Consider the following 56,283-nt stretch of genomic DNA (forward strand, 5'->3'; position numbering starts at 1 on the left):
ATGCGGCGGCTCGTTGTAGGTGACGATGTCTTCCGTCACCTCCTCGATCATCTCGCCACCGCCCATGAAGGGGCGCATGCCCTGGAGAATGTCCTTCTTGCCGTAGAGCACGCCGATGCCCGAAGGGCCATAAACCTTGTGCCCGGTGAAGACGAAGAAGTCGCAGTCGAGATCCTGCACATCGATCGGCATATGCACGGCGCTCTGGCTGCCGTCGACGAGGACGGGAATTCCACGCGCATGCGCGATGCGCACGATTTCCTTGATCGGCGTCACCGTGCCCAGCGCATTCGACATCTGCGTGACGGCGACCAGTTTGGTGCGGTCGGTCAGCCGTTTTTCGAATTCCTCGATGTGGAAGACGCCGAGATCGTCGACCGGCACCCAGACCAGCTTGGCGCCCTGCCGCTCGCGGATAAAATGCCAGGGAACGATGTTGGAGTGGTGCTCCATGATCGACAGCACGATCTCGTCGCCCTCGCCGATGTTGGGCATGCCATAGCCATAGGCCACGGTGTTGATGGCCGAGGTCGTGTTCGAGGTGAAGATGATGTTGTCGGTGCTTGGCGCGTTGAGGAAACGGCGTACCGTTTCGCGCGCCTTTTCGTAGGCGTCGGTCGCGGCGTTGGACAGGAAATGCAGGCCGCGATGGACGTTGGCGTATTCCTGGCTGTAGGCGTACTGGATAGCGTCGAGCACCACCTGCGGCTTCTGTGCCGAGGCGCCATTGTCGAGATAGACCAGCTTCTTGCCATAGACTTCCCGCGACAGGATCGGGAAATCGCGGCGGATCGCTTCGACGTCGTAGAAATCTCCGATCTTGCCCGGTGCGTTCATCAGGTCACCCGTGTGCCAGGAACCAGCCGTCGAGCCGCGCTTCCAGCGCTTCGACGATCGCCTCGTCGTCCAGTTCCTCGATCACCTCGGCGACGAAGGCCTTCACGAGCAGCCCCCGCGCGCTTTTCTCGTCGACGCCGCGCGCCATCAGGTAGAACAGATGATCGTGGTCGATCTCGGTGACCGTCGCGCCATGGCCGCAAATCACGTCGTCGGCGAAGATTTCAAGCTCCGGCTTGGTCGAGAACTCGCCGTCGTCCGACAGCAACAGCGTGTTGCATGCCATCTTGGCGTTGGTCTTCTGCGCATATTGATGGACGTTGATGCGACCCTGAAACACGCCGCGCGCCTTGCCCGTCACCACGTTGCGGATGATCTCCGTCGAGGTCGTGTGCGGCACGGCGTGGTCGAGAACCATGGTCACGTCGGTGTGGGTGTCGCCGGCCAAAAGGTTGATGCCGCGCAGCTTGAAATCGGCGCCTTCGCCAGTCGTCCTGACCATGATCTCCTGGCGCACCAGTCTGCCGCCGGCGTTCATGACGAACAGCGTCAGCTTGGCATTTTTGCCGATATGGGCCTTGAACTGCGCCAGATGCGTCGCCGTTTCCGGCTGTTCCTGGACGATCAGCCACGTCACCTCGGCGCCTTCGCCGAGCACGAGCTGGCTGACCGAGCTGCCCAGGGCAGCGCCGTCACCCGTCTGCCGTTCGACGATGACGGCCTTGGCGCCGGCGCCGACGCGCACTGGCAGGCGCACATGGGTCTGGCCGCCGGCCTGCAGGTTCTGCAGCTCGACCGGCTTTTCGAGTTCCACGCCATCGGCGATGTCGACAAAATATCCGTCGGCGACGAAAGCCGTGTTCAGCGCGCCGATGGCGTCGTCGCTGCCATAGGGATCGAGCCCAGCTGCTGCGCTGCCGTCGACCAGCTTTTCCGACAGGCGCTGGAAAGAGACGCCTTCAAGAACCGGCACTTTGGGGTCGGACTTGCCGTTCAGGATCGACACCACAGTGGAACCGTCAACGATCGGCGCAATGGCCTTGGCCATGGCGGCAGGGTCGAAGTCCGGCACGGTATTCAGCAACCGGCGGAGGTCGGTGTAATGCCAGGATTCGACACGCCGCGTCGGCAGGCCGTGCTTGATCGTCTCGATGGCGTCGTCGCGCTTCAGCATCACCGCGCCGTCACCCGGCAGCAGCGACAGCCGGTCGCCGAACGCGTCGATCAACGCTGTTTCGGCCGGTGTCCGCTGGGGCTGTGTGTGCATGTTCATCGGTATTACCTCTGGCATCTCACGCGGCTTCGCCGATCACGCCGGCGTAGCCGTTGGCTTCCAGGTCAAGCGCCAGCGACTTGTCGCCCGACTTGATAACCTGGCCCTTGTAGAGCACGTGCACGGTGTCGGGCACGATGTGCTCAAGCAGGCGCTGGTAGTGGGTGATGACCAGGAACGCCCGGTCCGGCGCGCGCAGCGCGTTGACGCCGTCGGAAACGATCTTCAGCGCATCGATGTCGAGGCCGGAATCGGTCTCGTCGAGCACGCACAATTTCGGCTCCAGCAATTTCATCTGCAGGATCTCCGCCCGCTTCTTCTCGCCGCCGGAAAAGCCGACATTAAGCGGCCGCTTCAGCATCGCCATCTCCATGCTGAGCGAGGCGGCGGCTTCCTTCACGCGCTTCAAAAATTCCGGGATCTTCAGCGGCTCCTCGCCGCGCGCCTTGCGCTGCTCGTTCATCGCCACTTTCAGGAATTCCATGGTGGCGACGCCCGGTATCTCCATCGGATACTGGAAGGCGAGGAAGATGCCTGACGTGGCGCGCTCGGCCGGATCCATTTCGAGGATCGACTGGCCGTTGTAGAGGATGTCGCCCTCGGTCACCTCATAGTCCTCGCGACCGGCGAGGATGTAGGACAGCGTCGATTTGCCCGAGCCGTTCGGCCCCATGATCGCGGCAACCTCGCCGGCTTTCACCGTCAGGTTCAGACCGCGGATGATTTCGGTGCCGTCATCGACGATGCGGGCGTGCAGGTTTCTGATTTCAAGCATTTTTTCGTTTCCTGAATATCTGTCCGGTCAGCCGACCGAGCCCTCAAGCGAGATACCGATCAGCTTCTGCGCCTCGACAGCGAATTCCATCGGCAGTTGCTGGATGACGTCCTTGACGAAGCCGTTGACGATCAGCGCGATCGCCTCCTCTTCAGGGATACCGCGCTGCATGACGTAGAACTTCTGGTCCTCGGAAATCTTCGACGTCGTCGCTTCGTGCTCGAACTGCGCCGTCGAATTCTTGGCTTCCATGTAGGGCACGGTGTGCGCGCCGCACTGGTCGCCGATCAGCAGGGAATCGCAGTTGGTGAAGTTGCGGGCGTTGGTCGCCTTGCGGTGCGCCGAGACCTGGCCGCGATAGGTGTTCTGCGAGAAGCCGGCGGCGATGCCCTTGGAGATGATGCGGCTCGACGTGTTCTTGCCGAGGTGGATCATCTTGGTGCCGCTGTCGACCTGCTGATAACCGTTCGAGACAGCGATCGAATAGAACTCGCCCGAGGAATCGTCGCCGCGCAGGATGCAGCTCGGATATTTCCAGGTGATCGCCGAGCCGGTCTCGACCTGCGTCCACGAGATCTTCGAGCGATCGCCACGGCAGTCGCCGCGCTTGGTGACGAAATTGTAGATGCCACCCTTGCCCTCGGCGTCGCCGGGATACCAGTTCTGCACCGTCGAATATTTGATCTCGGCATCGTCGAGCGCCACCAGTTCGACGACGGCGGCATGCAGCTGGTTCTCATCGCGCTGCGGCGCCGTGCAGCCTTCGAGATAGGAGACGTAAGCCCCCTCCTCGGCGATGATCAGCGTGCGCTCGAACTGGCCGGTGTTCTTCTCGTTCATGCGGAAATAGGTCGACAGCTCCATCGGGCAGCGCACGCCCTTGGGCACGAAGACGAACGAGCCGTCGGTGAACACGGCCGAATTCAGCGTGGCGTAATAATTATCGGAGGTCGGCACAACCGAGCCGAGATACTTCTTCACCAGTTCGGGATGCTCGCGGATGGCTTCCGAGATCGAGCAGAAGATGACGCCGGCCTGCGCCAGCTCCTTCTTGAAGGTGGTGACGACGGAAACGGAATCGAACACGGCGTCGACGGCGACGCGGCCCGATTTGTAGACATTGTCGCTGACTTCCTCGAGTTCCGAGGCGTCGGTCTTCTGCACGCCGGCGAGGATTTCCTGCTCGCGCAGCGGAATACCGAGCTTCTCGTAGACCTTCAAGAGTTCGGGATCGACATCGCTGAGCGAGGTCGGGCCGGGCGTGCTCTTGGGCGCCGCGTAGAAGTAGATGTCCTGGAAATCGATCTTGGGATAGTGGACGCGCGCCCAGGTCGGCTCGTCAAGCGTCAGCCAACGGCGATAGGCTTCCAGACGCCATTCCAGCATCCAGGACGGTTCATCCTTCTTGGCCGAAATGAAACGGATAATGTCTTCGCTGAGGCCTTTGGGGGCCTTATCCATCGCGATTTCGGTCTGGAATCCATATTTGTATTGGTCGACGTCGATCTTTCGGACCCGATCGATCGTGTCCTGCACAGCAGGCATATGCGTTCTCCATCCACGCCGGGGTCAAGGCCCGACAGTTTTCAAACTATGGCACCGCCAAAACGAACCCCAAAAAGGCGCTTGCGGCAGCGTAAGTTTCATATAGTGCGCTTCGACCGGAAATTCACCCGGCCAGCATGAAACGCACGGCTCTACCAGGCCGAATGGCCCAAATCATTTTCGTCAAGCATCGGATTTTCCCGAAAACCGCTACGCGCTTTTCGGTCCGATGCCCCAACCGCTCACGCGGCTTTTTCTCTATCCGCCCGACGCGCGGCGATTCCCGTCAGCGCAACGCGAAACAACTCGATGTCTTCCGCGCCCGTCGCCGGACCGATCGACACGCGCAAGGCGCCAAGGCTGTCACCGTATCCCATGGCTTTCAGCACATGGCTCGGTCCGACCTTGCCCGACGAACAGGCAGAGCCGGCCGACAGCGCTACACCGGCCAGGTCGAAGGCGATCTGCGCGGTTTCGGCTTTGACGCCCGCAATAGCGAAGAATGCCGTATTGGCAAGCCTTGGCGCACCGGTTCCGAAGATTTCCGCGTCCGGCACCAGCGTTTTCACGATGGCCTCGATCTCGTCGCGGCGCCGGCGCACCGCATCTATGGCCGGCAATCCGGCCAGGGCCTCGCGGGCGGCCGCGCCAAAACCGGCAATGGCAGCGAGGTTTTCAGTCCCGCCGCGATGGCCCTTTTCCTGACCGCCGCCATTGATCAACGGCTTCGGCATCATCAGATCCGAAGCCGCGACGATGGCGCCGACGCCCTTGGGACCACCGATCTTGTGCGAGGACAGAATCAGATAATCGGCGTAACCCGCTGATAGATCGATCGAAACACGCCCGGCAGCCTGCACGGCGTCGACCATGAGGATGCCGCCCGCCGCCTTGACGATCCCGGCGATGCGATCGATCGGCTGGATGACGCCGGTCTCGTTGTTGGCGGCGTGGATGGCAACCAGCGGCAGGCCTTCGCTCTTGTCATGACCACCGAGCGCTGCCGCCAAAGCGTCGAGATCGGCGATACCGTTGGCGTCGACGCCGATCCGGTTTACCTGCACTGCCGGGAAATGTCCGCCGTTCAACAGGCAGGGATGATCGGCCTCCGACACGTAAAGCCGGCTCATGCGCACCGTGCCGCGCCCCATCTGCCAGTCGGGTGACAGCAGTGTCGAGGCTGCTTCCGTGGCACCGGAGGTGAACACGACGTGCTCGGGCTTGGCGTTGACGAGCGCCGCCACGTCACGCCTTGCGGTCTCGATCAGACGGCGGGCCGCCCGCCCCTCGGCGTGAACCGATGACGGATTGGCGGCGACATCGAGCGCCGCGACCATAGCTTCGCGGGCCGCGGCAAGCAGCGGCGCACTGGCATTGTAGTCGAGATAGGCGCGTTTTGCGGCCATTTTCGTCCGTCAAGTCCCGTCAGAAGCCATTCCGCCGTCGTATGGCGTTATTTCCTTGAAATTCCAAGGCGAGCCGTCCTATTTACGCGGCTTGCGGCGCGGGTGGCCGGGCTCGATGTCTTGCCACTCAGTTTTGAACAATTCTAAACTAGCTTCTAAGAAGACGCTCGCCCTGCGTCAAGGCCAGAGGAAACGTTCCAGGCACCGCGCATTCGTATACCCAAGTGGAGTATTTTATGCCTGAGGTCATTTTCACCGGTCCTGCCGGCCGCCTGGAGGGTCGCTATCAGCCTTCCAAGGAAAAGAGCGCGCCGATTGCCATCGTCCTGCACCCGCATCCGCAATTCGGCGGCACGATGAACAACAAGATCGTCTACGACCTCTTCTACATGTTCCAGAAGCGGGATTTCACCACGCTGCGCTTCAATTTCCGCGGCATCGGCCGCAGCCAGGGCGAGTTCGACCACGGCACCGGCGAGTTGTCGGATGCCGCCGCGGCGCTGGATTGGGTGCAGTCGCTGCATCCGGATTCCAAGAGCTGCTGGGTCGCCGGCTACTCCTTCGGCTCCTGGATCGGCATGCAGCTCCTGATGCGCCGGCCGGAGATCGAAGGTTTCATCTCGATCGCGCCGCAGCCCAACACCTATGATTTCTCGTTCCTGGCGCCCTGCCCGTCATCGGGCCTGATCATCCATGGCGATGCCGACAAGGTGGCGCCACCGAAGGATGTGCAGGGCCTGGTCGACAAGCTGCACACGCAGAAGGGCATCACCATCACCCAAAAGACGTTGCCCGGCGCCAACCATTTCTTCTCCAACGATGCCGACCTGCTGCTCGAGGAATGCGCCGACTATCTCGACCGCCGGCTGGCCGGCGAATTGTCGGATCCGCGGCCGAAGCGGCTGAGATAAGCAAAGAAAGCAGGGACGGCGATGTACGAACCTCCTCATTTCAGGGAAACGCGGCCGGAAATCCTGCACGGGCTGATCCGGACGCATCCGCTGGGCCTGTTGATTTCCAGCGGACCCGATGGGCCGGTCGCCAATGCCATCCCGTTCCTGCTCGACGCGGAAATCGGGCCGAACGGCAGGCTGCGCGCCCATCTGGCGCGGGCCAACCCGCAATGGCGCCTGTTGGCCGACAATCCGGCGTCACCCGTACTGATCGTCTTCCAGAGCAGCGATGCCTATGTGACGCCGTCCTGGTACGAGACTAAGCGCGAGACCGGCAAGGTGGTGCCGACCTGGAATTATGCCATCGTGCAGGTTCGCGGCACCGTCAAGGTGATGGATGATCAGGACTGGCTGGCGCAGCAGATCGCCGATCTGACCGTCTCCCAGGAAGGCGCCCGCGCCGCGCCCTGGGCGGTGACCGATGCGCCGGAGCCCTTCATCCAGTCGCAGATCAAGGGCATTATCGGGCTGGAAATCGAGATCAGCGAAATCCACGGCAAGTGGAAGGTCAGCCAGAACCGGCCGGTCGCCGATCGCGTCGGCGTTGCACAGGGGCTCGAAAGCGAAGACCACCAATCGCCCGGCATGGCCGACCTGGTCAGATCCTATGGCGGACTGGACGGCAACTGAACTTCGAATGCTCAGGCAGCCTTCCTTGTCGGTCCGATCAGCCGAAACGTTCTCTTGCGGACCGGCAGTCCCGACGGCGTCGGCCGGAAGATGAAGCCGAGCCGGGCAAAGATCAGCCCGCAGGCAAGCGCGAAACCGCAGCCAAGGCCGAAGCCGGCGACGGTGTCGCTGGGATAGTGCGCGCCAACGAAGATACGGGTCGAGGCGATGCAGGCGGTGATCGCCAGGGCGATGTACCAGCGCCGCGGAAACAACAGCAAAGCGACCCCGAACACCGCGCCCATTGTCGTACCATGGCCGGACGGAAAGCCGGCGAAGCGCGCATCGAAAGCGAAGGGGTGCAGGGTCAGCACGCCAAAGTCCTCGTAATAGAGCGGGCGAGCCCGGCCAATGGCATATTTCAGCACATTGACGGCGATCCCCGACAGGCCGGTGGCGCACAGCACCAGAAAAGCCAGGCAGGTCCAGTTGTAGAGGAGCATCAGCGAGCGCCGCGACAGGCTTCGCCAATCCGTCAGGTTCGCGGCGACAAGCAGAAGCACTGAGGGAATGATATACCAGCCTCCCAGGCCGAACTGGGTGAAAAAGTCGGCAGTTCGGGCAAATCCCGCCGACCACTTGCCGTGAAGCATTCCGGCCGGAGTGTCGAGACGAACAAACGCCGCCGCCGTCAGCAAGACCCAGACCAGCACCCAGACCGACCACAAAATATTCGGGTATCTGGCCGGCCGGGTGGCAAGGCGGCTTTTGGCGATCTGCATCGTATCGCGAAAGTTGTCGAGCGACCGGCGCCCTATGCCAAGGAGCAGGCTCGAAACGGGCGGGCGTGATTTCACCAGCATAGGAAATTCGACCCCATTGTTGCCGTCATGGGCATCGGCGAGCCGTCACTGGCTTACACGATAGAGGCCGAGCGACAGTTTGTCTCCCGACGAATAGTTCAGGCCGTCGACCTCGGCAACGCGGCTCGCCGACTTGCCTTGCGCCTCCAACAGGCCATTCAGCTTCTGCTCGTCGCCGATTTGTGCCAGCGCCAGCGCGCAGGCCGGATCGCCGAGCAGATGCTTGGCGACGCCATCGACATCGGTCAGGACGGTCTTGGTGCCGACCAGGAACACCAGGCTCGGCTCGTGATATTCCGCTGAGGCGAGCACCGTGGTGTCGCAAGGCCTGTTGGCCTGGACTGCCGCCTCGATCGCCGGGCTCAGCCAGATCGGCTTCAGCGAAGGCGCGATGACGCCGAACAACAGCCCATAGGTGATGCCGGCGCAAACCGCGATGGCGCCGATGCGGGAGAGCGGCACTTGCAGCTGTCGCGAAAAAGCGAAATACCCTGCCGCCAGCGCCGCCGCGGCGGCCGGGATGCTCCACCAGGAAAAGGAGCCGGTGAGATAGATCGGCGCTCCGACGCAGACCGCCGCCAGGCCAAGGCTGACCACGGCAAGACCGAATGCGGTCGACCACCACAACCAGTCCTGCCAGCGCCTGAGCGGCGCATTCGCCTCCTGCGGCGACAATGTCAGCAGCCAGCCGATCAGCAGCGCCATGCCGGGATAGGCCGGCAGGACATAGTGCGGCAGCTTGGTCGGGATCAGCTCGAACACCAGCCAGAACGGAATGTACCAGGCGAGGCAGAAACGCAGCCGGGGATCGTCGCGCAGACGGTTGAGGGCCTGCAGCCCGGCGCCGACCGCGATCAGGCCGAACGGCCACATGAACAAGGAATAGGTCAGCATGTAGAAACCGGGCGGCAGGCCGTGCGATTCCTCGCCCGAGGCCACCTTGGCCATCATGTCCTTGCCGACGGCATCGTTGAGAAAGGCGCCGCCGCTCTTCCAGGTGATGAGGGCGACCCAGGGCAACACGATGAGCACCACCAGAGCGACACCGCGCACCAGCTTCAGCTTCAGGAGCCAGCGCCAGTCGCGCTCGAAGGCAAACAGGGCGGCGACCGTGAGCAACGACAACAGCGGAGCCACCGGCCCCTTGATAAGAATTCCAAGGCCTTGAGCGGCCCAGAAAATCCACGGCAGATGGGCGGCTACCGGTTCGTTGCGGCGCGCTGCCAGATAGATCTGGGCGAGCGCGCCTTGCGCCGCCACGCAGCAGGCCAGCAGCATGGCGTCGGTCTTGGCGTCACGGCCCTCGAAGGCGGTGGCGAAGATCGCCGCCATCATCAGGCCGGCGGCGAGACCGGCATTGGCCCCGAACAGCTTGGTGCCCGTCCAGGCGATGCCTACGACGGCCAAGGCAATGCCAAGCATGGAGACGAGGCGGTAGACCCAGATCGGCGCCGCCGCCCCCTCGCCGCTCAGCGCCACGGCCGCCGATTGCAGCCAGTAGATGCCGATCGGCTTCTTGTAGCGCGAGGCATCCTGAAAACGGATGTCGACATAGTCGGAGGTTTCGACCATCTGCTTGGTGGCCTGGACAAAACGGGATTCGTCGCGGTCGATGGGTGGAAGGCTCGCCAGTCCGCTGAACGTCATCAGCATGCTGAACAGAAAGAGAAAAAGATAGTTCCTGTTCATCGCGGAGCTTTCCGGATCTGATCTGCGGGATGGCCCCGTCGCGGCGCCTCAGGCCCTGCCCTGCGCGGCGCCTCAATACGCCAGCCCAAACGACGAAGCAAGGATTCGCAAACGCCCTCCGCGCGGGCTGCAGAACCGGAAAGCACTTTTGCTGATGCTGGACCTTTGTCTGGCGCGCGATCAAGCGCAAAACCGGAAACCACTTTTGCTGATCGCTGGACCTTTGTCCGGCGCGCGATCAGTCGCAAAACCGGAAACCACTTTTGCTGATCGCGCTTGGATGCTAAACGCCCGCGTTCATGCACGCCTGAGCCACAGCGGCCGGACGCTTTCGGGAATAGAAAAAATGCCTGCCTTCAAATCGGATTTCCTGCGCACGATGAGCGAGCGCGGTTTCATCCACCAGACTTCGGATGATGCCGGTCTCGACAATATCTTCGCCAAGGAGACTGTGACCGCCTATATCGGCTTCGACGCGACCGCCAAGAGCCTGCACGCCGGCTCGCTGATCCAGATCATGATGCTGCACTGGCTGCAGCAGACCGGTCATCGGCCGATCGCGCTGATGGGCGGCGGCACGTCGATGATCGGCGACCCGTCGTTCAAGGATGAGGCGCGCAAGCTTTTGACCCCGCAGGACATCGAAGACAATCTTGCCGGCATCCGCCGCAACTTCATGCCCTACCTCAAATTCGGCAGCGGTCCCAACGACGCCATCATGGTCAACAACGCCGATTGGCTGATGGAGATCAACTACGTCAATTTCCTGCGCGATGTCGGTCGTCACTTTTCGGTCAACCGCATGCTGGCCTTCGATTCCGTCAAGCTGCGGCTCGATCGCGAGCAGTCGCTGTCGTTCCTCGAATTCAACTACATGATCCTGCAGGCCTATGATTTCGTCGAGCTCTACAAGCGTCTCGGCTGCCGCCTGCAGATGGGCGGCTCCGACCAGTGGGGCAACATCATCAACGGCATCGATCTCGGCCGCCGCATGGAGGACGCGCAGCTCTATGCACTGACCACGCCGCTGCTCACCACCTCGTCGGGCGCCAAGATGGGCAAGTCGGCTTCGGGCGCGGTCTGGCTCGACGCGGAGATGCTGAGCCCCTACGAATTCTGGCAGTACTGGCGCAACACCGAGGATGCCGACGTCGCCCGCTTCCTGAAGCTCTACACGACGCTGCCGCTGGACGAGGTGGCGCGGCTCGAGCGGCTCGGCGGATCCGAGATCAATGAGGCCAAGAAGATCCTCGCCACCGAGATCACCGCCCTGCTGCACGGCCGCGCGGCCGCCGAGCAAGCCAGCGATACGGCGCGCAAGACGTTCGAGGAAGGCGCGCTCGCGGAGTCGCTGCCGACCGTCGAGGTCGACAGGACAGCGCTCGAAACCGGCGTCGGCATCCTGTCGCTGCTGGTCACCGCCGGACTGGCGGCGTCGAACGGCGAAGCGCGGCGGCATGTGCAGGGCGGCGCCGTGCGCCTGAACGACGAGCCGGTGAGCGACGAGCGCCGGCTGGTGACCCCTCAGGATTTGAGTCCGGAAAACGTCGTAAAGCTTTCCTTGGGAAAGAAAAAACACATTCTGATACGGCCGATTTGAACTCGGTCACCGATACTCAAAAATCGACCTGAATATTCCGGGCGCGATCACCGACAGCGGATTGATGTCCAGCAACGGCTTGTTGGCGTTGCCCTTGAGCCGGTAGGTGACGCCGATCAGGCCACGGTCGCGGCCATTGCCGAGCAGCGCGCCAACGATGGGCAATTCGCCGAAGATGCGATTGAGGCCATAGACCGGCATGAACGTGCCGGTCATGTCCATGTTGTTGTTCTGGTCGTAGAGCGTCCCCTGGAACGTGGTGCCGATGCGCGGTCCGCGCAGCACGCCATTGGCCAGTTTCAGATAGCCGCTGCCCTTGTCGATCTCGGCGTAGCCGCGTTCGAACTTCACCCGTGACGTGTCCAGCTTGCCCTTGACCGCCTGATTGAGGCTGCGGTTGTCGCCGGCCGGCGTGGTCGAGACGATGGAGGCGAGTTTCGGTTCGTTGACGACGAAAAAATTGCTGGTGTCGACCTTGCCCTTGAGCGATCCGTCGCTCGGCCCGGCCAGTGCGAGCGTGATCACGCCGCCTTCCATATGTTCGTAGATGTTGAGGAACCTCAGGATGGCGCCGGCGTCCGCGGACTGCATGTTGAGCGTGCGCCGGCCGGCGCCGGTCGTGTTGCTGATCGATATGGCCGCACCTGAACTGGCCGTGGCGCTGACCTTCAGCCCGTTCACCCGCGAGCCGGCCGCGCTGTAATCGAGCTTCAGATTGGACAATTGCTCGTCGTGGAAACCGGTCAGCCGGTCGACATCGGCGCTGACGGAAATGGCGTCGGAACCGGTGGTTTTGGTAGCCGTGTCGACGTCGGAGGTGAACTGCTTGATGAGCGAGCGGGCATCGAGCGCATTGCCCGATATGTCGACCGCATAGCCCTTGCCGGACCGCTTCACCGACACGGCAACGTCGTCGCCTCTGTTCAAGGTGACCTTGCTGAACCGCGCCGACGACAAGGCGCCATTGACCAGCACGATGCTGCCGTCGACGGAGAACGTCTTTCCGTCGAGATTGAAATCGGACAGCGTCGTGGTGTCGCCGGACTTGGTCATGACGAAGGTGACGTTGGCGGGCACCCCCGCCCCCTTGCTCCAGCCCGCCCAGGGAATGTCCAGCCTGGCGTTGGTCAGATCGGCCGAGACGTTCTGGTCGCCGCTGCCGTTCTTGTCGATCGCCACCTTCACCGTTCCGGCAAGCAGCGGCTTCAGGCCGGGCATGGCGGCGGCGCGGATCTTGTCGTCGAGCACCAGGGCCACCTTGCGGCTGCGCGCCGGCCCCTCATCCCTGAGCGGCTCGATCAGATCGAGTTCGGCCGGAATGCCGTTCAGCAACGCCTTGGCGGCGATCACCGCCTTCTCGGGGTCGACCGTGATCGAACCGTCGGCATCTGTAACGACCTGTCCTTCGAAGGGCTTGGCCAGGGACATGCCGGTGTAGTCGAGCGACACCAGCCAATCGAGCTTCGAGGAGTCGACGCCGGACTGCAGCGGAATATCCGCCTTGACGTGACCGGTGACGCTGCCCGACAGGTCCTCCGGCAGAATGCCGACATGGCGCATGGCGTTGATCGGCTCGTAGGATGCGAGTTCGGCAACGGCGGATGCGTCGCCGTCGACATCGATGTCGAGCGCGCCGACGACCGGCGGGCGGTTCGCCGCCTTGACCGTCAGCGTGCCGTTGCTGGCCGCCACGGTGCGGCCGCTGGGCATGTAGACGGTGCCCGAGGACAGCGAGATATCGACATCGTTGCCGTGGAAACCGACGACGCCGACCGCGTCGCGTATCGGCGGGATCCGGCCGGCGGTGTCGAATCGCGATCCCTCGATCTGGAAGCGGCCGAACACCTCATCGGCCGAAAGCGGCACGCCGTTGCCGAGCCGGCCCGGCACCACCTGGAACTGAAGGTTGGCGTCGACGACACGGCCGCCGAACAGATTGGCCAGCACCCAGAGCCGGGCATTGCGCGCCGAAAACCACGGCCATAGCTGCTTGACGTGAGAGACCTGCATGTCGTGGATGTTGAACGCCAGATTGATCCCCGGCACTTTGCCGTCGACGAACGCCACGGCGGCGGTGCCAAGCACCTCGCCGGAGCCGGCGGACCGAAGCGCGATCTGCTCTGCGACCAGTTTGTGGCTCACCGTGTTGTAGACACCGGCGATCCGGGCGAGGAAGGTGAGCGCCGGCTCGGGCGACTCCGAAGGCGCAAGCGACGATCCGTCGCTGGTCAGGTCGTAGCGATAGGAGGGCTCTTCACCCACCGCTCCGCTTGCCGGCTTCGGCCCGATCGAACCGGCGAAATCGAATGTCGAGCGGCCGGTCTTCAGCAGCAATCTGTCGACCTGGACCTTGTTGCTGCCAGCAACCAGCGTCGCATTGATATCGACGTCCGCCGCCAGCAATCCTCGCGTGCCGAGATCGAGGACAGAGCCCGTCGATGACAAAGCGGCCGTCAGCCGCGATGCGTTCACGCCGAACCCTTCCGATCCCGTCAGCTTCAACGCGACGGGTCCCAACTTGCCGGCAGCGGCCGCGCCGGTGTCGGCCAGATCGACGCTCGCATCCAGCGCCGTGACCCGGTGCGCCGCGATATCACGGGTGGCGGTAGCGGCAACCGTAAGCGTCCTGCCGTCGATGTCTGCCTTCGAGGAAAACTGCATGCCGCCCGGTCCCGACTGCACGACGGTGGCGTCGGTGATCTTGACGAGCTTGATCGCTCCGGTTTCGGGCAGCACGAATTCGACATTGCGAAGATCGATGCGACGCAGCGAATCCTCCCGTACGGCATCGAGTGCGTGGTTGATGTTTCCGAACACCGCGGCGGACAGCTTCTCCGGATCGATGAGGCCGTCCGCATTGCGCAGGCCGGCGGTCCAGTCGCCGCCTGACGGCATCGCCGCCACGACGATGCGGGCATCCGAGATCCTGGCGCTGGTCAGCCGCACATCTCCCCACAGCAGCGGGAACAGACGCACGCCGAAGCGCACCCGGCCGGCATCGGCCATCGGCTTGCCGTCTGATGTCTTCAAGCTGACGTCGCTGACCTGAAGCGCGATGAAACTCGAACCGTCGAGCGTGATGCGGGCAGGCCCGACCGCGACATTGACATCGACGCCCGCCAGTTTCTCAAGCGCCGTTTCCGCCTCGGCGCGAAGCCGGTCGGCTCCGATGCCGGAGGCGCCAACCAGATAAACGAGCACGGCGGCCAGCAGCACGAAAGCGACCAGACCGGCGAACAGTCGCGACAGGATGCGAAAACCGCGTCCGATCGACGCCTGACCAAGCGGCGGCACACGGCAGGCGGACGGAAAGGTCCCCAGGTCGGTGATCTCATCACGCCTGAACCGGATCTTCTCGTGCTGCGGTCGCTCCTGATCCACGCAATTTTCCGTTGTACGAACTCGATCGTGGACGAATCCCCGTCCGACACTATATCGGTGTGGCTTCGCGCGTAACCTCAAACAAGGGCATCGGTATGGCTGACCTCGACGTAGGCGATCTTGCGCCGCAATTTGACCTGCCGCGGGACGGCGGCGGATCGGTCAGCCTTGCCGCATCGTCCGGCAAGCCCATCGTGCTCTATTTCTATCCTCAGGACGACACAACAAGCTGCACGCAGGAGGCGATCAGCTTCTCGCAGTTGAAGCCGGAGTTCGAGAAGGCCGGCGCCGTGGTGATCGGCCTGTCGCCCGACCCCGTCAAGAAGCACGACAAGTTCAAGTCGAAATACAATCTCACCATCGACCTCGCCGCCGACGAGGAGCGCAAGGTGATCGAGGCCTACCATCTGTGGGTCGAGAAATCGATGTATGGCCGCAAGTATATGGGCGTCGAGCGCGCGACGTTCCTGATCGGCCGCGACGGGCGGATCGCCAGGATTTGGCGCAAGGTCCGCGTCAAGGGCCATGCCGAAGAGGTGCTCGAGGCCGTTCGAGCGCTTTGAGGTTTGCCGGCGAGGTTGGCCCAGGTTCCCTTGCAACCTTACGCACGCCTGGCGGGCAATCGCTGTGAGCAAGCTATCGCTGCAAGCCTTTGTTAACCCTAATAATGTGTAATCAAGCTGTCGTGGTGTCGTAAACGAAAGCTTGGTCCCGTGAACGCAACCGGTCAGTCCGCAGTCTTCGGCAAGCGTAAGGAGCCCCATACGGTCATCATCGCCCGGGGCAACGAGATCAGGCATTTTACGATCCGACCGTGGCTGGCGGCCTTTATCGGCTCGGCGCTGGCCGCCATTGCCGTCGGCTACCTCATGGCCACCTCCTATCTCGTGCTGCGCGACGATTTGATCGGCGCCACAACGGCGCGTCAGGCGCGCATGCAGCAAGCCTATGAAGATCGCATTTCGGCGCTTCGCGCCCAGGTCGACCGCATCACCAGCCGGCAGTTGCTCGACCAGCAGCTGATGGAAACCAAGGTCAGCGAACTGCTTGAACGCCAGAGCCAGCTGAGCCAGCGTCATGGCCGCCTTGGTCCGCTGCTCGAACGCGCCGAGAGCGAAGTCGGCGCAGCGCCGGCCGAAGATCCGGCAGCGGCTGCGAAGCCGGACAAACGCGCCGAAGTGACCGGCAGCATCAAGGAGCCCGCGCGGAATTATGCGGTCGCCAGCCTGAGCGCCGATCTCGGCGCCGGCGACACAAGGCCGTTCTCGCTGTGGTCAACCCGCTCCGATCCGCTGCCCAATGATTCAGCCGCCGATCGTGCCGACAAGCTCTTCGTCTCGATCAACCAGTCGTTGAAATCCATCGAGAGCGATCAACTGACCCGCATCAGCACGCTTGCCGACAATGCCTATAAGAGCGCCGATGCCATCACCCAGGCGCTCGAGGCGGCCGGACTGCCCGTCGACAGCGACTTCGGCAAGGGCGACAGCGACGTCGGCGGACCGCTGATCCCGCTCGACAGTTCGATGATGTTCGACAGCAAGGTCAAGGAATTGGACGAAGCGCTTGACGCGCTCGACCATCTCAAGAAAGAAGCGCGCCAGCTGCCGCTGACCAACCCCGCGCCGGGCCACTCCGTCACCAGCCCGTTCGGCGTGCGCACCGACCCGATCCTCGGCACCGCGGCACTGCATTCCGGCATGGATTTCAGGGCGCCGATCGGCATGGCCGCAAAAGTCACGGCGCCCGGCACCGTCACCAAGGCCGGCTGGAACGGCGGCTATGGCCGCATGGTTGAAGTCGACCATGGCAATGGTTTTGCGACACGTTACGGGCATCTCAGCGAGATCGACGTGACCGTCGGCGAGAAACTGGACGCCGGCGCCGTCATCGGCAAGACCGGCAGCAGCGGCCGCTCGACCGGCCCGCATCTGCACTACGAAGTCCGCCACAATGGCGAAGCGATCGATCCCTTGCGCTTCCTCACGGTCGGCAAGAAGGTCGCCCAGTATCTGTAAGCGATCCCAGGCTCCTGCCCCATGCGCCGATGACCATCATGATGGCTGACTAAGGCGCTCCCGTAGACAGAAACGCCGTCGCTGCCGCAACCAGGGTGGTCGCGCCGACCTTCAACGCGGCCTCGTCGACACGAAACCGCGCGTGATGGAGCGGAAAGACCGATCCGATCTCCTCGTTCCGGATTCCCAGCCGAAAATAGACCGAAGGACGTTTCTCGCTGTAGTAGCCAAAGTCGTCCGCGATCGTCCATCCGGGCGTGTTGAGGACGTTGTCGGCACCGATGCAGGCCTTGGCGCTGGCGGCAATCAGCTCTGTCATCTCGACATCGTTGACGACGCCGGGTTCGCCCTTGTGGATGTCGACCTCGACACGCGCGCCGTGGCTCGTCGCCATACCCTCGGCTATCGTACGAACGCGGTGCCAGGCCCGCTCGCGGGTTGCATCGCTGCCGCTGCGGATGGTGCCTTTCAACGTGACCCTGCCGGCTGTGACATTGTAGGCGTTGCCGCCATTGATGGCCGTCACGGAAATCACCAGCGGATCGTACGGGTCGATCTCGCGCGAAACGATCTTCTGCAATTCGCTCACCAGGGAGCAAGCCACGGCCAACGCATCGACACCTTCATGCGGTTTTGCCGCGTGCGCGGCCGAGCCGATGACGGCCACATCGAACGTGTCACAGGCCAGAGTGTAGGGACCGGAGCCGACGGCGATCTTGCCGCTCGGTGTGTACGGATCGACGTGGACGCAGATGGCGGCGTCGATGTCGTCGAGAAGCCCCTCTTCCACCACCCGCTTGCCGCCCGACGGTTCGTCCTCCTCCGCCGGCTGGAAGATCAGGCGAACGGTACCGCCAAAACTGTCCCGCGACTGGTGAAGATGCGCGGCCACCGCGAAAGCCATCGATGCATGGGCGTCGTGACCGCAGGCATGCATCACGCCTGGATTCGTCGATGCATAATCGACACCGGACTCCTCCTCGATCGGCAAGGCATCGATGTCGGCGCGAATGGCGATCTTTCGATTTGACGGCCTGCCGGCGCCGACAATATCGACGGCAAGGCCAAAGCCGGCGACGTCGCGAATGTCGCCGATTCCCTGATCCACCAGCATCTGCCTGAGGTAACGCTGCGTGCCGGCCTCCTGGTTCGAAAGCTCGGGATTGCGGTGCAGATGGCGACGGACCTCGATCATCCGGTCGAGAATTCCGGCGTCGATATCGGTCGTCACGGTTTTCGCAACACCACCCGCCATGGCCGAACCCTCAGGATTTGACATGGATCTCTCGCGGGAACTTCGTCAGGGTCTCGTGGCCGGTTTCGGTGACCAGGATGGTCTCGCTGACCTCGATGCCCCAGCCGTCCATCCACATGCCAAGGATGGAATGAACGACGTTGCCCGGTTCAAGCACCGTCTTGTCGCCCGGCCTGAGGCTGATCGTGTGTTCGCCCCAATCCGGCGGATAGGCGACGCCGATGGAGTAGCCGATGCGCGATTCCTTCTTCAGTCCATAACGCTGGATGACCTTGCGCCAGGCAGCTTCGACCGCTTCGGCAGTCGTTCCCGGCCTGACCGCGTTGAGCACCGCGTCCATGCCCTCGATCACCGCTTTGGCGGTATCCGAGACATTTGTCGGCGTCTTGCCAAGCTGCATGGTCCTGGCGAGGCCGGCGGCATAGCGGCGGCAAACGCCGGCAAGTTCCAGCGCAATCGTCTCGTTTTCTCCGAACCGCCTGTCGCTCCACATGATGTGCGGCGCCGAGGCATTCTCGCCACCGAGGATTGTCGGCGGAAGCGCTGTGATGTCGCCGGCAAAATCCGGGCTGCCCGCGATCTGCGCCGCCTGGATGGCGGCGATGGCGTCGCATTCGCGAACGCCCGGCGCGATCACCTCGAAGGCTCGCGTGACGGCAGCTTCGGCGAGCGTCGATGCCTTGCGCAAATAGGCGATCTCCGGCGCCGATTTGACCGCCCGGATCCAGTTCACCAGCAGGTCGGCATCGTGCCATTTTGCATTGGGAAGTCCGGCGACAAGCCGGGCGTGCGCCTTGGGGGAGAAATAATAGGCTTCGAGTTCGATGCCGATACGGCGACTCCCCCAGCTCTTGGCGACAATCCAGTTCGCAATCCAGTCCATGGGATGGCGATCGCCTCGCTGGACATGGTCTTCCGGAAAGCCGACCACGTTTTCCGGTTTCATCCAGGCTGTCAGAAGACCGCCGGCCGCATCCATGGCGCGCCCGATCCAGACCGGCTCGACCTCCTCGATTGGAACCAGCACCATTTGCGGCGTGTAGAACGACCAGCCGTCATAACCGGTGATGTAATGCTGGTTGGCAACGTCGTTGACGACAAGAAGCTCGAGACCGCGCTTGGCCATCTCGGTGCGGATCTTGCGAAGCCGCTGTCGGTACTCGTCGCGGGCAAACGGCAATTCGATCATCTTTGCTCCATGCTTTGTCATCAACGGTCGCGGGTTCGCTCACCATTGAAGAGGTTTCGCCATGGCGGCAATCGGCCAGGGCGGCATGTGGGCAGGTCCTGAACCGGGTACGTCCATACCCGGCCTTCCCAAGATTTGTGTTTCACTATCATTTATTTTTGAATTCCATTTGACTGAATAAATAAGCGGTGCCAAGCTATCCTCTCCTAAGGGGCGCAAGGCATGGCACTGCGGGGGACCAATCAGGAGTTCGGGCGGCCATACAACCGGCGCATCGTGCTTGAGTCCATCCGCCTGCACGGGCCGATCGCGCGCGGCGAGATCGCCCGGCGCGTCGGCCTCACCGTCCAGACGGTATCGACCATCGTTCGCGAACTGGAAGATCAGGACTACATCCTGTCGCTGCGCGAAGAGCCGAGGGGGCGCGGCCTGCCGCCGGCGACGCTCCGGATCAACCCCGAGGGCGGCTATGCCGTGGGTATCCACATCACTCCGCTTGGTATCAGCGCCGCCTTAATCAATCTGAGCGGCGACGTGATCGAGAGCATCTACCGCGAAGCGCCGAACGCGACGCCGGACCGCGCCTTCGAGTTGATCGGGGCGATGGTGGTGGAATTGACCAGACTGCGGGCTGGCGGACGGGTGCTGGGCGTCGGCATGGCCCTGCCCGGCCCCTTCGACGTGGAGTCCATGAGTTTCGTGGGGCCGACCACCATGACCGGCTGGAAGGATGTGGCGCTGCGCGAACGGCTGGCGGCCTCCACCGGATTGCCGGCCTTCTTTGAAACCGATATGGCCGCGGCCGCCATGGGCGAGCGCCTCTATGGCCTCGGCGCCCAGTTTTCCGAATACTACTATCTCTATTTCGGCGTCGGCCTTGGCGGCGTCATGGTTCATGACGGCAGCGCCTTGCGCGGCGCCTGGGGAAATGCCGGCGAGATCGGACACATTCCCGTCATTCCCGGCGGCGAAGCCTGCCCTTGCGGCAACAGCGGCTGCCTCGAAAGATATTTGTCGCTCGAGGCGCTCCGGCGCTGGAACGGCAGCGAGGCCGAATGGGTGGCCGAAGTCGCACCGATCTTTCACAACGCCGTCGCCGTCATCGAGAACCTGTTCGACCCGGAGACGGTCATCCTCGGCGGGCTGGCATCCACCGACCTGCTCGAAATGCTGGCTGGTTCGGCCGCAGGCCTGCACAACTCCGTCTCGGCCCGCAAGGACCGCACGACGCCCAGGGTCGTGGTCGCGCGCGGCGGACAGCATTCCGTGCTGCGGGGCGCCGCCGCCCTGGCGGTTTCCGGGGTTCTGTCACCTCGCTTCGGGCAGATGTTCGCGGCCGAACGCGAACGCGAGCGCGACCTTCTCAAAGGCAGGGAGATTGCGGCATGAGTGAACCCCTGCTGGTGCTCGACAACGTCACCAAGAACTATGGCGCGATCGAAGCGCTCAAGGGGATCAGCTTCTCGATCGGCAAGGGCGAGGTCGTGGCGCTGCTGGGCGACAACGGCGCCGGCAAATCGACACTGGTGAAGATCATATCAGGCGGACTGGAGCCGACATCGGGCCGCATGCTGTTCGAGGGCAAGGAATTCCTCGCCAAATCACCGGCCGAGGCCAAGGCGGCCGGCATCGAGACCGTCTACCAGGATCTCTCGCTGTGCACCAATGTCGACGTGGTCGCCAATTTCTTCATGGGCCGCGAGATCACCCGCAAGTTTCTCGGCATTCCCGTGCTCGACGAGCGCGCCATGGAAGCCGTCGTCGGAAAGGCGCTGGCCAATGCCGGCACCCGCATTCCCTCGCTGCGCGCCAATGTCGAGCATCTTTCGGGCGGCCAGCGGCAAGCCATCGAACTCAACCGCTTCGTGCACTGGGGCGGCAAGCTGGTGCTGCTCGACGAACCATTCGCCGCCCTCGGTGTCGAACAGACGCGGCGCGGTCTCGACATGATCCGCCAGGTGGCCAACCAGGGCATCGGCGTCGTCATCATCACCCATATCATGCAGCAGGCTTTTCAGGTCGCCGACCGGATCGTGGTGATCCGCCAGGGCGTCGTGGCCGGCGATGTCGCACGCAATAAAACAAGTCCCGACGCGGTGATCAACATGATCACCGGTGAGACGCTTGCCGGTGCCGGACCGACAGGCTGAGGGACAAAAGAGGGGTCCGGCTTAAGAGGAGCGAACGACATGAAGCGAATACTTCTTGCTGTCTTCGGTATCCTTGCACTGGCCTTTGCCACGCTCACGCCGGCATTCGCCCAGTCCAAGGGTATCGTCTACTATATGGTGCCGACCCTGCTGGACGAGTTCCAGACCGGCTCGGTGAGCGCGCTGGAACTGTTCCTGAAGCAGACCGGCTACGAGATGAAGACGCTGAACGCCGACAACAAGACCGACGCCCAGCAATCGCAGATGAACGACGTCATCGCGCTGAAGCCGGCGGCCATCATCCTGGCTGCAGTCGACTTCAATGCGCTGAAACCGTCCATCGAAGCCGCGCGCGCCGCCGGCATCCCGGTGGTCGAGTTCGACCGCCAGATCACCTCGACCCCGTCCGACTTCACCTCTGTCGCCGGAACGGTCGAGATCGGCTACGTCGCCGCGGATCAGGCCGAGAAGCTGCTGAAAGCCAAGAACGGCTCGGTGAAGGGCAAGGTTCTGCAGGTGCTCGGCGACCCCGGCGATCCCTACACGCTCGACATCCAGAAGGGTTTTGAGGAGAAGATGAAGGCATTTCCGGACGTCAAGATCATCTCGCTTCCGGCCATGCAATGGGAAGCCAGCAATGCCGGCACAATCGTTGCCGACCAGATGCTGGCCAACCCCGACATCGACCTGATCTTCAGCCATGCCGCGCACCTATCGGTCGCCGCCGTCGCCTCGCTCGAGGCGGCCGGCAAGAAGCCGGGCGACGTCATGCTGATGAGCTCGAACGGCGCTCCGGTCGGCCTCGACCTGATCCGCAAGGGCTGGCTCAACGCCGAAATCGAGCAGCCGCTTTACGCGCAGGCCGCGGCTGTCGCCATGTTCATGGACAAGATCGTCAAGAAGCAGGAAATCAAGCCCGGCGAATACGACGTGCTCGGCCTGAAATCGACCGTGACCAAGGAAGCCTGGGGTCCGAACATCAAGATCCCCGGTGCCGCGATCACCAAGGAAAACGTCGATAATCCGGCCTTCTGGGGCAACCAGAAGCCGCCGACGGACACCGTCAAGTCGGTCGAATAGTCATCTGAAAGCGCTCCGGGCCGTAGCGGCCCGGAGCCTGCCTTTTCACAACGCCGCGTCCGAAAGGATGCCGTGGCGAATTTGAATCCGCGCCTGAACCCGACGAAATCGAGTTGATTTCGCGGGGGCGCCAACCGGATCAGCCCATGAACCCGCGCACACGCAAAGCCCTGGAGTTCGTACTCGACAACCTCGTCTGGTTCATGCTGCTGTTCGTGCTGGTGGTCTTCTCCATCTTCGTCCCGAACTACTTTCAGCTCGGCATCTTCGCCAACATCATCGAGGCTTCGAGCGTGCTCGGCGTCATGTCGATCGGCCTGGCGCTGGTGATCATCGCCGGTCACATGGATCTGTCGGTCGAATCCGTCGCAGCGCTCAGCGCCATGGCGGTCGGCATCCTGTTTTGCTCGTCGGGCATCGGCATGGGCGTGCAGCTGCATCCCGAGTGGCTGATGGTTCCGGTTTCGCTGCTGCTGGCGCTGGCAGTCGGGGGTCTCATCGGCGCCTTCAACGGCTATCTGGTGGTCAAGGTGAAGATGAGCGCCTTCATCATCACGCTGGCGTCCTACATCTGGGTGCGCGGCCTCGTGTTGGTCGTGTCGGGCGGCCGCTCGGCGCAGGACCTGGCGCCGGCCATCCGCTGGTTCGGCATCCAGCGCCTTGTCGGCCTGCCGCTCACCGCCTGGATCGCGGTTGGCTGTTTCGTGGTCTTTTCGCTGATCATGGCCAAGACGCCGTTCGGCCGGCATCTGGTGATGATCGGCGGCAACGAGACGGCGACCTTCCGCGCCGGCATCCGGGTGAACCGCAATCTCATCATCGCCTTCGTGCTCGCCGGCGCCATCGCCGGCCTCGCTGGCTGGCTGCTGGCGATCCGCACGTCGGGCGCCACCGCCAATCTCGGCGTCGGCTTGCTGTTCAACGCCTTCGCCGCGGTCGTCATCGGCGGCGTCAGCCTCAAAGGCGGCGTCGGCACCCTCCCCGGCGTCTATGCCGGCGTGCTTTTGCTCTCGGCCATCAACACGGCGATCAATTTGATGGGCCTGCCGGCCAATTTCACCCAGGTGATTCATGGCCTGCTGGTGCTGGCCGCGGTGCTGCTCGACGCCTTCAAGCAAACCATTCGCCAAAGACTCGCATGACAGGACGGCTCGCATGACAGGACGGCTAAAAGACAAGGTGGCGCTCATCGTCGGCGCCGCCCGCGGCATCGGCAAGGGCATTGCGCTCCGCTTTGCCGAAGAGGGAGCGCGGCTGGTGCTCGCCGACACCGAAGTCGAAGCCGGGCAAGCGACCGCTGGCGAGTTGGGCGTCCCCTTCATCCGCATCGACATCTCGCAAATGAGCGACGCCGAGGCCGCCGTGGCGCTGGCGCTGAAGCAGCATGGCCGTCTCGACATCATCGTGCAGAATGCCGGCATCTATCCCTGGCAGCTGATCGAGAACACCAGCGCCGACGACTGGGACCGCGTCATGGCGGTCAATCTGCGCGGCACCTTCAATGCCAGCCGCGCGGCCCTGGTGCCGATGAAGGCGCAACGCTTCGGCCGCATGCTCTACACCTCCTCCATCACCGGTCCGCATGTCACCAGCCCGGGCCATGGCCACTATTCGGCCAGCAAGGCCGGCATCAACGGCTTCATCCGCGCCGCGGCACTGGAATTCTCCGGCTACGGCATCACCGTCAACGGCGTCGAGCCCGGCAACATCCTGACCGAAGCGATCGAGCTGCATCGCGGCGAGGCGTTCATCAAGAACATGGAGGATTCCATCCCGCTTGGCCGCCTCGGCAGCCCGCGCGACGTCGCCAATGCCTTCCTGTTCCTCGCCTCGGACGATGCCAGTTACATCACCGGCACGACCATCGTCGTCGATGGTGGGCAGTTGCTGCCCGAAGGCAGCGATTTCCGGCTCGTTCCGCCATGATCATCGATTTCGGCGATGGCTTCTTCCTGCGCCAGGCGACCGAGGCCGACCATCCAGCACTTGCCATGATCTGCCTCAAGACCGGTGATGCCGGCCAGGATGCAACCGGTCGCGAAGACGCTCCGGATCTGTTGGGCCAGATCTACACCATCCCCTACCAGGTGCTGGAGCCCGACCTCGCTTTCATCGTCGATGGGCCAACGGGCGCCGCGGGCTATCTGCTGGGTGCAAAAGACACAAAGGCTTTCAATGCAGGCCTGGCAGCAAGGTGGTATCCGCGCCTTCGCGCGCAGGTGACCGATCCCGGACCCGACCGCACGCGCTGGAGCGGCAGCGACTGGGCTCGCCACCAGATCCATCATCGCGACTTCACCATTCCGCCGGCCCTGGCTGCCTACCCTTCGCACGGTCATATCGACCTTTTGTCGCAAGCGCGTGGCAAAGGCATCGGCCGGCGGGCGATGGCTTTTCTCGAGCAAAGGCTCGCCGCGCTCGGTTCACGCGGGCTTTGCCTCGAAGTGATGCCGGACAATCACAACGCGCTGCGCTTCTACAGGGCCATCGGGTTCGCGGTGTTGCGGGAGCCGGGATTGCCGGACCACAGCATCTATGTCGCCAAACGGCTGACAACCGCACCGGGAGTTATATGAATGGTGGGCGATGACGGGCTCGAACCGCCGACATCTTCGGTGTAAACGAAGCGCTCTACCAACTGAGCTAATCGCCCGCTCCGGGCCGGACCTTTAAGCGGTCAGGGTCCGCTTCGCAAGGCCAAATGAGCGCAGGACGCCCTGGTTGGATGCCGGTTCTGCCAACAAAACGCCGGCTGTCAAAAAACCTTCTCCTGTTTGCTGTTATGATGGTTTGGTGCGCTTGACACCCGGTGGCGAACCCCTTATCCAGCGCCCCAACGACGAACACGGCTGACACGTGTTCGCCATGCGCGGGTGTAGCTCAGTTGGTTAGAGTGCCGGCCTGTCACGCCGGAGGTCGCGGGTTCGAGCCCCGTCACTCGCGCCATTTCTCTCAAGGGTATCAAGCCCTTGGCTTTGGAGAAATGTCGACATTGATTGTCAAAAATGTTGTCTTGCAAGAGACCTGAGGTCACTCAGGTCCGTTCGGCTCGTGCAGACGTCTTGCCGCGCAAGATCATCCTCTCGCCAGCAGCGCCTCGACCTCCTGCAGCGTCGGCATGGATGGCGCAGTCCCTGGCCGGGTCACCGAGATTCCGGCGACGGCGCAAGCGAAGCGCACCGCCTGCAGCGGTTCCACGCCCCTCGAAAGTGCTGCCGCAAGCCCGCCATTGAAAGCATCGCCTGCCCCCGTGGTTTCGACCACCGGGCCGGCGCTGACGGCTGGAACATGGTCGGAGCGATTTTTCGAGTGCAAAAGCGCACCCTTGTCGCCGAGCGTGACGATGACCGTGCCGACGCCCTTTTCGAGCAGCCTGTCCGCAGCGGCTCGCGCCTCGTCGACCGAGGACACCTTCATCCCGGTCAGTTCCTCCGTCTCGGTCTCGTTGGGTGTGAAGTAGTCGCAGAGCGTGTAGATGCGGTCGGGAAGTTTTGCCGCAGGGGCTGGGTTGAGGATCGTCGTCACCCCTGCCCCACGCGCGATCTCCAGCGCGCGCATAGCTGCTTCGATCGGCTGTTCGAGCTGCGTGACAAAGACGCCGGCATTGCTGATCAATGCGGCATTGGCTTCGATATCGGCTGGAGAGATCAGCATGGCAGCACCGGGGCTGACGATGATGGCGTTGTTGCCGGTCGTCTCCTCGACGAAGATGTAGGCCGCGCCGGTGTAGCTTTCCGGCGTATCGATGACGGCATCCTTGACGCCCGCCTGCGCCCAGGTCTGCCTGGCCATGTCGGCGAAGGGATCGACGCCGAGGCGGGTGAGGAAGGTGACGTCGGCGCCGAGCTTGCCGGCGGCCACCGCCTGGTTCGAGCCCTTGCCGCCGGGTCCCAGCGTGAAGGATGTGCCGAGGATCGTTTCGCCCATGCGCGGCTGCCGCTGCGCCCTGTAGGCGGTGTCGGCGACGAACACACCCAATATGACGACCGGCTTGCCCGAAGCCATGCCGCTACTCCGCATCCGGCGGCACGACGCCCTTGCGGAAGGCGAAGCAGCCATAGAAGCGGCGTTCGCCGGTCTGGATGACACAATAGGCTTGTTTGGCGCGCTCGTAGAAGGCGTAGCGCTCGACCGCGATCATCGGCCACGACTTGCCCTCGGCCTTATCGACTTCCTTCTGCACTTCCTTCTGCACTTCAGGAATCTCGTCCGGCTTGCCGACGATTTCCATGCGCGCGGCCGAATCGTCGACGAACGTGTCGAGCGGGTAGAGCGACAGCACCGCCTTGACCACTTGCGCGGCCGAGGCATCGATGCGCAGCACGCGGCCGAGCGCCGTCTGGCGCGCCACCGAATCGGACGGAAAATTGGTGTCGGCGATGATCAGATCATCGCCATGCCCCATTGCCCGCAATGCCTGCAGCACGTCGGCATTGAGCAGCGGGTTGATGCCTTTGAGCATGGTATTCCTCGTGCGTTGGGATCAGAGACGCTTGCCGGTCTCTGCGTCGAAAAGATGGATCTGGTCGAGCCTTGGCTTCAGCTTCAGTGTATCGCCCGGCTTGAAATCGTGGCGCTCGCGAAACAGCGCCACCATCTCGCCTTCGCCGAAGCGCAGGAACACCAGCGTTTCCGAGCCGGTCGGCTCGACCACCGAAATCTTCGCCGGCACGCCGTCGGGATGGATCTCGAGGTGCTCCGGTCGCACGCCATAGACGACCGCTTGCCCGTCCTGTGCGGCGTTGCCCGATCCGATCGGGAACAGCGTGCCTGCGATGTCGACCCCTGGCTTGTCGCCCTTGCGCATGGTGCCCTTGAGCAGGTTCATCGAAGGCGAACCGATGAAGCCGGCGACAAACAGGTTGGCCGGGCGGTCGAACAGTTCCAGCGGCGCGCCGACCTGCTCGATGCGGCCGTCGCGCATGACGACGATCTTGTCGGCCATGGTCATGGCTTCGATCTGGTCGTGGGTGACGTAGATGGTGGTGGTCTTCAGCCTCTGGTGCAGTTCCTTGATCTCGGTGCGCATCTGCACGCGCAGCTTGGCGTCGAGATTGGACAGCGGCTCGTCGAACAGGAACACCTGGGGATTGCGCACGATGGCGCGGCCCATGGCCACGCGCTGGCGCTGCCCGCCGGAAAGCTGGCGGGGATAGCGCTTCAGATAGGGGTTGAGGTCGAGGATGTCGGCGGCGCGCTTGACCCGCTCGGCGACCACGGCCGGATCGGTTTTCCTGAGCTTGAGCGCGAAGGCCATGTTCTGCTCGACCGTCTTGTGCGGATAGAGCGCATAGTTCTGGAACACCATGGCGATGTCGCGCTTGGCCGGCGGCAGATGATTGACGACGCGGTCGCCGATGGCGATCGTGCCGGCGGAGACGGTCTCCAGCCCGGCCACCATCCTGAGCAGCGTGGACTTGCCGCAACCCGAGGGGCCAACCAGCACCACGAACTGTCCGTCTGCGATGTCGACGCTGACTTCGTGCAGAACCTTGACCGTTCCAAAGGCCTTGGCCACCTTGCTGATCGCGACTTGCGCCATGTCTCCCCCATCGGCTCCATTAGCCGTAGGCGCAGAAGCTAACCAACGCGACCTGCCAGGGCAAGTCGGTCCCTTATAGATAAAAACCCGCTCTCGTTGACACGGCGTTGGGTTGTGAGAATAGTGGCAGGCGCTGGTCAAAATGTCGGTGCCCGATCCGCAATCGGAACTTCAATCGACGCAGGGTGGGGTCCTGCCTAATTCGTTTCCGAAACGGGAGCATCGTTGGCGCTCCGGCGTCCGACAGTTGGCCGATTTATTCACACTGATGTTCTGGGAGGAATAGGCGATGAGAACGGGTCTTTACGACAAACTGGTTCGAGCCGGCGCCACAAGGCGCGACATATTGAAGGGTGCGGCAAGCATGGCCGCGATCGCAGCCGCATCCGGCGCCGGACTTGGCGCCTTGACGCGCCCGGCCTCCGCGGCAAGCGAATTGCGCACAAAAATCCTGCAGATCCCCGGCGTCGGCAAAGGCCAGCCGACGGACGCCGATTTCCAGAAGGTCGGTGAACTCTGCCTCGAAGCCACCAAGGCCAATGTCAAGGAAGGCGAATTCGCCGGCGTCGAGCTGACCTTCATGGGTCTCAACAACCAGAACCTGCACAATGTGCTGTTCCGCGGCTTCCTGAAGCCATGGGAGACCTATACCGGCGCCAAGATCAACTGGATCGACCTGGCGCAGGCCGACTACAACGCCCGCCTGCAGCAGTCGATCGCGACCGGGACCGTCGACTTCGACATCATCGAAATGGGCGCGCCGTTCGAAGGCGATGTCTGCGGCAAGGGCCTGACGTCGGAAATGCCCGACTGGGTCAAGACCCAGATCGATTTCGACGATCTGGTCAGCTATCTGAAGCCGCCGGTCGGCACCTGGGACGGCAAGCAATACCGCGTGACCGTCGACGGCGACGCGCACAACTTCAACTACCGAACCGACGTGTTCGCCGATGCCGACCTCGCCAAGGCCTGGAAGGACGGCGGCGGCGAAGGTGAATGGGGCGTGCCGAAGACCTGGCAGCAGGTTCAGGCGGTGACCAAGTTCCTGAAGGGCAAGAAGCTCAAGGACCAGGACGTCTATGGCTATCTCGACGCGCCGAAGCCCTGGGGCGGCTTCGGCTTCTATTTCCTTGGCAGCCGCGCCACCGCCTATGCCAAGCACCCCGACGACAAGGCCTGGCTGTTCGACGCCGACACGATGAAGCCGCGCGTCAACAATCCGGCCTGGGTGCGCGCCATCCAGGACGTCATCGACGCGCTGCCCTCCGAACCCGCCGACCAGATCAACGCCGATCCGAACACGACCGCCTTCCAGCAGTTCCTGGCTGGCACCGGCTCGATGGTCACCTGGTGGGGCGACGTCGGCTCCAACGTCAAGACCAACGACTCTTCCGTCGTCGGCGACGTCACCGGCTTCTCGATCCTGCCGGGCTCGGACGATGTCTACAATGCGAAGACCGGCGCCTGGGACAAGCTCGCCAGCGGCCCGAACTATGCGCCCAACTGCGCCTATCTCGGTTGGGGCGTCTATGTCATGGCCCGCGTCGATGCCGACGAAAAGAAGAAGAAGGCGGCATGGTCCGCTGCAGCCCATCTCGGTGGCAAGGACCTGTCGATCTGGACGGCGATGTATCCGTCGGGCTTCCAGCCTTACCGCAACTCGCATTTCGACATTCCCGAATGGGTGGCGGCCGGCTACGACGAGGCCTTCATCACCTCCTACCTCAAATCGGAATCCGACAGCTACAACCATCCGAACGCGGCGATCGAGCCACGCATCCCCGGCATCTTCCAGTACTACAGCGCCGCCGAGGACATCCTGGCCAACACTTTCGCGGGCAAGATGAAGGCGCAGGAAGGCGCCGACGCCATCGCGGCGGCATGGGAGAAGCTGACCGACCAGATCGGCCGCGACAACCAGATCAAGCTCTACAAAGCTTCGCTCGGCATGTAGGCTGGCCTATGAACCGTGGTCCGGCGGCAACGCCGGACCACTTTAGACAGGCTCCGGCTCCTCGAGAGCCTTCAAACGGGCGAGATTTGTGGCTGACCAGACATCGACCGCGAACCCGTGGCCGGCAGATGCCGGCACTTCCGATCTGATCTCTCCAGGCCGTAAACGCCTTGGCTGGGCGCTGATGGCCGCTGCGACGCTTGGCCTGCTGGCGACGATCGTGCTGGAGATCCTCTACAAGGGCAGCCCCGATACGATCGGCTTCGAGACCTGGCGCCCCGTCGTCTATGCCTATGTTCTGTGGGGCGTGGCGATCGGTGTCGGCCAGGTGCTGACGCGCGGCGAAGACGGCCAGCGTGCCCTGTTCCTGCTGCCGGCGCTGCTGTTCACCATCGCCATGGTGATCTTCCCGACGCTGTTCGGTTTCTACATCGCGCTCACCGACTGGAACCTCAGTTCCTTCAGCGGCCGCCGGTTCAACGGGCTCGACAATTTCTGGCAGATGCTGGGCGATCCCTACTACCGCAACGCGCTGTTCAACATGGTGCTCTACGTGCTGGCGGTGGCGGTCGAATATGTCATTGCCTTCGGCTTGGCGCTGCTCCTCAATGCCCAGATCCGGGCGCGAAAATTCTTCCGCGTCGTCTTCCTGATGCCGCTGATGCTGTCGCCGGTCGCGGTGTCGTGGATGATCGGCAAATCGCTGATGGAATACAGGTTCGGACCGGCCGCAACGCTGGCGCGCCATCTCGGTTGGGAAAATCCCGCCTTCTTCTCCGATCCGATCATCGCGCGCATATCGATCATGATACTGGATGCCTGGACCTTCATTCCGTTCATGATGATCATGCTGCTGGCCGGGCTGCAGGCGATGTCGCGCGAGGTGCTCGAAGCCGCACGCGTCGACGGCGCCAATGCGTGGCAGACCTTCTGGCAGGTCACCTTCCCGCTGATGCTGCCGGTGTCGGTGACGGCGGTGGTCCTGCGCATCATCTTCAAGCTGAAGCTTGCCGACATCATCATCACCGTGACGTCCGGCGGCCCCGGCGGCGCCACCGATTCCGTGTCGAGCTTCATCTACCGCGAATACCGCGACCGCTCGAATGTCGGCTACGGAACCATGCTGGCGATGGCCTATCTGGTGATCATCGTCGTGTTCGTCACGTGGTTGTTGAAATTTGCCAACCGTTTTGTCCGCAATGTCAATTAAAGCAAGATGGGGGTGAATTGAGCCCGATGAGCGTTCAGACCACCGAATATGTCGCCTCGGAGATCCGCTCGCCGGCGAGCTTCCTCGCCAGCCGCGTCTTCATCTATGGCGCGCTGGCCTTCTGGGCGTTCATCTGCCTGTTCCCGATCTATTGGACGATCACGACCTCGTTCAAGACCGCAGTCGACGTCACGCAAGGCCATCTCATCCCCTTCGTCGACTTCCAGCCGGACTGGAAGGGCTGGCGTTCGCTCGGCCTGTCGCCGGACTCGATCTTCCAGACCTCGACCGTGCGCGAGGAGTTCCTCAAGCGCTTCATGAATTCGGTGATCACCTCGGTCGGCGCGTCGAGCCTCGCCATCATCATCGGCAGCCTCGCCGCCTACGGGCTCACCCGCTATCGCTACCATTTCGCCTGGTTCAAGAACGAGGACATCTCGTTCTTCTTCCTGTCGCAGCTGATCCTGCCGCCGGTGGTGCTGGCGCTGCCCTTCCTGGTGCTCTACCGCGAGGTCGGCCTGCTCGACACGCGCATCGGGCTGATCCTGCTCTACACGCTGATGGTGCTGCCGATCGTCATCTGGATCATGCGCGACCAGTTCAATTCGATTCCCGTCGAACTTGAGGAAGCAGCCCTGGTCGACGGGCTGTCTATCTGGGGCGCGTTCTTCCGCATCGTCATGCCGATCGCGCTGCCGGGCATGGTCGCCGCCTTCATCCTGGCGATGGTGCTGTGCTGGAACGAGTATTTCTTCGCCGCCCTTTTGACCTCGACCGACGCCAAGACAATTCCCGTCATGGTGGCGAGCCAGACCGGCTCGCAAGGCATCAACTGGTGGTCGATGGCGGCACTAGCGACGGCGGCCATCGCGCCGCTCGCCGTCATTGGCATCGCGTTGGAGCGCTATCTGATCATGGGCATGACCGCGGGCGCGGTGAAGTAGCATGGCGCCCTCTTACCTTCTCCCCCTTGTGGGAGAAGGTAAGCCGCGCGCTAGCCCTTTAGGATCGCCCTGAGATGATCCATGATCATGGCGACGCCCTTCTGCCCAAGCTCGGCCGAAGCATCCTTGGCGCTCGCCGTGTACCAGCCGGTATTGTCGGCGAAGTGATTGGCATCGACAGCCTCCGGGCATAGCGCCAGCATCAGCGAGGTCTCGCCGATGCCGGCATGGTCGAACGGGTACTTGCCGTTCATGTCAGCCGACATCAGCGGATGCACCTGCACCCAGTTGAAGAAATTTTCACCCGCCGCGTGTCCTGAATAATAGTCCGCCATCGCCTGCGACCCCCACCAGCCCTCGCCGCGCCCCTTTTCGAGGAAGCGGAAGATCGCCTGGCGGCCGGCGGCCTTGAACGCCAGATCGGTCGGCATGCCGGCGACAAAGTTCTCGGTCTGGTGGTGGATAATGGCGTGGATGTTGCGGAAGCCGATGCGCAGCAGGCTGTAGAACAGTTCCTCGCCGAACGGCGCCAGCGCATTGCCGCCGACCTGCACCGAGCCGCTGCCTTCCGGCGGCGCCACCGCATAGCTTGCCGCACCGTAGTAGAAGGGCGGCAGGATGACGACGTCCTTCTCCTTTTCGAACAGCTCCAGCGTCTTGATGACGGCCAGCGTGTCCATGCCGACGGCCATGTGCTCGCCATGGTATTCCAGCACGCCGAGCGGCAGAGCGACCGGCCAATTCTCGGCGATCGCCCTGCGGATCTGGTGTGGCAGCATCAGTTCATAGCGCATGATCTATTCCATGTTGGTGTGGCGGGCGCGCATGGCTTCGGGCGACACGCCGGTCAATTCCCTAAGCTTCAGCACCATCACCTCAAACAGCAGGAACAGCGCGCCTTCGAACACCGAGCCCATCGGCAGGACCGATGTTTTTTGCGCCCCCTGATCGTTGGCCATGGTCTGCGCGGGAATGAGCAGCGTGAAGTCGGCAAGCCTTGCCGCGCTGCCTTCGGCCTGGGCGGTCAGCAGGAGATTGGTTGCACCTGCTTGGCGCGCGACCTGCATCAGGGTCAGCACGGTCGAGGTTTCTCCCGGCCCGGAACTGACCAGGAAGACATCGCCCTGCCCCAGCGGCGGCGTGTTCATGTCGCCGACCACGGAAACCGGCAGGCCCAAATGGTAGAGCCGCATGGCAAAACCCTTGACCTGCAAGGCCTCGCGGCCGCAGCCATAGACGACGATCTGTCGCGCGCCGGCCAGCATTTTGCAGGCGGCGTCGATCCGGCTTTCGTCGATGCGTGCCAGCACGCCACCCATCTCCTCAAGTGCGGTCTCGAACAGGCTTTTGCTCTTGTCGCTCACCGCAAACCCGCCATTGAAAAATCACCCTGGTATTTGCCGCTCTTGCTGCCACGAACAGCTTGATTTCGTTATGCTAGCAACCGTGAAAATGCGTGTCCAACGCGCAGCTATGCTTTTGCCTGATCACAGGCGTGATAGTGTCATGTCAGACAAATCAAGCGAGGCAAACGGCAGGATATGAAGACACGGCATTTCGACCGCATCGGCAATGGCGGCATCAGTTTCACCGAGCTCGGCTTCGGCGCGGCGCCGCTCGGCAATCTCTACCGTGCCGTCTCCGACGAGGACGCCAACGCCACGCTGGAGGCCGCCTGGGCGACCGGCTGCCGCTACTACGACACCGCGCCGCTCTATGGGCTCGGCCTCTCGGAAACGCGGCTCAACCCGTTCCTGCGCGGCAAGAAGCGCGCTGACTATGTGCTGTCGAGCAAGGTCGGCCGCATCATGCGTGCCTGCCCGCCCGAAGAGCGCACCGGCATCGGCAAGTTCTTCGACACGCCATCACGCCGCGAGGTGTACGACTACAGCTATGACGGTGTTATGCGCTCGTTCGAAGCCTCGCTTGAGCGCCTCGGCGTCGACCGGATCGACATCCTCTTCGTGCACGATGTCGACATCTTCACGCATGGCAGCAAGGAAGCCTCCGACCGGCGCATCGAGGAGTTCATGCGCTCGGGCTATTACGGCCTGCTGTCGCTGCGCGACCAGGGCGTGATCAAGGCGTTCGGCGGCGGCATCAATGAGTGGCAGGTCGCGCAGACGCTGGCTGAGCGCGGCGACTTCGACCTGTTCCTGCTGGCGGGGCGCAATACGCTCTTGGAACAGGAGGCGCTGACGTCCTTCCTGCCGCTCTGCCAGGCACGCGGCATCGGCATCGTTCTCGGCGGACCCTACAACTCCGGCATCCTCGCAACAGGGCCGAAGCCCGGAGCCTACTACAACTACTCCGAAGCGCCGAAGGACATACTCGACCGGGTCGCCGGGATCGAGAACGTCTGCAAGCGTCATGGTGTCAGGCTGATCGAGGCCGCCCTGCAATTCCCGCTGCTGCATCCTTCAGTCGTTTCGGTGATCCCCGGTGGCCAACGGCCGAGCGAGGTCGAGAGCAATCGCTCGCTGCTCGATGCGAAACTGCCCGCAGCACTTTGGGCGGATCTCAAGGAGGAAGGTCTTATGCGCACTGATGCGCCGACCGCATAAGCCGGCCGCGTCGCGTCAGCGTCGGGCACCAAAATGAAAAGCCGGGCAAGCCCGGCTTTTCTGGTCGCATGAACCAACGTAGGCACCAAAATGAAAAGCCGGGCAAGCCCGGCTTTTCTGAGGTCTCTGAAAAGAAAAAACGCTTAGTTGACTGCGTCCTTGAGGCCTTTGCCGGCCGAGAACTTCGGCACGGTACGCGCCGGGATCTTCACTTCTGCGCCGGTCTGAGGATTGCGGCCGGTCGAGGCGGCACGCTTTGACACGGTGAAATTGCCAAAGCCGACAAGCCGGACATCGCCGCCCTTCTTCAGTTCGCCGGTGATCACGGAAAATACCGCATCGACCGCCGACTGCGCGTCACCCTTCGAAATGCTCGCGGCGTCGGCGACAGCGGACACCAGTTCGTTCTTGTTCATAAAAATTCCCTTCCATGAGAACACCGGAACTATCGACTCATCCGGCAGGAAACGGACTTTAGAAAGAAGCGCTCCCGCAACCAAGTCGAAAAGGCAGGAAAAAAGCGGAAAAAGCCCGGAATTCCGGGGTTTTTCACATGAAAAAGCCGGGCGTCAGGCCCGGCTCTCCGTTTGTGCGCTGCAACCTCGACGAAAACCAACACATGGCCCCGAAAACCGTAGCCGGTTTGCGGCAAGGGCCATGCGCAAGTCTGGGCGTTAGAGCGTCCTTTGTGCGTCCAGATGGACGCCCGGCGCTCTAATGCGCCAGGGACTTTCCAGCGTCGTCGGCACTGTCTGTCGCAGCCGGCGGATTGACCGGCTCGACCCATTCGATCGGCTCCGGCATACGCACCAGCGCGTGGCGCAACACCTCGCCGACACGTGAGACCGGAATGATCTCCATGCCGTTCTTCACATTGTCCGGAATCTCCGCCAGATCCTTGGCATTGTCTTCCGGGATCAGCACCTTCTTGATGCCGCCGCGCAGTGCGGCGAGCAGCTTCTCCTTGAGCCCGCCGATCGGCAGGATGCGGCCGCGAAGCGTTATCTCGCCGGTCATCGCCACATCCGCCCGGACCGGAATACCCGTCAGTACCGATACAATGGCTGTCGCCATGGCAGCACCTGCAGACGGGCCGTCCTTCGGCGTGGCGCCTTCCGGCAAGTGCACGTGGATGTCGCGCTTGTCGAACAGCGGCGGCTCGATGCCGAAATCGACGGCGCGCGAGCGGACATAGGAGGCCGCCGCCGAAATCGATTCCTTCATCACGTCGCGCAAATTGCCGGTCACCGTCATGCGGCCCTTGCCGGGCATCATGACGCCTTCGACCGTCAGCAGCTCGCCGCCGACTTCCGTCCAGGCGAGTCCGGTAACGACACCGACCTGATCGTCAGCCTCGACCTGACCGAAGCGGAAGCGTTCAACACCGAGGTAATCGGCGAGGTTCGCCGCCGTGATGTTCACCGTCTTCTTCTTCGTCTTCAGGATCTCGGTCACCGCCTTGCGCCCGAGCTTCATCAGCTCGCGCTCCAGGCTTCTGACGCCCGCTTCACGGGTGTAGGTCTGGACGATGGCGCGGATCGCGTCCTCACCGACGGAAAACTCCTTCGGCTGCAGCGCGTGATCGCGGATCACCTTAGGCATCAGGTGCCGCTTGGCGATCTCGATCTTCTCGTCCTCGGTGTAGCCGGCGATACGGATGATCTCCATGCGGTCCATCAAGGGCGCCGGGATGTTCAGCGTGTTCGCCGTCGTCACGAACATGACGCTCGACAGATCGTATTCGACCTCGAGGTAGTGGTCCATGAACGTCGAGTTCTGTTCCGGATCGAGGACCTCGAGCAACGCCGATGACGGATCGCCACGGAAGTCCTGGCCCATCTTGTCGATCTCGTCGAGCAGGAAGAGCGGGTTGGACTTCTTGGCCTTCTTCATCGACTGGATGACCTTGCCGGGCATCGAGCCGATATAGGTGCGCCGGTGGCCACGGATCTCGGCCTCGTCACGCACGCCGCCCAGCGCCATGCGGATGAACTCGCGTCCAGTCGCCTTGGCGATCGACTTGCCGAGCGAGGTCTTGCCGACACCGGGAGGGCCGACGAGGCACAGGATCGGCCCCTTCAGCTTCTTCTGGCGGCTTTGCACGGCGAGATACTCGACGATGCGCTCCTTGACCTTGTCGAGGCCGAAATGGTCGGTATCGAGCACGTTCTGCGCGAAAGCCAGGTCCTGCTTGACCTTGGAGTTCTTGCCCCACGGGATAGACAGGATCCAGTCGAGATAGTTGCGCACGACGGTCGATTCAGCCGACATCGGCGACATCGTCCGGAGCTTCTTCAACTCGGCTTCCGCCTTTTCGCGGGCCTCCTTGGAGAGCTTGGTCTTCTTGATGCGCGCCTCGATCTCGGCGGCCTCGTCGCGGCCGTCCTCGCCTTCGCCGAGTTCCTTCTGGATCGCCTTCATCTGCTCGTTCAGGTAGTACTCGCGCTGCGTCTTCTCCATCTGGCGCTTGACACGCGAGCGGATGCGCTTCTCCACCTGCAGGACGGAGATTTCGGCTTCCATGAAGCCCATCGCCTTTTCCAGCCGCTCCTTGACCGAGAGCGTGGCCAGCATCTCCTGCTTCTCGGGGATCTTGATGGCGAGATGCGAGGCAACCGTGTCGGCGAGCTTGGAGTAGTCGTCGATCTGGCTGGCAGCACCCACCACTTCGGGCGAGATCTTCTTGTTCAGCTTGACGTAATTTTCGAAGTCGGTGACGACCGAACGCGCCAGCGCCTCAACCTCGACCTCTTCCTCTTCCGGCTCGACCAGCGCCGCGGCGCGGGCCTCGTGGAAATCGGGACGGTCGGTGAACGAGACGATTTTCGCACGCGAAGCGCCTTCGACCAGAACCTTGACGGTGCCGTCGGGCAGCTTAAGCAATTGCAGCACATTGGCGAGCGTGCCGATGTCGAAAATGGCATCGGGCTCGGGATCGTCATCGGCGGCATTCATCTGGGTGGCAAGCAGGATCTGCTTTTCCTGACCCATCACCTCTTCCAGCGCCTTGATCGACTTCTCACGCCCGACGAAGAGCGGAACGATCATGTGCGGGAACACCACGATGTCGCGCAGTGGGAGAACTGCGAAGACGCCGTCGCTGGGTGCCTTGGATACTTTGGCCATTGTCCAACCTTTCATGTCGCGGCCGCTAATTGAGCCAACCGCGAATCTTATATTAACGACCGGGGATCGTTCCGCCTACCACCGTTTGTGACGGGAGTTTTACAGCACAGAAATCGGGCACCTCGGCCTTCTCCAGTTAGTTGGATGCACGACCCCCAAAGATCAAGGGGCGTGTCCAAATCCGCACTCCCAACCCGTCCGCGAGTGACACATTTGCGACGCCAGCCCGTACGCCGCGCAAAACCGCTGTGCGACAGCAAAACGGCGCCTTGCGGCGCCGTTTCAGAATTTCGCTGCGGGCTCATGTCAGGCGCTGACATTGCCCTTCTTTTCCTTCTGCTCGGAGTAGATGTAGAGCGGCCGGGCACTGCCGGTCACCACCTCCTCCGAAATCACCACTTCGCGCACGCCTTCGAGTGCGGGAAGCTCGAACATCGTGTCGAGCAGGATCGCCTCCATGATCGAACGCAGGCCGCGCGCGCCGGTCTTGCGCTCAATGGCGCGCTTGGCGATCGCCGAAAGAGCGTTCTCATGGAAGGTCAGGTCGACATTTTCCATCTCGAACAGCCGCTGATACTGCTTGACCAGCGCGTTCTTCGGCTCGGTCAGGATCTGGATCAGCGCCGGTTCGTCGAGGTCTTCCAGCGTCGCCAAGACCGGCAGACGGCCGACAAACTCAGGGATAAGACCGAACTTCAACAGGTCCTCGGGCTCGACCAGGCGGAAAACATCGCCAGTGCGGCGATCCTCCGGCGAAGCGACGACCGCGCCGAAGCCGATCGACGTCTTGCGGCCGCGATCCGAGATGATCTTGTCCAGCCCGGCGAAGGCGCCGCCGCAGATGAACAGGATGTTGGCTGTATCGACCTGCAGGAATTCCTGCTGCGGGTGCTTCCTGCCGCCCTGTGGCGGCACGGAGGCGACGGTGCCTTCCATGATCTTCAAGAGCGCCTGCTGCACGCCCTCGCCCGACACGTCGCGGGTGATCGAGGGATTGTCCGACTTGCGCGAAATCTTGTCGATTTCGTCGATGTAGACGATGCCGCGCTGGGCGCGCTCGACATTGTAGTCGGCCGACTGCAACAGCTTCAGGATGATGTTTTCGACGTCCTCGCCGACATAGCCGGCTTCGGTCAGCGTCGTCGCGTCAGCCATGGTGAACGGCACGTCGATGATGCGGGCCAGCGTCTGCGCGAGCAGCGTCTTGCCGCAACCGGTCGGGCCGATCAAAAGGATGTTGGACTTCGCCAGTTCGACATCGTTGTTCTTGCCGGCATGCGCGAGGCGCTTGTAGTGATTGTGGACCGCCACCGACAGCACGCGCTTGGCGTAGGGCTGACCGATGACATAGTCGTCGAGAACCTTGAGGATCTCCTGCGGTGTCGGCACGCCTTCGCGCGACTTCACCATCGAGGTCTTGTTCTCTTCACGGATGATGTCCATGCAGAGTTCGACGCACTCGTCGCAGATGAAGACCGTCGGACCGGCGATCAGCTTGCGCACTTCGTGCTGGCTTTTGCCGCAAAACGAGCAGTAAAGCGTGTTCTTGGAATCGCCGCTGTTGTTGCCGACCTTGCTCATTTTCATGTCCTTTCATGGCCGCCCGCCGATGGTCTGGCTGAAAGGGCGCATACTCTATCTATCGCGGGAATCCGCCGCCGCCAGTGTGTCCCGGCTCCCGCAACGCATTCCGTACGAAACACAAATCAGAAAACGTGGCAATGATTCGCGACAACCCCGCATAAAGCTAAGCCGCCGAAACTCAACATAGCCTTAACGTAGGCAATCCTGTCCCCCGAGGGAACAGCCAATTGTGGCCGAAATGCCGCAAGACGCGCCAAAAGCGCGTGATGGTGCCATCCAACTGCCAACTTGCCTTTATGCCAGCGCCCCTTCGGCCGCCTCGCGCGACGAAATGACCTTGTCGATGAGGCCGAAATCCTTGGCTTCGTCGGCGGTCATGAAATGGTCGCGGTCGAGCGTTTTCTCGATCTCTTCGTAGCTCTTGCCGGTGTGCTTGACGTAGACCTCGTTGAGGCGACGTTTCAGCTTGATGATATCAAGGGCATGGCGCTCGATGTCGGACGCCTGGCCCTGAAAGCCGCCGGAAGGCTGGTGAACCATGATGCGGGCGTTCGGCGTGGCAAAGCGCATGTCCTTGTGACCGGCAGTCAGGAGCAGCGAACCCATCGAAGCCGCCTGGCCGATGCAGAGCGTCGACACGGCCGGCTTGATGAACTGCATGGTGTCGTAGATCGCCATGCCCGAGGTGACGACGCCGCCCGGCGAATTGATGTAAAGGTTGATTTCCTTCTTCGGATTCTCAGCTTCGAGGAACAAAAGCTGCGCGCAGACCAGCGTCGCCATGCCGTCCTCGACCGGACCGGTGATGAAAATGATGCGCTCCTTGAGGAGGCGCGAGAAAATGTCGTAGGCCCGCTCGCCGCGATTGGTCTGTTCGACCACCATCGGAACGAGGTTCATGTAGGTTTCGACGGGGTTCTTCATCAGGTATCTCTTATCTCGCGGTGGGATTCCGGCGCCGGGAATGCCGGCAGATCGGGCAGAATCGGTTCTGGATCGTTATTCCGTAAATAGGATGCCGGCTCGTCCTTGTGCAAGGCCGACCCCTCCTAGCCATCTGGGTAAGTCGAATCAAGCTTTCTGACCAAGGATTCGCGGCGGCGGATGCTTCCGCGGGTCCGGAGCCGCATCGCCGGCCCCGCAACGTAGCAGTTTCTTAACCGCGTCACTTAACGAAATGCGCCGAAACCGCTTTTTTCCGAGACGGCTTCCTCTACAATTCAACGTTGAACTTATGCATAGAGTTCAACAGGGGGAGTGTCATGCCCGGGAAAACCGCATGCTTCACCATTGCCGGGCTGACCGTGCTCGGCACGATTTCGCAGACGGCGGCCGGCGGCCGCGCCGTCGAATGTTATGAGCCGGTCCGCAGTCCGGCCGTCTACGACACGGTCTATGAAGACGTGATGATCAGTCCGCCCGGTCAGCAGGTCGACTATATCGCCCCTATCTTTGGCACGCGCGAGCGCGTCGTGATGACCGTTCCGGCGCAAGTGACCTACCAGATCGTACCGGCCGTCACCCGCACCGTCTACCGTACGGTCCGGGTCGATGGCGGCGGCTATTCCTGGGAATGGCGCGTCATCCATGGCCGCAAGGTGCTGTGCAAGGTATGGCACAAGGCGCGCTACGAACGTGTCGCAGAGACCGTCGTGATCCGGCCAGAACGCACGCGGCGCGTCGTCATCCCGGCGCAATACGACAGGATTGCCGAAGAGGTGCTGGTGCGGCCGGAACAAAGGCGCGTCATCGATGTCCCCGCCTCCTACCAGACCGTCGCGCGGCGCGTCTTGGTCCGCGAAGGTTCATCGGGCTGGCGGCGGGTGCATATTCCCAGGCATTGCCAGGATTAGCGCGCATGGCGTACCCTGCGTCGCAGCGGATCTCCGTTGGGCTGAGGGCATGTGCGACCTGGAAATTTCCAATCAGGAATTGTCAGACCTTGCCGAAGAAGCCTTGGCGCTTGCCAAAGGCTATTGGGCCTCCCTCGAGGAACGTCGGACGTATCCCACGACCAGCGGCAAACAGACGACGGAACTCTTCTCGCGGCCTTGGCAGGAGAGCGGTCGTGGTCGGGAAGTCTTGCAGGATTTCAAGTCGATAGCGGAGCATGTGCGGCCTTCAACCGGCAGGTTCTTCGGTTATGTCGTCGGCTCCGGCGAACCGATCGGCGCGCTGGGGGAATTGCTGGCTGCGGTGCTCAATCAGAATGTGACGTCGTGGCGCTCGGCACCGGCTGCGACATCGATCGAACGCGCCGTCGTCGAATGGTTGGCGGAGGCTGTCGGTTGCCCCGGATTTACAGGCAGCCTGTGCGGCGGCGGCTCGACGGCGAACCTCATGGCCCTGGCGATGGCGCGGGAAGCGAAGCTGCCAGCCAACGAAACAGGCGTGCGACCGTGCGTGATCTATGCTTCCGAGCAAGTGCACATGTCCATTCCCAAGGCCGTCGCGCTGTTGGGGATCGGTAGAAAAAATCTCCGTTTGATCCCTGTCGACGACAAATTCAGGATGCGGACGGATGCCCTCCAGGCAGCTATTGCCGCCGACCGCGGCATCGGCAACATGCCCATCGCCATCGTGGCCACGGCCGGCACCATCATCTCCGGTGTGATCGATCCCCTTCCCGAAATCGCAGACATTGCCCGCAAGGAAGCGTTGTGGATGCATGTCGATGGGGCCTATGGGGGACTGGCGGCGCTGGCCGTCCCGGAAAAGTTCCAGGGACTGTCTTTGGCGGATTCGCTGTCGCTCGATGCGCACAAATGGCTCTATCAGCCACTCGATTGCGGCTGCCTGCTCAATCGTCACCCAGACATTGCGCGCACGACTTTCTCGCACAGCGACGACTACGTCAGGATATTGAGCGAAGACCCAACGGAAGCATTTGCATTCTTTGAAGAGTCGATCGAACTGTCTCGGCGCTTCCGTGCGCTGAAGCTCTGGATGTCGCTGCAGTATCACGGGCGCCGTGCCTATCGCGAAGCCATCGCGCGCGATCTCTACCATGCCCAGATGCTGGCACAGGCAATCGCTTCACAGCCGGAGCTTGAGCAGCTTGCGCCGGTATCGCTAAGCGCGGTCTGTTTCCGTTACCGCTCTAAGGACAATGAAGCGATCCTGCGCCGCGTGATCGCGCGCGGCCGCGTGTATCTGTCGAATGCAACGATCAACGGTCAGTTCGCGCTGCGGGCGTGTTTCGTCAATCACAGGACGACCTTGGATGACGTGCGGGCGATTGTGTCCGAAGTCATTGCCGCCGCAGACGAACTCAATCATTGAACCGCTGCGGATTTGGCCTCGTGTTTCAGGCGACCTCCGCCCGTAGCCATGCCTTCAGACCGGCGATATCCCCATCGCCGACAGCAGCGGCAACGCGCCTGCCGACCGCAGCGCCGAACTTGTAGCCGTGGCCGGAGCATGCCGAGACAACAAGGCATTTGCCCTTTTCATGCGCCATGAATTTTTCGTCTGATGTGAAAGTGTAGGCGCAGGTGACGACTTCGGTCACCTGATACTCTTCGATGCGGGCGATCGGAGGCGAAAACAAGTTGCGGATCGCCTCGCCCTCGCCCGCCACCGGCTCACGGTTCCAGTCGGCGTCGCTGGTCGGCACCCTATGCAGCCCGGACCCGAATTTCATGCCGGCGCCGCCGGAAGGCGGGATCACATAGCCGTCGACCGAGCCGCCGATATCGAGGACGACCGGTGAAGCCTGCCAGGCAGCTTCGAGGTCGGCCGGCGGTTCGACATAGGCGAGTGCGGTTCGATAGGTCTTCAGCTCGCCGTCCAGTTCCGGAAACAGTTTTAGCACCCAGGCGCCGGCGGCGACGACGATGCGGTCGGCCTGCATCGTCGAGCCGCTTTCGAGCACGATGCGGCCGGCTTCGGCGTCGACCTCGACGACCTTGCTGTTTTCGTAGACATTGGCGCCGTTGGCGCGCAGCCACTTTGCCAGGCCGGACGCGATCTTGCGGCAATGCAGGGCGCCGCCTTCGGTCGAGAAATAGGCGTAGCGAAACGACCCGGCTTCCAGAAACGGCCAGCGTTTCACGGCTGCATCGGGCTCCAGCAGTTCGAACGGAAAATTGCCTTCTTCCAGGCCCTCGCGATATTCCTCGGCCTCGTCGCCAGGCTCGCGCGAAATGCAGACAAATCCTCTGGGATCGAGGTGGCTTTCGCCGAGATCGGCCCACATCTCGTCCCAGGCCCGGTAGGCTTCGGTGATCAGCCGGCCGTAGCCGGTCCCCGCGCGGTAAGCGCGGCGGATGATGCGATGATGGTCGCCCGAGGCGGCCAACGGGTTTGGGATCGGCCCCTGCTCGACGATCGAAACGCTGTGACCCGCCTTGACCAGCGACCACGCCGTCGAGAGACCGGCAATACCCGCGCCGACAACGATCACATTCATCAGATCAGACTTTCCGCAGCCTTGTCGGCTGGCTCAACGCATTGGGTTGCGGGCGCCAACATACGGTCTGGAACCGGACTGGCAAGCCGCGCTATTGGTCTGGCATGAGCAAATTGACGCCACCCGGCCTGGTCTTTGATCCAGCCACGCGACACCTGCGGCTCGATCCGCACGAGCCTGCCTTTTTTCAGAACCCGTACGAGGCCTATGCATTTCTGCACGGCGCATCGAATGCCTTCTTCTGGGAAGAATTCGGCTTCTGGTGCTTTGGCGGCTTCGACGACGTCAACCGGCTGCTGCGCGACCGCCGTTTCGGCCGCCAGAATCCGGCCGGCATTCCAGACAGTCGCGGTATCGGACAGGACCGTAGCCATCTCAGGGCTTTCGACGGCATCGAAGCCAATTCGATGCTGGAATTGGAGCCACCCGTGCACACGCGGCTGAGAACACTGGTGAACCGTGCCTTCGTCTCACGTCAGGTCGAACGGCTGCGGCCGCGTGTCGAGGCTTTGGCCAACGAGCTGATCGACCGTTTCGAACCAGGCAAGACGGTCGACCTGTTGCCTGCCTTCGCGGCGCCCTTGCCGATCACCATCATTGCCGAAATGCTCGGTGTGCCGGTCGACATGGGGCCGCAACTGCTCGACTGGTCGCACCAGATGGTTGCCATGTACATGCATGGCCGCACGCGCGCGATCGAAGAGACGGCCAACCGCGCCGCGGGCGAATTTGCCGATTTCCTGCGTTTCCATGTCACCGAGCGACGCAAGAACCCTGGCGACGACCTGCTGTCGCTGCTGATCTCGGCGCAGGAGGACGGCAAAAAGCTGTCGGAGGACGAGATGGTGTCCTCGGCGATCCTGCTGCTCAATGCCGGTCATGAAGCGACAGTGCATCAGACCGGCAACGCTGTCCGTTCGATCCTTATGCAAGGCGGCGATGTCAGCCGCTTCTTCGGCTCACCCGAAGCGACCGCGGCAACGGTCGAGGAATGCCTGCGCTTCGACGCGCCGCTGCACATGTTCACGCGCTATGCCTATCAGGAGACCGAAGTCGCACCTGGCATTGTCGTGCAGCCGGGCCAGACGATCGGGCTGCTGCTCGGCATGGCCAATCATGACCCGCGCGCCTTCGCCGAACCGCAAGCTTTCCGGCCCGATCGTCCGGACCAGAAGAACGTGTCATTCGGCGCCGGCATCCATTTCTGCATCGGCGCGCCGCTGGCCAGGCTAGAATTGCAGGTGTCGCTGAAAACCCTGTTCGAACGGCACCCGAAGCTGCATCTTGCCGAAAGGCCAAGCTTCCGCGACACTTACCACTTCCATGGGCTGGAAAGGCTCGCCGTCGGCTTTTGACGAAGCGCGGATTTGGGCGCCGGCCTATTCCAGCCATAGCGCCAGCAGCAACCACAAGGTCGGCTCACCGGACCGCCCACGATGCCCTTCCACGACAAGGCACCGGAAGCTGCTCAGCCAGTTCCAGCGAAATAGTCATACGCAGGCAGCACAAGTTTGGGGGAGAGCCTGAAGGCCGTTGCTGGCAGCCCCTGTCGATCCATGCCAAATCGCAAGATCGGTCGAGCGCGATATATCCGGAAAGGCCTAACTGGTGTCGTCACGGAGAAAGAGACGTTGAAGGCCGCACTTGAAAACTACCAAGCCCGAATGCAGCGGGTGCTAGACCATATAGACCAGCATCTGGATGACGATCTGGGGCTGGAGGCGTTGAGCGGTGTCGCGGCGTTCTCGAAATATCATTTCCACCGGCAGTTCACGTCCACCTTCGGGGTGTCCGTGCATCGCTATGTCCAGCTCGCCCGCATGAAGCGTGCTTCGTACAGACTTGCCGAAAGTGACGCCCAAAGCGTCACCGACATAGCCATGGATGCCGGTTACGACGCGCCGGATGCCTTCGCCCGCGCCTTTCGGCAACGGTTCGGACAATCGCCGTCGTCGTTCCGGAAGTCTCCCGACTGGGGGTCGTGGCTCATGGCCTTCGGGCCCCTCGAAAAAGCAAGGAACACGCTTATGCAGATAATCTTTGAACACGACGACGTGACGATCCGCGATGTGCCCCCGACGCCGGTGGCGATCATGGAGCACCGCGGAGACCGGGCGACGCTCCAGGACACCATCCAGCGGTTCATCGCCTGGCGTAAGGCGGCGGGCTTGTCGCCCGAGACAAGCCCGACCTTCAACGTCTTCCGTTCCGAAAGGGAGCCCGCGGTCCCGGCTGACTACAGCATGGACATTTGTGCCGGGACAGACCGGCCGATCGAGGCGAATGACGGGCAGATGAAGGCTGGCGTGATCCCCGGCGGGCGCTGCGCGGTGCTGCGCTACCCTGGCAATACCAACAATCTCGAACCCGCAGCACTTTATCTTTATCGTGAATGGCTTCCGGCCAGCGGCGAGGAAGCACGCGACTTTCCGATCTATTGTCAACGACATCTGTCCCACTTCCCGGAGGGCCCGCTACGCGAAGTGGTCGTTGAACTCTTTCTGCCTCTGAAATAGCTCGGCAGGACAGCGGTTTGTCCCCCCGATCGCGAGCATCATGGCGACGCGAGATCAAAGCTTGATCACATACTCCTTGCGAGTCGCTTCAAGCACTTCCCAGCTGCCCTTGAAGCCGGGCTTCAGCACAAAGCTGTCGCCGGTCTTGACGGTGCGCGCTTGCCCACCGTCCTCCGCGATCACCGAAACGCCGGACAGGATGTGGCAGAACTCCCACTCGTCATAGACGATGCGCCATTTGCCCGGGGTCGATTCCCATATGCCGGCATAGAGGCCGCCGTCGCGCTCCTCGACATTCCAGGTGCGGAATTTGGGATCGCCCGAGATCAGCCGGTCGGGCGCCGGTGCACCCTGTTCGGCGTCGACAGCGTCGACGCCGATGGAAAGAAAGTTTGACTCGCTCATGATCGGTCAGACCTTGGCTAGAGCCTGTTCGAGGTCGGCGACGATGTCGTTGACGTCCTCGATGCCGATCGAAAGCCGCACCGTGTCCGGTCCTGCGCCGGCCTTGACCTTCTGCTCGTCGGAAAGCTGGCGGTGCGTGGTCGAGGCCGGGTGGATGACCAGCGACTTGGTGTCGCCGACATTGGCGAGGTGCGAGAACAGTTCGAGCGCCTCGACGAATTTCACGCCGGCGTCATAGCCCCCCTTGAGAGCGAAGGTGAACACGGCGCCGGCGCCAAGCGGTGAGTACTTCTTCTGCAGCGCGTTGTTCTTGTCTGAGGGCAGGCCGGGGTAGTTCACCGAGGCTACCTTGGGATGGTTGGACAGCCAGGCAGCGACGGTGACGGCGTTGTCGCAGTGGCGCTGCATGCGCAGCGGCAAGGTTTCCAGGCCGGTCAGGATGAGGAAGGCGTTGAACGGCGAGATCGCCGGGCCGAGATCGCGCAGGCCGAGCACGCGCGCGGCAATGGCGAAGGCGAAATTGCCGAAGGTTTCGTGCAGGACGAGGCCGCCATATTCGGGGCGCGGTTCCGACAGCATCGGGTATTTGCCCGACTTCGACCAGTCGAAGGTGCCGCCGTCGACGATGGCGCCGCCGATCGAATTGCCGTGACCGCCGATGAATTTGGTCAGCGAATGGACGACGATGTCGGCGCCATGCTCGATCGGCCGGATGAGGTAGGGCGAGGCCAGTGTGTTGTCGACGATCAGCGGCAGGCCGTGCTTGCGCGCGATGTCGCCGATCTTCTCGATGTCGACGAAGGTGCCGCCCGGATTGGCGAGGCTCTCGATGAAGATCGCCTTGGTCCTGTCGTCGATCTGGCTTTCGAAGGTCGAGATATCGTTGGTGTCGGCCCAGCGCACCTCCCAGCCATAATTCTTGAAGGCATGGCCGAATTGGTTGATCGAACCGCCGTAAAGCTTGTTGGCGGCAACGAAATTGTCGCCCGGCTGCATCAGATTGTGGAACACGATCACCTGCGCCGCATGGCCGGAGGCGACCGCGAGTGCCGCCGTGCCGCCTTCAAGGGCCGCCATGCGCTCTTCCAGCACCGCCTGGGTCGGGTTCATGATGCGGGTGTAGATGTTGCCGAAGGCCTTCAGCCCGAACAGCGACGCGGCATGGTCTGCATCGTCGAAGACGAAGGAGGTCGTCTGGTAGATCGGCGTGGCGCGCGCGCCGGTCGCCGGATCGGGCTTGGCACCGGCGTGGACGGCGAGCGTGTTGAAACCTGGCGTGCGGGTCACTGAAAACCTCCCTTTTGAAACTCTTGAAATCGCCGGGCATTCTTGGCGAAGCATGAGCGCGAATGCAAAGAAGAAAATACCCTTCGGCTAGCGATCTGCGGCCGAGGCCCGAGAAAATGCGCTGGCCTAAGGAATAATTTTGCGCCTAAGGCGCATCGCGCGTCAGGCCTTGCTTTTGGTGCACGTCGTTATCCCAAAACCGCTGCGCACTTTTGAGCGACGTGCACTACTTCTGCCGCACGCCAAAACTCTGGAATCCCGACCGCATCAGCGGCTTCTTCGACGACAGCACGCCGGAATTGACGCCGGTCCAACCGATCTCGCCGGACAGCTTGCCATATTCGATCTTGGGGCAGCGGTTCATCACCACCTTGATGCCGGCGGCCTCGGCGCGCGCGGCTGCTTCGTCATGGCGCACGCCAAGCTGCATCCAGATCACTTTCGGCAAGGGATCGAGCCGCAACGCCTCGTCGACGATGCCGGGCACCGCCGCCGGCGCGCGAAAGATGTCGACCATGTCGATCGGCTCCGGAATATCGGCGAGCCTCGCATAGGTCATCCGGCCGAGGATCTCCTTGCCGGCCTGGCCAGGATTGATCGGAAACACCGAAAATCCCTTGGCCAGCAGATATTTCAGCACGAAATAGCTTGGCCGCACATCATTGGCGGACGCGCCGACCATGGCGATGGTCTTCACCGAATTGAGGATGCCGGCAATGTAAGTGTTGTCGTAGCTATCGTGGTTCATGCGGCTTCCTACGGTAGTGGTATCGGTAAAGTTCACGGCTGAACCCAAGCGAGGCATAGAGAGCGCGGGCCGGTGTGTTGTCGGCCACCACCTGCAAGCATGCGGCGTGAGCCCCTGCCCGCCGCGCCCAGCCGATGAGGCCGCCGACGGTCTTGCGGCCCAGGCCTTGCTGCCTGAAACGGCCATCGGTTTCAACCGATTCCACCACAAGCAGGCCATTGCGGATGACACCATAGGCCAGGGCGGCAATTTGGCTGTCGCGTTCATAGGACACAAACGCCCGGTCGCCGACGATCAGCCCGGTCATCTCGCGAAAGATGCGGCGCTCGGCGTCGTCAAAGGCTCCCATGCGGAACCGCGCCGCGAGCCAGTCCTCGCCCGGCACCTTCAAAACGGTGACCTGCTCATCGCGAAATTCAGCCAGGTCGCCGATCCCGGCATGGAGATGGATCGTGCCGCCTTCCGGCTGGTAGCCGCGATGGTCGAGAGCGGCTTCGAGCTCGCCGGCGATGCCGGGAACCCGAAACAAGGGCGTCTGGCCGTGGCCGATGTAGAAGGACTCGGCGGCGTCGATGACTGCATCAGGCGCGCCACGCTCGCCGCGCAAGGGATTGGCCGAATTGGTACGCCGGATCCGTCCGCCCGATCGCCGCAGAAGCCAGCCATCAACCAACGTCTCGGTCGCCGCCGGCCAGCCTTCGCGGCACGCCTGCTCGACGCGCCAGTTGAGGTCATCATCGCCGGCGCTCACGCGTCATCCTCCCGCAGCGCTTCCTCCATAAAGGCCTGCGGATCGGTGCAGAAGTCGCGCATCATGCGAAAATGATCGGTATCGCTGAAATCCGTGGGATCGAGCCCGAACCGGCTGATGCGGAACAGCCGCGCGCCAGGACAAGCCATCAGCAGCGGCGAATGCGTCGCCATGATCACTTGCGCGGTGCCCGACTGGTCCATGCGCCGCAGCATCTTGAGCAGCTCGATCTGTCGCGTCGGCGACAGTGCGCTTTCGGGTTCGTCGAGGATGTAGATGCCTTGCCTGCGGCAGCGCTCCTCGAAAAAACGGATAAAGCCCTCGCCATGCGACCAGGACAGGAAGTCCGGCGGCGGGGGCCTGAAAGGGTCTTCCAGTGCCGCCTGATCGAGATATCGGGCCACGGAGTAGAAGGATTCGGCGCGAAAAAACCAGCCGGCGGTGACTTTCGGCAGCCAGTGACCGCGGAATGCGTTGGCCAGCGCGGCACCACTCTTGTCGATGGCGCTGGAATGGTCGACCGGCCTATATCCCTTGCCGCCACCGGCTTCGTCATAGCCGGCCAGGGCACCGATCGCCTCGAGCAGCGTCGATTTGCCGGTGCCGTTCTCGCCGACGATGATGGTGATCGGCGTGGTGAATTCGAGTTCGAAGTCGTGGCCGCGAAACAGCGGCAGGTTCCATGGATATTTTTCCCAATCCTCGACCCGCACGGCATCGAGCAGGATGCGCTTCAGATAGGGAGCCTTGAGCCGCGTCAGCTGCTTGCGATGGGCCATCAGCCAGGTAGCGAAATCGTGCCGTCTTCCGCGATCGGAAAGGCCGGATTGTGCGCCACTTCCCAGACATGCCCGTCGGCGTCGGCGAAGTAGCCGTACCAGCCGCCCCAGAAGGCGCGGCCGGCCGGCTTGACGATGCGGCCGCCGGCTTTTTCCGCCCTGGCGAGCACGTCGTCGACTTCGGCGTCGGAGCGGGTGTTGTAGGCGAGGTAGACCGCCGATGGCGCCGCGGCGAAGGCAATGCCGGAATCCTCTTCTGCGCTGGCACGTGGGAACAGACCAAGAATGACGCCGCCCATCTGGAAGAAGGCGACACCGTCGGTGATACCGGCATGCCGCTTCAAGCCCATAGCCTCGTAGAAGCGCACCGCGCGGTCCAGATCATCGGTGGCGATGGTAACGATAGAGATTCGCGGCTCCATGGTGCTGCTCCTATTCGTCCGTCCATTCCGGCTTGCGCTTGCCGATGAAGGCGCCGATGCCTTCCTCGGCGTCGCGTGCGAGCATGTTTTCGACCATGATCCGGCCGGTATAGGTGTAAGCATCCGCCAGCCCCATTTCGGCCTGCGCGTAAAACGCCTCCTTGCCCGTCTTGACCACCAAAGATGATTTGGAAGCAATGGTTTGCGCGTATTTGGTGACGATCTGATTCAGGTATTCGCGCGGCACGACGCGGTTGACCAGGCCGAATTCCTTGGCGGTTGCCGCATCGATGGTCTCGCCGGTCAACAGCATCTCCATCGCATGCTTGCGCGAGACGTTGCGCGACAGCGCCACCATCGGCGTCGAGCAGAACAGGCCGATGTTGACACCCGGCGTACAGAAGGTCGCCTCATGCGAAGCGATCGCCAGGTCGCAGCTGGCGACCAGTTGCAGCCCGGCGGCGGTGGCCAGGCCGTCAACCTCGGCGATGACAGGCACTGGATGACGCACGATCGCCTGCATCAGCGTCGCACAAGCGGCAAACGTCTCTGCGAAAAAGGCCTTGCCATGATCGGCGTCAGTGCGGCGCGCGGTCATTTCCTTGAGATCGTGGCCGGCGCAGAACACCTTGCCGGCAGCCGACAAGACGATGACGCGAACGGCCTTGTCGGCCCTGGCGCGCTCGAGTTCGGCCGTCAGCGCCGCCATCACCGCCAGCGACAGCGCGTTGGCAGGCGGATTGGCGAGTGTGAGGCGCAGCACGCCCTTGTCCAGTTGTGCAACCACCGGACCCTCAACGGCGGCAGGCTTGATGGCAAGGATTTCGGCCATGGATAAGGTTCTCCGCGATTCCGCTGGGGCTGCCAGACTATCTAATACCGGATCAGGTTTCGTCCAACACCGATCGCTTGCGCCAGGGGACGAAGGTTGTCAGAAATGCCGCGCTGCGCTCATACAGGCCTGGCGCAAAGCGAGAGACCAAGACATGCCCGCCCAGACCAACCTCAAGCCCGTGCTGACCGCGCAACAAGTCAATGCGCTGATGGAAACCGTCTATCCGCAGCTCAATGAGCAGTTCAAATATTTCGAGGCGATCGACGTGTTCCCGGGCGGCTGCACCGTGCGGCTCAACGCCGGCGAACGGCATTTGCGTCCCGGCGGCACGGTGTCCGGCCCCTCGCTGTTCACGCTGGCCGACATTGGCGGCTACGTCTGCGTGCTCAGCCATGCCGGGCCGGATGCGCTTTCGGTCACCGTCAACCTCGACATCAATTTCGTGCGCAAGGCCGAGGCAGGACCGATCGACGGCCATTGCCGCATCCTGAAGCTGGGAAAGAGCCTGATGGTGTTCGACATCGACATCGTTGCCGGCCCAGACGGACACACGGTGGCGCATGCCACCGGCACCTATTCGATCCCGCCGAAGCGGAATGGTGATGGGGTAAAATAATACCTTTTGTTCAAGTTATTGTTTTTGCTACATTTTACCTGATATCTACCTTTTCGTTCGCCTTGACGCGGTCACCACCCTCGCCTATAAGCCTCCACGAAGCAGCGGCCCGCAAAGGCCGCGGTTTTGTTATTGGCGGCGGGCAAGCGCCTTTCGCCAATCCAAGCAACAAGAAACGCCTTCTCTTATGAAGGTCAGAACCGAGAGCAGAAAACATGACAACCTTTTCGCAGAAGCCTGCGGATGTGGTGAAGAAGTGGATCCTGATCGACGCCGAAGGTCTCGTCGTCGGTCGTCTGGCCACTGTCATCGCCAATCATCTCCGCGGCAAGCACAAGCCGACCTTCACCCCGCACGTCGACGACGGCGACAACGTCATCGTCATCAATGCCGACAAGGTGGTGTTCACCGGCAAGAAATTCACCGACAAGGTCTATTACTGGCACACCGGCCACCCAGGCGGCATCAAGGAGCGCACCGCGCGCCAGCTGCTCGAGGGTCGTTTCCCCGAGCGTGTCGTCGAGAAGGCCGTTGAGCGCATGGTCCCGCGTGGCCCGCTCGGCCGTCGCCAGATGAAGAACCTGCGCGTCTATGCAGGCGCCGAGCATCCGCATGTCGCCCAGCAGCCCGTCGTGCTCGACGTGGCCAAGCTGAACGCCAAGAACAAGAAGGTCGCATAAGATGGCTGAGCTTTCCTCGCTCGCAGAACTGGGCGCCGCCACCGGCAACACCAATACCCAGCCGGCGGCCCCCGTCCACGTCCAGAAGCTCGACAAGTCGGGCCGCGCCTATGCCACCGGCAAGCGCAAGAACGCCATTGCGCGCGTCTGGGTGAAGCCGGGTTCCGGCAAGATCATCGTCAACGACAAGGAATTCGCGACCTATTTCGCGCGTCCGGTCCTGCAGATGATCCTCAACCAGCCGATCATCGCCTCCAACCGCGCCGGCCAGTACGACATCGTCGCGACAGTCGTCGGCGGCGGTCTCTCCGGCCAGGCTGGCGCCGTGCGTCACGGCATCTCCAAGGCACTGACCTACTACGAGCCGACGCTGCGCGCCGTGCTCAAGAAGGGCGGCTTCCTGACCCGCGACAGCCGCGTCGTCGAGCGCAAGAAGTACGGCAAGGCCAAGGCCCGTCGTAGCTTCCAGTTTTCCAAGCGCTAAGCACTTCGCAGCTTCAGACAATCGAAAAGGCCGCCTCCGGGCGGCCTTTTTGTTTGCGGCTCGGCAGTCACCCCACCCACGCCTACGGCGCGACCTTCCCATCGAGGGGAGGTAGAAGAGCGCGGCGCCTACCTCCCCTCAATGGGGAGGTCGGCGCGGAGCGCCGGGTGGGGGTGACGGCGCCGGAAAACAGGTCAGGCCTTGCCGCCCTTGATATAGTCGATGAACGCCCGCAGCGGGGCCGGAACCAGGCGCCGGCCGGGATAATAGAGAAACGGTCCGGGAAAACTCTGCCACCACGGTTCGAGCACGGGCTCAAGAGCGCCGCTGTCGAAGTAAGGGCGCAGCCAGCCCTCGAACAGGCCGATGATGCCGGTGCCGGCAATAGCCGCGTCGACGGCAAGATCCGTCGCCCCGCCGATCCGCACGATCAAGGGGCCTGTCGGATCGACCCGCACCACCTCGCCGTCTCGCTCGAATTCCCACGGCAGCATCGCACCGCTGGCAAAGCGCCCACGCACGCAGGAGTGGCCAAGCAGGTTGCTCGGGTGTTGCGGGCGCCCATGGCGAGCAAGATAGGCAGGGCTGGCGGCGGTGGCGAAACGCTGCACGCGCGGTCCGATCGGCACCGCGATCATGTCCTGCTCCAGCCGCTCGTCATAGCGGATGCCGGCGTCACAGCCGGCCGCCAGCACGTCGACGAAGTTCTCGTCGGCGATCACCTCCAGCCGGATACCGGGATAGGCGGCGAGGAAACCAGGGACGATGTCGGGCAATATCAGCCGCGCAGCACTGACCGGCACGTTGAGACGCAACGAGCCCGCCGGCCTGTCGCGAAAACCGTTCACCACGTCCAGCGCCGCCTCCACCTCCGACAGCGCCGGGCCGAGCCGCTCCAGCAGGCTGAGGCCCGCCTCGGTTGGGACAACGCTGCGCGTCGTGCGGTTGAACAGCCTGACACCGAGCTGCACTTCCAGGCGACGCACCGCCTCACTCAGGCCGGAGGCGCTGCCGCCGCTCGCACGCGCGCCGTCGCGAAAGCCGCCGGCGCGGGCCACCGCCACGAAAGCATTCAGGTCGCTGAGGTCCATCATTGTTCGCCATTCCGCACGGCCTGTGTGGATTGTACCGGATTATCACGAGGTTGGGCAGCGCCTATCTCTGCCTCCTCAAGGAGATCAATCATGTCCAACATCCAACAATCCGGCACCTTCGCCCCCGCCACCTTCAAGCTTGGCAGCCGCACCGTGAAGCGGCTCGGCTACGGTGCCATGCAACTCGCGGGACCCGGCGTGTTCGGGCCGCCCAAGGATCATGACGCGGCATTGGCCGTGCTGCGCGAGGCGATTGCGCAAGGCGTCGACCATATCGACACCAGCGACTTCTACGGTCCGCACGTCACCAACCGGCTGATCCGCGAGGCGCTGGCGCCCTACCCCCAAGATCTCGTCATCGTCACCAAGATCGGTGCCCGGCGCGGCGCGGATGGATCGTGGCTGCCGGCCTTTTCCGCGGAAGCGCTGACCCAGGCGGTGCACGACAATCTCAGCAATCTCGGGCTCGAGGTGCTCGACGTCGTCAACCTACGCATCATGTTCGATACCCATGGCCCCGCCGAAGGATCGATCGAAGCGCCGCTTACCGTGCTGGCCGAGCTCCAACAACAGGGTCTGGTCAGGCACATCGGGCTGAGCAACGTGACGCCGGCGCAGATCGCGCAAGGACGGGGGATCGCCGAGATCGTCTGCGTGCAGAACCAGTACAATCTGGCGCATCGCGGCGACGATGCCCTGATCGACGATCTTGCCCGCGATGGCATCGCCTATGTGCCGTTCTTCCCGCTCGGCGGCTTCAACCCGCTGCAATCCTCCACCCTGTCGGAAATCGCGGCGCGCCTCGGCGCCACGCCAATGCAGGTCGCGCTCGCCTGGCTGCTGCGCCGCGCGCCCAACATCCTGCTGATCCCCGGCACATCGTCGGTCGGGCATCTCGGGGAGAACCTCGCTGCGGCTGAACTGGAATTGCCACAGCATGCGCTCAGCGAACTGGACGGCGTGGCGCTAGCGGCTTGAAGCTAACCAATCTCCCCCCTCGTGAGGGAGATTGGCAGCGTCAGCCGCCGCTTAATTGATGCTCGCCGTATTCGCCGGCTCAACCGGCCGCGCCTCGTCGGCATGAGGCACGCGAAAACCATTCGCGGCCAGCCAGTCGATTGCCGCCTTCGGCTCGTCGGTCTGGATGATGGTGGCGCCGCGATCGGCCCAGAAACCCCAGCTTTCGCGCGGCAGGCTGGCCTGCACCGCCAGTTCGTCGCCGCGGCCGCCGGCGAGGAAGCCGCCCGGTTTGTTGGCGATGGCGTAGGTGTCGGCCCAGATGTGCCAGTTGCCCCTCACAGCGGCCGCGCGCATGCGCGTGCTGAACAGCGGCCCGCCCGTCTCGGTCAGCGTCTCGGCGCCTGCCCGCCAGTTGATCAACTCGATCGCGCGCGGCGAGAAGGCGCGGTCGACCGTCCCGGCGAAACCGGCGTCATGCACCGCGTCATCGGCGATGATCGGCATGAACTGGAAGCCGCCGCCAATGGTCTCCATGGCAGCCTTGACCGTGGAAATCCGTTGTGAATTCCACAGGTTCTCCTTGACGATGACCTGTTCGGCCATGCCGAGACCGCGAGCGACCGCAATCATGCCCGGGAGGGCGCCGACGTCGAGCTTGTTGTCGAGGTTGATGAGGATGCGGTTTCTGGTCGCCATCAGCATCTCGCGCAGCGTCGAGACTGTTTCACCTGTCGCCGCACCGGTGCCC

Annotated in this window: 52 protein-coding genes and 2 tRNA genes (2 of these 54 cut by a window edge); 24 read left to right on the forward strand and 30 right to left on the reverse strand. The window is 62.8% G+C overall.

The genetic code is table 11. The annotated features are described in order from the left end of the window. From RPF88_RS11290 to RPF88_RS11310, 5 genes are all read right to left on the reverse strand, one after another. On the reverse strand, positions 1-837 hold the 5' portion of the coding sequence (locus tag RPF88_RS11290) for a cysteine desulfurase (RefSeq protein ID WP_337122425.1). It extends 408 nt beyond the left edge of the window; 837 of the gene's 1,245 nt are visible here — the first part of the coding sequence; its start codon is at positions 835-837; its stop codon lies off the left edge, out of view. Positions 838-841: 4 nt separating this feature from the next. Then, positions 842-2,110, reverse strand: coding sequence for a Fe-S cluster assembly protein SufD (gene sufD / locus RPF88_RS11295; RefSeq protein WP_337122426.1), 1,269 nt, complete (start codon positions 2,108-2,110; stop codon positions 842-844). 19 nt (positions 2,111-2,129) lie between these two features. Further along, positions 2,130-2,885, reverse strand: a complete 756-nt coding sequence (sufC, locus tag RPF88_RS11300; protein WP_013532160.1) for a Fe-S cluster assembly ATPase SufC — start codon at positions 2,883-2,885, stop codon at positions 2,130-2,132. Positions 2,886-2,912: 27 nt separating this feature from the next. Further along, positions 2,913-4,430: a Fe-S cluster assembly protein SufB gene (gene sufB / locus RPF88_RS11305; RefSeq protein WP_013532161.1), complete on the reverse strand. Its 1,518-nt coding sequence runs from the start codon at positions 4,428-4,430 to the stop codon at positions 2,913-2,915. Positions 4,431-4,672: 242 nt separating this feature from the next. After that, positions 4,673-5,836, reverse strand: coding sequence for a cysteine desulfurase family protein (locus RPF88_RS11310; protein WP_337122427.1), 1,164 nt, complete (start codon positions 5,834-5,836; stop codon positions 4,673-4,675). A 236-nt stretch (positions 5,837-6,072) separates the two neighbouring features. On the opposite strand from RPF88_RS11310, the gene RPF88_RS11315 reads away from it, so the two are divergent. Continuing rightward, positions 6,073-6,747: an alpha/beta hydrolase gene (locus RPF88_RS11315; RefSeq protein WP_013532163.1), complete on the forward strand. Its 675-nt coding sequence runs from the start codon at positions 6,073-6,075 to the stop codon at positions 6,745-6,747. Positions 6,748-6,768: 21 nt separating this feature from the next. Then, on the forward strand, positions 6,769-7,419 hold the full coding sequence (locus tag RPF88_RS11320) for an FMN-binding negative transcriptional regulator (protein WP_064995411.1): 651 nt from the start codon (positions 6,769-6,771) through the stop codon (positions 7,417-7,419). 11 nt (positions 7,420-7,430) lie between these two features. On the opposite strand, the gene RPF88_RS11325 is transcribed toward RPF88_RS11320, so the two are convergent. Continuing rightward, positions 7,431-8,261, reverse strand: a complete 831-nt coding sequence (locus RPF88_RS11325) for a phosphatase PAP2 family protein (protein ID WP_337122428.1) — start codon at positions 8,259-8,261, stop codon at positions 7,431-7,433. Between the two features lie 45 nt (positions 8,262-8,306). Next, the gene (locus RPF88_RS11330; protein ID WP_337122429.1) at positions 8,307-9,950 is read right to left on the reverse strand and encodes an ArnT family glycosyltransferase; all 1,644 of its coding nucleotides are present in this window, start codon (positions 9,948-9,950) and stop codon (positions 8,307-8,309) included. 346 nt (positions 9,951-10,296) lie between these two features. On the opposite strand from RPF88_RS11330, the gene tyrS reads away from it, so the two are divergent. Further along, positions 10,297-11,550, forward strand: a complete 1,254-nt coding sequence (gene tyrS, locus RPF88_RS11335) for a tyrosine--tRNA ligase (protein ID WP_063171954.1) — start codon at positions 10,297-10,299, stop codon at positions 11,548-11,550. A 6-nt stretch (positions 11,551-11,556) separates the two neighbouring features. On the opposite strand, the gene RPF88_RS11340 is transcribed toward tyrS, so the two are convergent. Then, the gene (locus RPF88_RS11340; protein ID WP_337122430.1) at positions 11,557-14,931 is read right to left on the reverse strand and encodes a hypothetical protein; all 3,375 of its coding nucleotides are present in this window, start codon (positions 14,929-14,931) and stop codon (positions 11,557-11,559) included. Between the two features lie 95 nt (positions 14,932-15,026). Here RPF88_RS11340 and RPF88_RS11345 point away from each other — a divergent pair, with 95 nt between their 5' ends. After that, positions 15,027-15,494, forward strand: coding sequence for a peroxiredoxin (locus RPF88_RS11345; RefSeq protein ID WP_023810305.1), 468 nt, complete (start codon positions 15,027-15,029; stop codon positions 15,492-15,494). Positions 15,495-15,644: 150 nt separating this feature from the next. Further along, positions 15,645-16,949, forward strand: a complete 1,305-nt coding sequence (locus RPF88_RS11350) for a M23 family metallopeptidase (RefSeq protein WP_063167800.1) — start codon at positions 15,645-15,647, stop codon at positions 16,947-16,949. A 49-nt stretch (positions 16,950-16,998) separates the two neighbouring features. On the opposite strand, the gene RPF88_RS11355 is transcribed toward RPF88_RS11350, so the two are convergent. Further along, entirely contained in the window at positions 16,999-18,228 is a 1,230-nt protein-coding gene (locus RPF88_RS11355) for a M20 metallopeptidase family protein (RefSeq protein WP_337122431.1), read from the reverse strand. Then, positions 18,215-19,393: a M24 family metallopeptidase gene (locus tag RPF88_RS11360; RefSeq protein ID WP_024504582.1), complete on the reverse strand. Its 1,179-nt coding sequence runs from the start codon at positions 19,391-19,393 to the stop codon at positions 18,215-18,217. The genes RPF88_RS11355 and RPF88_RS11360 overlap by 14 nt, the downstream gene beginning before the upstream one ends. A 222-nt stretch (positions 19,394-19,615) precedes the next feature. On the opposite strand from RPF88_RS11360, the gene RPF88_RS11365 reads away from it, so the two are divergent. The 6 genes from RPF88_RS11365 (at position 19,616) to RPF88_RS11390 (ending at position 25,199) form a co-directional block, all read left to right on the forward strand. Next, the gene (locus RPF88_RS11365) at positions 19,616-20,782 is read left to right on the forward strand and encodes an ROK family transcriptional regulator (protein WP_275954669.1); all 1,167 of its coding nucleotides are present in this window, start codon (positions 19,616-19,618) and stop codon (positions 20,780-20,782) included. Next, positions 20,779-21,543, forward strand: a complete 765-nt coding sequence (locus RPF88_RS11370) for an ATP-binding cassette domain-containing protein (RefSeq protein WP_013532175.1) — start codon at positions 20,779-20,781, stop codon at positions 21,541-21,543. Before RPF88_RS11365 ends, RPF88_RS11370 begins: the two co-directional genes overlap by 4 nt. A 39-nt stretch (positions 21,544-21,582) precedes the next feature. Continuing rightward, the gene (locus RPF88_RS11375) at positions 21,583-22,623 is read left to right on the forward strand and encodes a sugar ABC transporter substrate-binding protein (protein ID WP_013532176.1); all 1,041 of its coding nucleotides are present in this window, start codon (positions 21,583-21,585) and stop codon (positions 22,621-22,623) included. A 146-nt stretch (positions 22,624-22,769) separates the two neighbouring features. Next, complete coding sequence (locus tag RPF88_RS11380) at positions 22,770-23,765, forward strand: ABC transporter permease (protein WP_013532177.1); 996 nt, start codon at positions 22,770-22,772, stop codon at positions 23,763-23,765. Between the two features lie 13 nt (positions 23,766-23,778). After that, entirely contained in the window at positions 23,779-24,549 is a 771-nt protein-coding gene (locus tag RPF88_RS11385; RefSeq protein WP_337122432.1) for an SDR family NAD(P)-dependent oxidoreductase, read from the forward strand. Further along, positions 24,546-25,199, forward strand: coding sequence for a GNAT family N-acetyltransferase (locus tag RPF88_RS11390; RefSeq protein WP_027162390.1), 654 nt, complete (start codon positions 24,546-24,548; stop codon positions 25,197-25,199). The genes RPF88_RS11385 and RPF88_RS11390 overlap by 4 nt, the downstream gene beginning before the upstream one ends. Position 25,200: 1 nt before the next feature. On the opposite strand, the gene RPF88_RS11395 is transcribed toward RPF88_RS11390, so the two are convergent. Continuing rightward, positions 25,201-25,276, reverse strand: a tRNA-Val gene (locus RPF88_RS11395). A 216-nt stretch (positions 25,277-25,492) separates the two neighbouring features. Between RPF88_RS11395 and RPF88_RS11400 the strand changes: the two genes are divergently transcribed. Then, positions 25,493-25,569 (forward strand) — tRNA-Asp (locus RPF88_RS11400). A gap of 129 nt (positions 25,570-25,698) precedes the next feature. Here the strand turns inward: RPF88_RS11400 and rbsK are convergent. The 3 genes from rbsK to RPF88_RS11415 are packed head-to-tail and all read right to left on the reverse strand — an operon-like array spanning position 25,699 to position 28,165. Beyond that, complete coding sequence (gene rbsK, locus RPF88_RS11405; RefSeq protein WP_337122433.1) at positions 25,699-26,628, reverse strand: ribokinase; 930 nt, start codon at positions 26,626-26,628, stop codon at positions 25,699-25,701. A gap of 4 nt (positions 26,629-26,632) precedes the next feature. After that, positions 26,633-27,085, reverse strand: coding sequence for an RbsD/FucU family protein (locus RPF88_RS11410; RefSeq protein WP_064995418.1), 453 nt, complete (start codon positions 27,083-27,085; stop codon positions 26,633-26,635). Between the two features lie 21 nt (positions 27,086-27,106). Next, complete coding sequence (locus tag RPF88_RS11415; protein WP_024504587.1) at positions 27,107-28,165, reverse strand: ABC transporter ATP-binding protein; 1,059 nt, start codon at positions 28,163-28,165, stop codon at positions 27,107-27,109. 289 nt (positions 28,166-28,454) lie between these two features. Between RPF88_RS11415 and RPF88_RS11420 the strand changes: the two genes are divergently transcribed. The 3 genes from RPF88_RS11420 (at position 28,455) to RPF88_RS11430 (ending at position 32,273) form a co-directional block, all read left to right on the forward strand. Continuing rightward, entirely contained in the window at positions 28,455-30,119 is a 1,665-nt protein-coding gene (locus RPF88_RS11420; RefSeq protein ID WP_013532183.1) for an ABC transporter substrate-binding protein, read from the forward strand. A gap of 88 nt (positions 30,120-30,207) precedes the next feature. Continuing rightward, entirely contained in the window at positions 30,208-31,329 is a 1,122-nt protein-coding gene (locus RPF88_RS11425; RefSeq protein ID WP_127369901.1) for a carbohydrate ABC transporter permease, read from the forward strand. Between the two features lie 26 nt (positions 31,330-31,355). Continuing rightward, entirely contained in the window at positions 31,356-32,273 is a 918-nt protein-coding gene (locus tag RPF88_RS11430; RefSeq protein WP_013532185.1) for a carbohydrate ABC transporter permease, read from the forward strand. 50 nt (positions 32,274-32,323) lie between these two features. Here RPF88_RS11430 and RPF88_RS11435 read toward each other — a convergent pair whose 3' ends face one another. Together RPF88_RS11435 and RPF88_RS11440 are read right to left on the reverse strand one after the other, a co-directional pair. After that, positions 32,324-33,067, reverse strand: a complete 744-nt coding sequence (locus RPF88_RS11435) for a creatininase family protein (protein ID WP_337122434.1) — start codon at positions 33,065-33,067, stop codon at positions 32,324-32,326. A 3-nt stretch (positions 33,068-33,070) separates the two neighbouring features. Next, complete coding sequence (locus tag RPF88_RS11440) at positions 33,071-33,592, reverse strand: SIS domain-containing protein (RefSeq protein ID WP_442921297.1); 522 nt, start codon at positions 33,590-33,592, stop codon at positions 33,071-33,073. Between the two features lie 222 nt (positions 33,593-33,814). Here RPF88_RS11440 and RPF88_RS11445 point away from each other — a divergent pair, with 222 nt between their 5' ends. Continuing rightward, the gene (locus tag RPF88_RS11445) at positions 33,815-34,837 is read left to right on the forward strand and encodes an aldo/keto reductase (protein ID WP_337122436.1); all 1,023 of its coding nucleotides are present in this window, start codon (positions 33,815-33,817) and stop codon (positions 34,835-34,837) included. 143 nt (positions 34,838-34,980) lie between these two features. On the opposite strand, the gene RPF88_RS11450 is transcribed toward RPF88_RS11445, so the two are convergent. The 4 genes from RPF88_RS11450 to clpP form a co-directional block, all read right to left on the reverse strand. After that, entirely contained in the window at positions 34,981-35,253 is a 273-nt protein-coding gene (locus tag RPF88_RS11450) for an HU family DNA-binding protein (protein WP_006201846.1), read from the reverse strand. A gap of 298 nt (positions 35,254-35,551) precedes the next feature. Beyond that, complete coding sequence (gene lon, locus RPF88_RS11455; protein ID WP_013532189.1) at positions 35,552-37,963, reverse strand: endopeptidase La; 2,412 nt, start codon at positions 37,961-37,963, stop codon at positions 35,552-35,554. Between the two features lie 306 nt (positions 37,964-38,269). Continuing rightward, the gene (gene clpX / locus RPF88_RS11460) at positions 38,270-39,544 is read right to left on the reverse strand and encodes an ATP-dependent Clp protease ATP-binding subunit ClpX (RefSeq protein WP_013532190.1); all 1,275 of its coding nucleotides are present in this window, start codon (positions 39,542-39,544) and stop codon (positions 38,270-38,272) included. Between the two features lie 297 nt (positions 39,545-39,841). After that, a complete protein-coding gene (gene clpP / locus RPF88_RS11465; RefSeq protein ID WP_013532191.1) occupies positions 39,842-40,471 on the reverse strand; it encodes an ATP-dependent Clp endopeptidase proteolytic subunit ClpP in 630 nt (209 codons plus the stop codon). A 338-nt stretch (positions 40,472-40,809) separates the two neighbouring features. Here clpP and RPF88_RS11470 point away from each other — a divergent pair, with 338 nt between their 5' ends. Together RPF88_RS11470 and RPF88_RS11475 are read left to right on the forward strand one after the other, a co-directional pair. Beyond that, entirely contained in the window at positions 40,810-41,400 is a 591-nt protein-coding gene (locus RPF88_RS11470; protein WP_337122437.1) for a hypothetical protein, read from the forward strand. Between the two features lie 49 nt (positions 41,401-41,449). Then, a complete protein-coding gene (locus RPF88_RS11475; RefSeq protein WP_337122438.1) occupies positions 41,450-42,829 on the forward strand; it encodes a pyridoxal phosphate-dependent decarboxylase family protein in 1,380 nt (459 codons plus the stop codon). Positions 42,830-42,854: 25 nt separating this feature from the next. On the opposite strand, the gene RPF88_RS11480 is transcribed toward RPF88_RS11475, so the two are convergent. Then, the gene (locus RPF88_RS11480) at positions 42,855-43,958 is read right to left on the reverse strand and encodes an NAD(P)/FAD-dependent oxidoreductase (protein WP_337122439.1); all 1,104 of its coding nucleotides are present in this window, start codon (positions 43,956-43,958) and stop codon (positions 42,855-42,857) included. A gap of 104 nt (positions 43,959-44,062) precedes the next feature. Here RPF88_RS11480 and RPF88_RS11485 point away from each other — a divergent pair, with 104 nt between their 5' ends. Then, positions 44,063-45,313 carry a cytochrome P450 gene (locus tag RPF88_RS11485; RefSeq protein WP_337122440.1) on the forward strand — a complete coding sequence of 417 codons (1,251 nt, stop codon included), beginning with the start codon at positions 44,063-44,065 and terminating at the stop codon, positions 45,311-45,313. Between the two features lie 276 nt (positions 45,314-45,589). Beyond that, complete coding sequence (locus RPF88_RS11490; RefSeq protein WP_224620225.1) at positions 45,590-46,474, forward strand: AraC family transcriptional regulator; 885 nt, start codon at positions 45,590-45,592, stop codon at positions 46,472-46,474. Positions 46,475-46,528: 54 nt separating this feature from the next. Here RPF88_RS11490 and RPF88_RS11495 read toward each other — a convergent pair whose 3' ends face one another. The 7 genes from RPF88_RS11495 to RPF88_RS11525 form a co-directional block, all read right to left on the reverse strand. After that, positions 46,529-46,879, reverse strand: a complete 351-nt coding sequence (locus tag RPF88_RS11495) for a cupin domain-containing protein (protein WP_337122441.1) — start codon at positions 46,877-46,879, stop codon at positions 46,529-46,531. Between the two features lie 6 nt (positions 46,880-46,885). After that, on the reverse strand, positions 46,886-48,166 hold the full coding sequence (locus RPF88_RS11500) for an O-acetylhomoserine aminocarboxypropyltransferase (RefSeq protein WP_024504598.1): 1,281 nt from the start codon (positions 48,164-48,166) through the stop codon (positions 46,886-46,888). Positions 48,167-48,392: 226 nt separating this feature from the next. Next, positions 48,393-48,914 carry a CoA-binding protein gene (locus RPF88_RS11505; protein ID WP_024504599.1) on the reverse strand — a complete coding sequence of 174 codons (522 nt, stop codon included), beginning with the start codon at positions 48,912-48,914 and terminating at the stop codon, positions 48,393-48,395. After that, positions 48,901-49,665 carry a GNAT family N-acetyltransferase gene (locus tag RPF88_RS11510; protein WP_024504600.1) on the reverse strand — a complete coding sequence of 255 codons (765 nt, stop codon included), beginning with the start codon at positions 49,663-49,665 and terminating at the stop codon, positions 48,901-48,903. Before RPF88_RS11510 ends, RPF88_RS11505 begins: the two co-directional genes overlap by 14 nt. Next, complete coding sequence (locus tag RPF88_RS11515; RefSeq protein ID WP_063167785.1) at positions 49,662-50,444, reverse strand: AAA family ATPase; 783 nt, start codon at positions 50,442-50,444, stop codon at positions 49,662-49,664. The genes RPF88_RS11510 and RPF88_RS11515 overlap by 4 nt, the downstream gene beginning before the upstream one ends. After that, on the reverse strand, positions 50,444-50,866 hold the full coding sequence (locus RPF88_RS11520) for a VOC family protein (RefSeq protein WP_013532202.1): 423 nt from the start codon (positions 50,864-50,866) through the stop codon (positions 50,444-50,446). Before RPF88_RS11520 ends, RPF88_RS11515 begins: the two co-directional genes overlap by 1 nt. A gap of 10 nt (positions 50,867-50,876) precedes the next feature. Beyond that, positions 50,877-51,698 carry an enoyl-CoA hydratase gene (locus tag RPF88_RS11525; protein ID WP_027162401.1) on the reverse strand — a complete coding sequence of 274 codons (822 nt, stop codon included), beginning with the start codon at positions 51,696-51,698 and terminating at the stop codon, positions 50,877-50,879. A gap of 154 nt (positions 51,699-51,852) precedes the next feature. Between RPF88_RS11525 and RPF88_RS11530 the strand changes: the two genes are divergently transcribed. The 3 genes from RPF88_RS11530 (at position 51,853) to rpsI (ending at position 53,481) form a co-directional block, all read left to right on the forward strand. After that, positions 51,853-52,317 carry a PaaI family thioesterase gene (locus tag RPF88_RS11530; protein ID WP_337122442.1) on the forward strand — a complete coding sequence of 155 codons (465 nt, stop codon included), beginning with the start codon at positions 51,853-51,855 and terminating at the stop codon, positions 52,315-52,317. A gap of 215 nt (positions 52,318-52,532) precedes the next feature. Continuing rightward, positions 52,533-52,997: a 50S ribosomal protein L13 gene (rplM, locus tag RPF88_RS11535; protein ID WP_013532205.1), complete on the forward strand. Its 465-nt coding sequence runs from the start codon at positions 52,533-52,535 to the stop codon at positions 52,995-52,997. A 1-nt stretch (position 52,998) separates the two neighbouring features. Further along, positions 52,999-53,481 carry a 30S ribosomal protein S9 gene (gene rpsI / locus RPF88_RS11540; protein ID WP_023810272.1) on the forward strand — a complete coding sequence of 161 codons (483 nt, stop codon included), beginning with the start codon at positions 52,999-53,001 and terminating at the stop codon, positions 53,479-53,481. Between the two features lie 194 nt (positions 53,482-53,675). Here rpsI and RPF88_RS11545 read toward each other — a convergent pair whose 3' ends face one another. Next, positions 53,676-54,575 carry a LysR substrate-binding domain-containing protein gene (locus RPF88_RS11545; RefSeq protein WP_337122443.1) on the reverse strand — a complete coding sequence of 300 codons (900 nt, stop codon included), beginning with the start codon at positions 54,573-54,575 and terminating at the stop codon, positions 53,676-53,678. A 90-nt stretch (positions 54,576-54,665) separates the two neighbouring features. Here RPF88_RS11545 and RPF88_RS11550 point away from each other — a divergent pair, with 90 nt between their 5' ends. Continuing rightward, complete coding sequence (locus RPF88_RS11550) at positions 54,666-55,553, forward strand: aldo/keto reductase family oxidoreductase (protein WP_337122444.1); 888 nt, start codon at positions 54,666-54,668, stop codon at positions 55,551-55,553. 51 nt (positions 55,554-55,604) lie between these two features. On the opposite strand, the gene RPF88_RS11555 is transcribed toward RPF88_RS11550, so the two are convergent. After that, positions 55,605-56,283, reverse strand: partial view of a glycerophosphodiester phosphodiesterase family protein gene (locus tag RPF88_RS11555; protein WP_337122445.1) — the 3' portion only. It continues 380 nt past the right edge of the window; 679 of the gene's 1,059 nt are visible here — the last part of the coding sequence; the start codon falls outside the window, past its right edge; its stop codon occupies positions 55,605-55,607.

It is taken from the genome of Mesorhizobium sp. ISC11, assembly GCF_037162595.1.
Taxonomy (GTDB): Bacteria; Pseudomonadota; Alphaproteobacteria; order Rhizobiales; family Rhizobiaceae; genus Mesorhizobium; species Mesorhizobium ciceri.

Excerpts from the sequence above, each read along its gene's own strand:
- clpP (WP_013532191.1), bottom strand. The coding sequence starts at position 40,471 with ATGAAGAACCCCGTCGAAACCTACATGAACCTCGTTCCGATGGTGGTC.
- RPF88_RS11515 (WP_063167785.1), bottom strand. The coding sequence starts at position 50,444 with ATGGCCCATCGCAAGCAGCTGACGCGGCTCAAGGCTCCCTATCTGAAG.
- RPF88_RS11365 (WP_275954669.1), top strand. The coding sequence starts at position 19,616 with ATGGCACTGCGGGGGACCAATCAGGAGTTCGGGCGGCCATACAACCGG.
- rplM (WP_013532205.1), top strand. The coding sequence starts at position 52,533 with ATGACAACCTTTTCGCAGAAGCCTGCGGATGTGGTGAAGAAGTGGATC.
- RPF88_RS11310 (WP_337122427.1), bottom strand. The coding sequence starts at position 5,836 with ATGGCCGCAAAACGCGCCTATCTCGACTACAATGCCAGTGCGCCGCTG.
- RPF88_RS11440 (WP_442921297.1), bottom strand. The coding sequence starts at position 33,592 with ATGGGTGGCGTGCTGGCACGCATCGACGAAAGCCGGATCGACGCCGCC.
- RPF88_RS11450 (WP_006201846.1), bottom strand. The coding sequence starts at position 35,253 with ATGAACAAGAACGAACTGGTGTCCGCTGTCGCCGACGCCGCGAGCATT.
- RPF88_RS11545 (WP_337122443.1), bottom strand. The coding sequence starts at position 54,575 with ATGATGGACCTCAGCGACCTGAATGCTTTCGTGGCGGTGGCCCGCGCC.
- lon (WP_013532189.1), bottom strand. The coding sequence starts at position 37,963 with ATGGCCAAAGTATCCAAGGCACCCAGCGACGGCGTCTTCGCAGTTCTC.
- RPF88_RS11330 (WP_337122429.1), bottom strand. The coding sequence starts at position 9,950 with ATGAACAGGAACTATCTTTTTCTCTTTCTGTTCAGCATGCTGATGACG.
- RPF88_RS11470 (WP_337122437.1), top strand. The coding sequence starts at position 40,810 with ATGCCCGGGAAAACCGCATGCTTCACCATTGCCGGGCTGACCGTGCTC.
- RPF88_RS11530 (WP_337122442.1), top strand. The coding sequence starts at position 51,853 with ATGCCCGCCCAGACCAACCTCAAGCCCGTGCTGACCGCGCAACAAGTC.
- RPF88_RS11360 (WP_024504582.1), bottom strand. The coding sequence starts at position 19,393 with ATGATCGAATTGCCGTTTGCCCGCGACGAGTACCGACAGCGGCTTCGC.
- RPF88_RS11485 (WP_337122440.1), top strand. The coding sequence starts at position 44,063 with ATGAGCAAATTGACGCCACCCGGCCTGGTCTTTGATCCAGCCACGCGA.
- RPF88_RS11375 (WP_013532176.1), top strand. The coding sequence starts at position 21,583 with ATGAAGCGAATACTTCTTGCTGTCTTCGGTATCCTTGCACTGGCCTTT.
- RPF88_RS11495 (WP_337122441.1), bottom strand. The coding sequence starts at position 46,879 with ATGAGCGAGTCAAACTTTCTTTCCATCGGCGTCGACGCTGTCGACGCC.
- RPF88_RS11475 (WP_337122438.1), top strand. The coding sequence starts at position 41,450 with ATGTGCGACCTGGAAATTTCCAATCAGGAATTGTCAGACCTTGCCGAA.
- RPF88_RS11410 (WP_064995418.1), bottom strand. The coding sequence starts at position 27,085 with ATGCTCAAAGGCATCAACCCGCTGCTCAATGCCGACGTGCTGCAGGCA.
- RPF88_RS11480 (WP_337122439.1), bottom strand. The coding sequence starts at position 43,958 with ATGAATGTGATCGTTGTCGGCGCGGGTATTGCCGGTCTCTCGACGGCG.
- RPF88_RS11420 (WP_013532183.1), top strand. The coding sequence starts at position 28,455 with ATGAGAACGGGTCTTTACGACAAACTGGTTCGAGCCGGCGCCACAAGG.
- clpX (WP_013532190.1), bottom strand. The coding sequence starts at position 39,544 with ATGAGCAAGGTCGGCAACAACAGCGGCGATTCCAAGAACACGCTTTAC.
- RPF88_RS11520 (WP_013532202.1), bottom strand. The coding sequence starts at position 50,866 with ATGGAGCCGCGAATCTCTATCGTTACCATCGCCACCGATGATCTGGAC.
- RPF88_RS11345 (WP_023810305.1), top strand. The coding sequence starts at position 15,027 with ATGGCTGACCTCGACGTAGGCGATCTTGCGCCGCAATTTGACCTGCCG.
- rbsK (WP_337122433.1), bottom strand. The coding sequence starts at position 26,628 with ATGGCTTCGGGCAAGCCGGTCGTCATATTGGGTGTGTTCGTCGCCGAC.
- RPF88_RS11430 (WP_013532185.1), top strand. The coding sequence starts at position 31,356 with ATGAGCGTTCAGACCACCGAATATGTCGCCTCGGAGATCCGCTCGCCG.
- RPF88_RS11550 (WP_337122444.1), top strand. The coding sequence starts at position 54,666 with ATGTCCAACATCCAACAATCCGGCACCTTCGCCCCCGCCACCTTCAAG.
- RPF88_RS11315 (WP_013532163.1), top strand. The coding sequence starts at position 6,073 with ATGCCTGAGGTCATTTTCACCGGTCCTGCCGGCCGCCTGGAGGGTCGC.
- RPF88_RS11415 (WP_024504587.1), bottom strand. The coding sequence starts at position 28,165 with ATGGCGCAAGTCGCGATCAGCAAGGTGGCCAAGGCCTTTGGAACGGTC.
- RPF88_RS11380 (WP_013532177.1), top strand. The coding sequence starts at position 22,770 with ATGAACCCGCGCACACGCAAAGCCCTGGAGTTCGTACTCGACAACCTC.
- RPF88_RS11325 (WP_337122428.1), bottom strand. The coding sequence starts at position 8,261 with ATGCTGGTGAAATCACGCCCGCCCGTTTCGAGCCTGCTCCTTGGCATA.
- RPF88_RS11320 (WP_064995411.1), top strand. The coding sequence starts at position 6,769 with ATGTACGAACCTCCTCATTTCAGGGAAACGCGGCCGGAAATCCTGCAC.
- rpsI (WP_023810272.1), top strand. The coding sequence starts at position 52,999 with ATGGCTGAGCTTTCCTCGCTCGCAGAACTGGGCGCCGCCACCGGCAAC.
- sufB (WP_013532161.1), bottom strand. The coding sequence starts at position 4,430 with ATGCCTGCTGTGCAGGACACGATCGATCGGGTCCGAAAGATCGACGTC.
- RPF88_RS11505 (WP_024504599.1), bottom strand. The coding sequence starts at position 48,914 with ATGAACCACGATAGCTACGACAACACTTACATTGCCGGCATCCTCAAT.
- RPF88_RS11390 (WP_027162390.1), top strand. The coding sequence starts at position 24,546 with ATGATCATCGATTTCGGCGATGGCTTCTTCCTGCGCCAGGCGACCGAG.
- RPF88_RS11445 (WP_337122436.1), top strand. The coding sequence starts at position 33,815 with ATGAAGACACGGCATTTCGACCGCATCGGCAATGGCGGCATCAGTTTC.
- RPF88_RS11370 (WP_013532175.1), top strand. The coding sequence starts at position 20,779 with ATGAGTGAACCCCTGCTGGTGCTCGACAACGTCACCAAGAACTATGGC.
- RPF88_RS11385 (WP_337122432.1), top strand. The coding sequence starts at position 23,779 with ATGACAGGACGGCTAAAAGACAAGGTGGCGCTCATCGTCGGCGCCGCC.
- sufC (WP_013532160.1), bottom strand. The coding sequence starts at position 2,885 with ATGCTTGAAATCAGAAACCTGCACGCCCGCATCGTCGATGACGGCACC.
- RPF88_RS11435 (WP_337122434.1), bottom strand. The coding sequence starts at position 33,067 with ATGCGCTATGAACTGATGCTGCCACACCAGATCCGCAGGGCGATCGCC.
- RPF88_RS11525 (WP_027162401.1), bottom strand. The coding sequence starts at position 51,698 with ATGGCCGAAATCCTTGCCATCAAGCCTGCCGCCGTTGAGGGTCCGGTG.
- RPF88_RS11355 (WP_337122431.1), bottom strand. The coding sequence starts at position 18,228 with ATGTCAAATCCTGAGGGTTCGGCCATGGCGGGTGGTGTTGCGAAAACC.
- sufD (WP_337122426.1), bottom strand. The coding sequence starts at position 2,110 with ATGAACATGCACACACAGCCCCAGCGGACACCGGCCGAAACAGCGTTG.
- tyrS (WP_063171954.1), top strand. The coding sequence starts at position 10,297 with ATGCCTGCCTTCAAATCGGATTTCCTGCGCACGATGAGCGAGCGCGGT.